66 protein-coding genes (2 of these 66 only partly in view) are annotated in these 55748 nt (G+C 46.3%); 35 read left to right on the forward strand and 31 right to left on the reverse strand.

Annotated elements, in window-relative coordinates:
* Together MSED_RS03125 and MSED_RS03130 are read left to right on the forward strand one after the other, a co-directional pair.
* A protein-coding gene (locus MSED_RS03125) for a GHMP family kinase ATP-binding protein (protein WP_012020575.1) crosses the window boundary here: on the forward strand, positions 1–590 show its 3' portion. 154 nt of this gene lie to the left of the window's left edge; only the last 590 of its 744 coding nucleotides appear in the window; the start codon falls outside the window, past its left edge; it ends in the stop codon at positions 588–590.
* On the forward strand, positions 545–1345 hold the full coding sequence (locus MSED_RS03130) for a 4-phosphopantoate--beta-alanine ligase (protein WP_012020576.1): 801 nt from the start codon (positions 545–547) through the stop codon (positions 1343–1345). The genes MSED_RS03125 and MSED_RS03130 overlap by 46 nt, the downstream gene beginning before the upstream one ends.
* Here MSED_RS03130 and panB read toward each other — a convergent pair.
* Positions 1324–2112: a 3-methyl-2-oxobutanoate hydroxymethyltransferase gene (panB, locus tag MSED_RS03135; RefSeq protein WP_012020577.1), complete on the reverse strand. Its 789-nt coding sequence runs from the start codon at positions 2110–2112 to the stop codon at positions 1324–1326. The two genes, MSED_RS03130 and panB, sit on opposite strands and share 22 nt — an antisense overlap.
* The gene (locus MSED_RS03140) at positions 2006–2674 is read right to left on the reverse strand and encodes a hypothetical protein (protein ID WP_144418730.1); all 669 of its coding nucleotides are present in this window, start codon (positions 2672–2674) and stop codon (positions 2006–2008) included. Before MSED_RS03140 ends, panB begins: the two co-directional genes overlap by 107 nt.
* A 52-nt stretch (positions 2675–2726) precedes the next feature.
* Between MSED_RS03140 and MSED_RS03145 the strand changes: the two genes are divergently transcribed.
* The 3 genes from MSED_RS03145 to MSED_RS03155 are packed head-to-tail and all read left to right on the forward strand — an operon-like array spanning position 2727 to position 4900.
* Positions 2727–3458, forward strand: coding sequence for an ABC transporter ATP-binding protein (locus MSED_RS03145; protein WP_012020579.1), 732 nt, complete (start codon positions 2727–2729; stop codon positions 3456–3458).
* Positions 3458–4633 carry an ABC transporter permease gene (locus MSED_RS03150; RefSeq protein WP_012020580.1) on the forward strand — a complete coding sequence of 392 codons (1176 nt, stop codon included), beginning with the start codon at positions 3458–3460 and terminating at the stop codon, positions 4631–4633. The genes MSED_RS03145 and MSED_RS03150 overlap by 1 nt, the downstream gene beginning before the upstream one ends.
* 36 nt (positions 4634–4669) lie before the next feature.
* The gene (locus tag MSED_RS03155) at positions 4670–4900 is read left to right on the forward strand and encodes an Lrp/AsnC ligand binding domain-containing protein (protein WP_012020581.1); all 231 of its coding nucleotides are present in this window, start codon (positions 4670–4672) and stop codon (positions 4898–4900) included.
* Positions 4901–5064: 164 nt separating this feature from the next.
* Here the strand turns inward: MSED_RS03155 and MSED_RS03160 are convergent, their stop codons facing one another.
* Entirely contained in the window at positions 5065–5358 is a 294-nt protein-coding gene (locus MSED_RS03160) for a hypothetical protein (protein ID WP_012020582.1), read from the reverse strand.
* Positions 5359–5501: 143 nt separating this feature from the next.
* Between MSED_RS03160 and MSED_RS03165 the strand changes: the two genes are divergently transcribed.
* On the forward strand, positions 5502–5678 hold the full coding sequence (locus tag MSED_RS03165; protein WP_012020583.1) for a ribbon-helix-helix protein, CopG family: 177 nt from the start codon (positions 5502–5504) through the stop codon (positions 5676–5678).
* Between the two features lie 3 nt (positions 5679–5681).
* Here MSED_RS03165 and MSED_RS03170 read toward each other — a convergent pair whose 3' ends face one another.
* Genes MSED_RS03170 through MSED_RS03195 form a run of 6 tightly spaced genes read right to left on the reverse strand, consistent with a single transcriptional unit; the run spans position 5682 to position 9122 of the window.
* Positions 5682–6290: an MBL fold metallo-hydrolase gene (locus MSED_RS03170; protein ID WP_012020584.1), complete on the reverse strand. Its 609-nt coding sequence runs from the start codon at positions 6288–6290 to the stop codon at positions 5682–5684.
* Positions 6291–6304: 14 nt separating this feature from the next.
* Positions 6305–7438: an isopropylmalate synthase gene (locus tag MSED_RS03175; RefSeq protein ID WP_012020585.1), complete on the reverse strand. Its 1134-nt coding sequence runs from the start codon at positions 7436–7438 to the stop codon at positions 6305–6307.
* A 38-nt stretch (positions 7439–7476) separates the two neighbouring features.
* A complete protein-coding gene (locus MSED_RS03180; protein WP_404802723.1) occupies positions 7477–8124 on the reverse strand; it encodes a 6-hydroxymethylpterin diphosphokinase MptE-like protein in 648 nt (215 codons plus the stop codon).
* On the reverse strand, positions 8079–8297 hold the full coding sequence (locus MSED_RS03185; protein ID WP_012020587.1) for a hypothetical protein: 219 nt from the start codon (positions 8295–8297) through the stop codon (positions 8079–8081). The genes MSED_RS03180 and MSED_RS03185 overlap by 46 nt, the downstream gene beginning before the upstream one ends.
* Complete coding sequence (locus tag MSED_RS03190; protein WP_012020588.1) at positions 8281–8697, reverse strand: HEPN domain-containing protein; 417 nt, start codon at positions 8695–8697, stop codon at positions 8281–8283. The genes MSED_RS03185 and MSED_RS03190 overlap by 17 nt, the downstream gene beginning before the upstream one ends.
* Complete coding sequence (locus tag MSED_RS03195; protein ID WP_012020589.1) at positions 8694–9122, reverse strand: hypothetical protein; 429 nt, start codon at positions 9120–9122, stop codon at positions 8694–8696. The genes MSED_RS03190 and MSED_RS03195 overlap by 4 nt, the downstream gene beginning before the upstream one ends.
* 32 nt (positions 9123–9154) lie before the next feature.
* Between MSED_RS03195 and MSED_RS03200 the strand changes: the two genes are divergently transcribed.
* Both MSED_RS03200 and MSED_RS03205 read left to right on the forward strand, forming a co-directional pair.
* On the forward strand, positions 9155–9640 hold the full coding sequence (locus tag MSED_RS03200) for a hypothetical protein (protein ID WP_012020590.1): 486 nt from the start codon (positions 9155–9157) through the stop codon (positions 9638–9640).
* The gene (locus tag MSED_RS03205) at positions 9637–10053 is read left to right on the forward strand and encodes a 6-pyruvoyl trahydropterin synthase family protein (RefSeq protein ID WP_012020591.1); all 417 of its coding nucleotides are present in this window, start codon (positions 9637–9639) and stop codon (positions 10051–10053) included. The genes MSED_RS03200 and MSED_RS03205 overlap by 4 nt, the downstream gene beginning before the upstream one ends.
* Position 10054: 1 nt before the next feature.
* Here the strand turns inward: MSED_RS03205 and MSED_RS03210 are convergent, their stop codons facing one another.
* Entirely contained in the window at positions 10055–10450 is a 396-nt protein-coding gene (locus tag MSED_RS03210) for a hypothetical protein (protein ID WP_012020592.1), read from the reverse strand.
* The gene (locus MSED_RS03215; RefSeq protein ID WP_048059991.1) at positions 10431–11927 is read right to left on the reverse strand and encodes a dihydropteroate synthase-like protein; all 1497 of its coding nucleotides are present in this window, start codon (positions 11925–11927) and stop codon (positions 10431–10433) included. Before MSED_RS03215 ends, MSED_RS03210 begins: the two co-directional genes overlap by 20 nt.
* 172 nt (positions 11928–12099) lie before the next feature.
* On the opposite strand from MSED_RS03215, the gene trxB reads away from it, so the two are divergent.
* Both trxB and MSED_RS03225 read left to right on the forward strand, forming a co-directional pair.
* Positions 12100–13071 carry a thioredoxin-disulfide reductase gene (gene trxB / locus MSED_RS03220; RefSeq protein WP_012020594.1) on the forward strand — a complete coding sequence of 324 codons (972 nt, stop codon included), beginning with the start codon at positions 12100–12102 and terminating at the stop codon, positions 13069–13071.
* A complete protein-coding gene (locus MSED_RS03225; RefSeq protein ID WP_012020595.1) occupies positions 13068–13859 on the forward strand; it encodes an inositol monophosphatase family protein in 792 nt (263 codons plus the stop codon). The genes trxB and MSED_RS03225 overlap by 4 nt, the downstream gene beginning before the upstream one ends.
* On the opposite strand, the gene MSED_RS03230 is transcribed toward MSED_RS03225, so the two are convergent.
* Together MSED_RS03230 and MSED_RS03235 are read right to left on the reverse strand one after the other, a co-directional pair.
* The gene (locus tag MSED_RS03230) at positions 13798–15597 is read right to left on the reverse strand and encodes an AAA family ATPase (protein WP_012020596.1); all 1800 of its coding nucleotides are present in this window, start codon (positions 15595–15597) and stop codon (positions 13798–13800) included. The genes MSED_RS03225 and MSED_RS03230 overlap by 62 nt on opposite strands.
* Positions 15598–15645: 48 nt before the next feature.
* On the reverse strand, positions 15646–17196 hold the full coding sequence (locus tag MSED_RS03235; RefSeq protein WP_012020597.1) for a phytoene desaturase family protein: 1551 nt from the start codon (positions 17194–17196) through the stop codon (positions 15646–15648).
* Positions 17197–17344: 148 nt separating this feature from the next.
* On the opposite strand from MSED_RS03235, the gene MSED_RS03240 reads away from it, so the two are divergent.
* The gene (locus MSED_RS03240; protein ID WP_012020598.1) at positions 17345–18436 is read left to right on the forward strand and encodes an alkaline phosphatase family protein; all 1092 of its coding nucleotides are present in this window, start codon (positions 17345–17347) and stop codon (positions 18434–18436) included.
* On the forward strand, positions 18429–18968 hold the full coding sequence (locus MSED_RS03245) for a phosphoribosyltransferase (RefSeq protein ID WP_012020599.1): 540 nt from the start codon (positions 18429–18431) through the stop codon (positions 18966–18968). The genes MSED_RS03240 and MSED_RS03245 overlap by 8 nt, the downstream gene beginning before the upstream one ends.
* On the opposite strand, the gene MSED_RS03250 is transcribed toward MSED_RS03245, so the two are convergent.
* Entirely contained in the window at positions 18965–20626 is a 1662-nt protein-coding gene (locus MSED_RS03250) for an acyl-CoA mutase large subunit family protein (RefSeq protein ID WP_012020600.1), read from the reverse strand. The two genes, MSED_RS03245 and MSED_RS03250, sit on opposite strands and share 4 nt — an antisense overlap.
* 89 nt (positions 20627–20715) lie before the next feature.
* Here MSED_RS03250 and mce point away from each other — a divergent pair, with 89 nt between their 5' ends.
* Together mce and hsp20 are read left to right on the forward strand one after the other, a co-directional pair.
* Entirely contained in the window at positions 20716–21138 is a 423-nt protein-coding gene (gene mce / locus MSED_RS03255; protein ID WP_012020601.1) for a methylmalonyl-CoA epimerase, read from the forward strand.
* A gap of 64 nt (positions 21139–21202) precedes the next feature.
* Positions 21203–21715 (forward strand): archaeal heat shock protein Hsp20, encoded by a 513-nt coding sequence (gene hsp20, locus MSED_RS03260; protein WP_012020602.1) that lies wholly within the window; start codon positions 21203–21205, stop codon positions 21713–21715.
* Here hsp20 and MSED_RS03265 read toward each other — a convergent pair.
* Entirely contained in the window at positions 21687–22193 is a 507-nt protein-coding gene (locus MSED_RS03265) for a ZPR1 zinc finger domain-containing protein (protein WP_012020603.1), read from the reverse strand. The genes hsp20 and MSED_RS03265 overlap by 29 nt on opposite strands.
* Before the next feature lie 61 nt (positions 22194–22254).
* Between MSED_RS03265 and MSED_RS03270 the strand changes: the two genes are divergently transcribed.
* Entirely contained in the window at positions 22255–23817 is a 1563-nt protein-coding gene (locus MSED_RS03270; protein WP_012020604.1) for a GTPBP1 family GTP-binding protein, read from the forward strand.
* Here MSED_RS03270 and MSED_RS03275 read toward each other — a convergent pair.
* Together MSED_RS03275 and MSED_RS03280 are read right to left on the reverse strand one after the other, a co-directional pair.
* Positions 23804–24214, reverse strand: coding sequence for an SRPBCC domain-containing protein (locus tag MSED_RS03275; RefSeq protein ID WP_012020605.1), 411 nt, complete (start codon positions 24212–24214; stop codon positions 23804–23806). The genes MSED_RS03270 and MSED_RS03275 overlap by 14 nt on opposite strands.
* The gene (locus tag MSED_RS03280; RefSeq protein WP_012020606.1) at positions 24211–24636 is read right to left on the reverse strand and encodes a CoxG family protein; all 426 of its coding nucleotides are present in this window, start codon (positions 24634–24636) and stop codon (positions 24211–24213) included. Before MSED_RS03280 ends, MSED_RS03275 begins: the two co-directional genes overlap by 4 nt.
* Before the next feature lie 93 nt (positions 24637–24729).
* Here MSED_RS03280 and MSED_RS03285 point away from each other — a divergent pair, with 93 nt between their 5' ends.
* The 5 genes from MSED_RS03285 to MSED_RS03305 are packed head-to-tail and all read left to right on the forward strand — an operon-like array spanning position 24730 to position 29104.
* On the forward strand, positions 24730–25419 hold the full coding sequence (locus MSED_RS03285; RefSeq protein ID WP_012020607.1) for a MoaD family protein: 690 nt from the start codon (positions 24730–24732) through the stop codon (positions 25417–25419).
* Positions 25416–26753, forward strand: a complete 1338-nt coding sequence (gene thiD, locus MSED_RS03290; RefSeq protein WP_012020608.1) for a bifunctional hydroxymethylpyrimidine kinase/phosphomethylpyrimidine kinase — start codon at positions 25416–25418, stop codon at positions 26751–26753. Before MSED_RS03285 ends, thiD begins: the two co-directional genes overlap by 4 nt.
* The gene (locus MSED_RS03295) at positions 26750–27286 is read left to right on the forward strand and encodes an HD domain-containing protein (RefSeq protein WP_012020609.1); all 537 of its coding nucleotides are present in this window, start codon (positions 26750–26752) and stop codon (positions 27284–27286) included. Before thiD ends, MSED_RS03295 begins: the two co-directional genes overlap by 4 nt.
* A 37-nt stretch (positions 27287–27323) precedes the next feature.
* Entirely contained in the window at positions 27324–27839 is a 516-nt protein-coding gene (ppa, locus tag MSED_RS03300) for an inorganic diphosphatase (protein WP_012020610.1), read from the forward strand.
* Positions 27839–29104 (forward strand): glycosyltransferase, encoded by a 1266-nt coding sequence (locus tag MSED_RS03305; RefSeq protein WP_012020611.1) that lies wholly within the window; start codon positions 27839–27841, stop codon positions 29102–29104. Before ppa ends, MSED_RS03305 begins: the two co-directional genes overlap by 1 nt.
* Here MSED_RS03305 and MSED_RS03310 read toward each other — a convergent pair.
* Positions 29094–30812, reverse strand: a complete 1719-nt coding sequence (locus MSED_RS03310; RefSeq protein WP_012020612.1) for a type II/IV secretion system ATPase subunit — start codon at positions 30810–30812, stop codon at positions 29094–29096. The genes MSED_RS03305 and MSED_RS03310 overlap by 11 nt on opposite strands.
* 66 nt (positions 30813–30878) lie before the next feature.
* On the reverse strand, positions 30879–32726 hold the full coding sequence (locus tag MSED_RS03315) for a type II secretion system F family protein (RefSeq protein WP_012020613.1): 1848 nt from the start codon (positions 32724–32726) through the stop codon (positions 30879–30881).
* A gap of 137 nt (positions 32727–32863) precedes the next feature.
* Between MSED_RS03315 and MSED_RS03320 the strand changes: the two genes are divergently transcribed.
* Positions 32864–33385: a hypothetical protein gene (locus tag MSED_RS03320; protein ID WP_012020614.1), complete on the forward strand. Its 522-nt coding sequence runs from the start codon at positions 32864–32866 to the stop codon at positions 33383–33385.
* Between the two features lie 10 nt (positions 33386–33395).
* On the opposite strand, the gene MSED_RS03325 is transcribed toward MSED_RS03320, so the two are convergent.
* From MSED_RS03325 to MSED_RS03345, 5 genes are all read right to left on the reverse strand, one after another.
* A complete protein-coding gene (locus tag MSED_RS03325) occupies positions 33396–33932 on the reverse strand; it encodes a KH domain-containing protein (protein WP_012020615.1) in 537 nt (178 codons plus the stop codon).
* Between the two features lie 8 nt (positions 33933–33940).
* Complete coding sequence (locus tag MSED_RS03330; RefSeq protein ID WP_012020616.1) at positions 33941–34687, reverse strand: serine protein kinase RIO; 747 nt, start codon at positions 34685–34687, stop codon at positions 33941–33943.
* Positions 34684–35010 (reverse strand): translation initiation factor aIF-1A, encoded by a 327-nt coding sequence (locus MSED_RS03335; RefSeq protein ID WP_012020617.1) that lies wholly within the window; start codon positions 35008–35010, stop codon positions 34684–34686. The genes MSED_RS03330 and MSED_RS03335 overlap by 4 nt, the downstream gene beginning before the upstream one ends.
* 112 nt (positions 35011–35122) lie before the next feature.
* Positions 35123–36310 carry a thiolase family protein gene (locus MSED_RS03340; protein ID WP_012020618.1) on the reverse strand — a complete coding sequence of 396 codons (1188 nt, stop codon included), beginning with the start codon at positions 36308–36310 and terminating at the stop codon, positions 35123–35125.
* A 33-nt stretch (positions 36311–36343) separates the two neighbouring features.
* Entirely contained in the window at positions 36344–37600 is a 1257-nt protein-coding gene (locus MSED_RS03345) for a tRNA (N(6)-L-threonylcarbamoyladenosine(37)-C(2))-methylthiotransferase (RefSeq protein ID WP_012020619.1), read from the reverse strand.
* A gap of 55 nt (positions 37601–37655) precedes the next feature.
* Here MSED_RS03345 and MSED_RS03350 point away from each other — a divergent pair, with 55 nt between their 5' ends.
* The 9 genes from MSED_RS03350 to MSED_RS03390 all read left to right on the forward strand — a co-directional run bounded on the left by MSED_RS03350 (position 37656) and on the right by MSED_RS03390 (position 43938).
* Positions 37656–38078: a translation initiation factor IF-2 subunit beta gene (locus MSED_RS03350; RefSeq protein ID WP_012020620.1), complete on the forward strand. Its 423-nt coding sequence runs from the start codon at positions 37656–37658 to the stop codon at positions 38076–38078.
* Positions 38079–38082: 4 nt separating this feature from the next.
* On the forward strand, positions 38083–38379 hold the full coding sequence (locus tag MSED_RS03355; protein WP_012020621.1) for a DUF424 domain-containing protein: 297 nt from the start codon (positions 38083–38085) through the stop codon (positions 38377–38379).
* Positions 38380–38384: 5 nt separating this feature from the next.
* Positions 38385–39080: a 60S ribosomal export protein NMD3 gene (locus tag MSED_RS03360; protein ID WP_012020622.1), complete on the forward strand. Its 696-nt coding sequence runs from the start codon at positions 38385–38387 to the stop codon at positions 39078–39080.
* On the forward strand, positions 39077–39703 hold the full coding sequence (gene rnhB / locus MSED_RS03365) for a ribonuclease HII (RefSeq protein ID WP_012020623.1): 627 nt from the start codon (positions 39077–39079) through the stop codon (positions 39701–39703). The genes MSED_RS03360 and rnhB overlap by 4 nt, the downstream gene beginning before the upstream one ends.
* Positions 39704–39705: 2 nt before the next feature.
* Complete coding sequence (locus MSED_RS03370) at positions 39706–40779, forward strand: TGS domain-containing protein (RefSeq protein WP_012020624.1); 1074 nt, start codon at positions 39706–39708, stop codon at positions 40777–40779.
* 244 nt (positions 40780–41023) lie between these two features.
* Positions 41024–41854 carry a hypothetical protein gene (locus MSED_RS03375; RefSeq protein ID WP_012020625.1) on the forward strand — a complete coding sequence of 277 codons (831 nt, stop codon included), beginning with the start codon at positions 41024–41026 and terminating at the stop codon, positions 41852–41854.
* 182 nt (positions 41855–42036) lie between these two features.
* Positions 42037–42948 carry a DUF1152 domain-containing protein gene (locus MSED_RS03380; protein ID WP_012020626.1) on the forward strand — a complete coding sequence of 304 codons (912 nt, stop codon included), beginning with the start codon at positions 42037–42039 and terminating at the stop codon, positions 42946–42948.
* A gap of 172 nt (positions 42949–43120) precedes the next feature.
* On the forward strand, positions 43121–43645 hold the full coding sequence (locus MSED_RS03385; protein ID WP_012020627.1) for a hypothetical protein: 525 nt from the start codon (positions 43121–43123) through the stop codon (positions 43643–43645).
* Positions 43624–43938, forward strand: coding sequence for a hypothetical protein (locus tag MSED_RS03390; RefSeq protein WP_012020628.1), 315 nt, complete (start codon positions 43624–43626; stop codon positions 43936–43938). Before MSED_RS03385 ends, MSED_RS03390 begins: the two co-directional genes overlap by 22 nt.
* Here MSED_RS03390 and MSED_RS03395 read toward each other — a convergent pair whose 3' ends face one another.
* Complete coding sequence (locus tag MSED_RS03395) at positions 43939–45294, reverse strand: vWA domain-containing protein (RefSeq protein ID WP_012020629.1); 1356 nt, start codon at positions 45292–45294, stop codon at positions 43939–43941.
* Positions 45291–46463, reverse strand: a complete 1173-nt coding sequence (locus tag MSED_RS03400; protein ID WP_012020630.1) for an AAA family ATPase — start codon at positions 46461–46463, stop codon at positions 45291–45293. Before MSED_RS03400 ends, MSED_RS03395 begins: the two co-directional genes overlap by 4 nt.
* Positions 46464–46725: 262 nt before the next feature.
* Between MSED_RS03400 and MSED_RS03405 the strand changes: the two genes are divergently transcribed.
* From MSED_RS03405 to MSED_RS03425, 5 genes are read left to right on the forward strand one after another with little or no spacing between them, the layout of a single operon-like run.
* Positions 46726–47202: a single stranded DNA-binding domain-containing protein gene (locus tag MSED_RS03405; RefSeq protein ID WP_012020631.1), complete on the forward strand. Its 477-nt coding sequence runs from the start codon at positions 46726–46728 to the stop codon at positions 47200–47202.
* A 53-nt stretch (positions 47203–47255) separates the two neighbouring features.
* Entirely contained in the window at positions 47256–47537 is a 282-nt protein-coding gene (locus tag MSED_RS03410) for a PqqD family protein (protein ID WP_048060256.1), read from the forward strand.
* 24 nt (positions 47538–47561) lie between these two features.
* On the forward strand, positions 47562–49211 hold the full coding sequence (locus MSED_RS03415) for a molybdopterin molybdotransferase MoeA (protein WP_012020633.1): 1650 nt from the start codon (positions 47562–47564) through the stop codon (positions 49209–49211).
* Positions 49212–49249: 38 nt separating this feature from the next.
* Positions 49250–50185: a homoserine kinase gene (locus MSED_RS03420; protein WP_012020634.1), complete on the forward strand. Its 936-nt coding sequence runs from the start codon at positions 49250–49252 to the stop codon at positions 50183–50185.
* Positions 50169–51293 (forward strand): PLP-dependent transferase, encoded by a 1125-nt coding sequence (locus MSED_RS03425; protein ID WP_012020635.1) that lies wholly within the window; start codon positions 50169–50171, stop codon positions 51291–51293. Before MSED_RS03420 ends, MSED_RS03425 begins: the two co-directional genes overlap by 17 nt.
* 89 nt (positions 51294–51382) lie before the next feature.
* On the opposite strand, the gene MSED_RS03430 is transcribed toward MSED_RS03425, so the two are convergent.
* The 5 genes in view from MSED_RS03430 to MSED_RS03450 are tightly spaced (at most 36 nt apart) and all read right to left on the reverse strand, a layout consistent with a single transcriptional unit that may run on beyond the window.
* Positions 51383–51724, reverse strand: coding sequence for a hypothetical protein (locus tag MSED_RS03430; RefSeq protein ID WP_012020636.1), 342 nt, complete (start codon positions 51722–51724; stop codon positions 51383–51385).
* Positions 51721–52593, reverse strand: a complete 873-nt coding sequence (locus MSED_RS03435; protein ID WP_012020637.1) for a CoB--CoM heterodisulfide reductase iron-sulfur subunit B family protein — start codon at positions 52591–52593, stop codon at positions 51721–51723. The genes MSED_RS03430 and MSED_RS03435 overlap by 4 nt, the downstream gene beginning before the upstream one ends.
* A complete protein-coding gene (locus tag MSED_RS03440) occupies positions 52590–53549 on the reverse strand; it encodes a succinate dehydrogenase/fumarate reductase iron-sulfur subunit (protein WP_012020638.1) in 960 nt (319 codons plus the stop codon). Before MSED_RS03440 ends, MSED_RS03435 begins: the two co-directional genes overlap by 4 nt.
* A gap of 1 nt (position 53550) precedes the next feature.
* The gene (locus MSED_RS03445) at positions 53551–55251 is read right to left on the reverse strand and encodes a succinate dehydrogenase flavoprotein subunit (RefSeq protein ID WP_012020639.1); all 1701 of its coding nucleotides are present in this window, start codon (positions 55249–55251) and stop codon (positions 53551–53553) included.
* A 36-nt stretch (positions 55252–55287) separates the two neighbouring features.
* On the reverse strand, positions 55288–55748 hold the 3' portion of the coding sequence (locus MSED_RS03450; protein ID WP_012020640.1) for an HAD-IIA family hydrolase. Its footprint extends 331 nt past the window's final position; 461 of the gene's 792 nt are visible here — the last part of the coding sequence; its start codon lies beyond the right edge, outside the window — the gene reads right to left on this strand; the stop codon is at positions 55288–55290.

A 55748-nucleotide genomic window follows, 5' to 3' on the forward strand; every position in this document is an offset into this window, starting at 1 on the left:
GAAACCCAGTGAAAATGAAAAACCTAGAGTATCTGGAGGCTAAGATGGGGAAGGTTAGAGTAAATATGGAAAGCAAAGTTCCGTTGGGATTTGGATATGGCATGAGTGCCTCCGTGAGTCTAGCGTACGCCCTGGGTGCGTCGCAGATAAGGGGAATAGATCTGGAACAGGCAGCTTTGTTAGCCCATGAAAGTGAAGTTATCTCGGGGAACGGGCTGGGAGATGTGGTTTCCCAGTTCTTTGGCAGAAACATAGTTTACAGGGAGAGACCTGGATTTCCGCCATATGGAGTAATAAGAATCTTTGAGATATCTTCAGATGATATATATTCTAAACCTTTGGAGGCACTTCCCACTAAGTCTATCCTTCAGCCGCTTGATGTTTCGTTTACCTTGATTAATGAGTTCTTGAGTAACCCATCCATTGACAAATTTTTTGAGGTGTCCAGGAAATTTACCGAGGCTCTGGGATTTACGAGCCCATTTCCTAACTCCTTCCGAAAGAAGGGACTAATACTTAAATTGGGGAAACCGGAGTCGGACTCATGGATAAGACACAGGATAGCAAGTCGAGGAGCATACGTGGAATAGTACCTGAGAATCATCCTAGAAGAGAGTCAATACTGGTCAGAGAAAGACTCGTGGAGGCAATGGAGAGGGAAGTTGTGGTTCCCCAGGGGCTGATAGCTCAGGGTAGAGGAGAGTGCTTCGATTATCTAATAGGCGAGAAAACGAGGGATTTTGCCGAGAGAGCCTTGGAGGTAGCTGCGGTTCTCTTGATTGAAGCCAAAAACCCCGTGATTTCGGTAAACGGTAACATGGCAGCTCTCGTGCCAAGGGAGATAGTTGAACTGGCTGACGCGATCCCAGCTAAGATTGAGGTCAACCTCTTCTATAGGGATGAGATCAGGGAGAAAGCGATCGAGAAGGTGTTGCGGGAGGCTGGAGCAAGGGAAGTACTTGGAGTTGGGGAGGACGCGTCTGAGACAATACCAGAACTCTTTAGCCAGAGAAGGAGGGTAAGCAAAAGAGGTATCCTCTCCGCAGATGTGGTTCTCCTGGGACTTGAGGACGGTGATAGGACTGAGGCGTTGGTGAAGATGGGCAAGAAGGTCATTGCCATAGACCTCAACCCGCTCTCCAGGACTTCTCTAACTGCCAGTGTGACAATAGTGGACAACGTGATCAGGGCAATACCAGCCTTGAGGGAGAAGGTCCTTAAGATGAAAAGCCTGAGCAGGGAGGAAAGGGAAAAGCTCCTGAAAGGATATAACAATAGAGACGTCCTAAGGGGTGCCATGAAGTTCATGTCCGAGAGGCTGGCTCAGCTCTCCCTAGACTTATAGTTCTCCCTTCCTGGAAAGGTTCCCGTTTTTACGTCGTTAATGTATCTTTTCACAGCTTCACGTATCTCAGCCTTCAGGTCTAGATACTTCCTGGAGAAATATGGCTGTATATCTCCCATTCCTAAGAGGTCATGTATCACTAGAACCTGACCATCGCAGTGGGGACCTGCACCTATGCAGATTGTGGGTATGGACACCTTCTCCGTTATTTTCTTGGCTATTTCGGCGTAAACGTTCTCTATTACGATGGAGAACGCCCCTGCCTCTTCCAAGGCCAATGCGTCCGAGATCAGTTTTGCCTCGTCCTTCACAGTTCTGTAACCACCTAGAGTGAGATACCTTTGTGGTGTAAGGCCTATATGCCCCATAACGGGAACCCCGAACTTAACGATGTTTGCTACCCTTTCATAAACCTCTACTCCTCCCTCGAGCTTCACGGCGTCCGCGCCCTCGCTAGCCAGAATACCTGCGTTCTTAACTGCAACTTCATTGGAGGGCTCGTAGCTCATGAAGGGCATATCCACGACTATTAACTGCCTCGGGGAGGCTCTCACTACGGCCCTGGTGTGATGAATCATATGGTCCATGGTAACCTGGAGAGTAGAGGGAAACCCCAACACGTTCATTCCCAATGAGTCCCCGACTAGAAACCCGTCCACTTCAGTCTCCGACAGGATCTTTGCCATGGAGTAGTCGTACACTGTCAACATGGTTATCTTTTCTTTCCCCTTCTTTTTCAGGAAATCCCGAATTGTTAACCTTTGCATTGCTTATCCTTGCTATTCTAGAGGCCAGCGTTAAAATCTTCTTTATCCTTGTGGAGATATCCTTGGTTTCCTCGTACTGAACAGATCTTTTGTAGACGTCAAGGAGGAGGGGAAGATCCTCAAAGGCTAACCTTTTGAACATAGCCCTGTCTACGTCGCTCCTGATTCCCCTCTGAAGAAGAAGCTGGAGCTTCCTCTCTATATCCTCCAAACCGAGGCTCGTTGCTTGAGTCCTTATCAGGACAATTTCCGGGTCCTCCTCCCCCTGATCTAGGGCATCTCTCACGGACTCAAGGTCAATAAACCTCCACCAATGTTGGTTGCTGGACTTGTAGGACGTCTCGATAATCCCGAAGTCCCTTTCCAGGGCCCTAAGGATCATCTTGGGCTCAAAGTCGTAGCCCAGTTCCAGCAACTTGGAGGTTAGGGTTTTGTAGTCGAAGTCCCCTACCTGACCCCTTCCTCTCTCCTCTACAATGGATAGAGCTACCCTCAGAATTATCGAGGCCTTTTCGTACTTCAGCAGTGCCTCCGTTAGTCTATCCTTGATTCCCCCAATCAATATGCGATATCTTGAAAACATTATTATTAGTTCAATCTACTTACGATAGTGTATGATCGCGGACCATTCTGCTGTGAGTGTTACAGCGCTATACAAGAGCGTAGGACGTAAGGAGATTCTCAGGGGTTTAAGCTTTGACGTGGAGGAGGGCGAAGTCTTCGGTATCATAGGACCTAACGGTGCTGGAAAGACCACCACGTTAAGGGTACTTAGCGGGATCATTATCAGTTACTCTGGAGATGTCAAGGTTTTCGGGGAGAACCCGCGATCTGCCAGGGCAAAGGGATACATATCCTATATGCCTGAAGATGCCTTTCCCTATGATAGACTCACGGGCATAGAAAACCTTCAGTTCTATGCAAGGATTTACTCCAGGGGCGACAGGAAGCTTGAGGAGAGTTACCTGGAGAGAGGGATAAAGATTGCCTCCTTGGGAGATAGAATTTATGATAGGGCCATGGAGTACAGCAGAGGAATGAAGAGACGCCTAGTGATTGCCAGGACTCTCATGGTAAATCCGAAGTTGGCAATACTTGATGAGCCCACATCTGCTCTCGACGTGGAATCCTCAGTTAGAATTAGGGACATGATCAGGTCAATGAAGGGAAACACTACCTTGATTCTATCTTCCCATAACCTCCTAGAGGTTGAGTACATGTGCGATAGGGTCCTGATGATAAACAGTGGAAGGGGAGTCAAACTGGGTAAACCAAAGGAGATAATCGAGGAGACCGGGACTAGAAACCTTGAGGAGTCCTTCATAAAACTCGTGGGTGAAGGGTAGTGCTTTACGATCTCCTCAAAAAGGAATGGATAGATCTGAAAAGGGATAGGAAGATCCTCCTTGTCTCAATTCTCCTGCCTCTTTTCCTTCTCCCCCTCATAGGGGTAATAATCTACGCGTCGGTCGCCTCTCAACCTCCCACCGTGGGAATAATAAATAACGATACGTCCAACACACCCTACGTGAACGAGCTTGCCAGTTACGTTAGGAGTCATGGAGGGATAGTATACATCAACAACTTCACCATAGTCCCAGACGTCGAGATAATTTTCCCCCAAGGGTTTGCTGAAAACATCTCGAACATAGACAAGGTTGCGATGGTGAGGGAGATCGTTTTGATCTCTTCCCAGAGCAATGCCCAGAACATAGTGAACAATGGTCTATATCAGATCCTCTACAACACGTCTCTGGAGAGGATCTCGTTCCTGGCCAACGAAAGCCACGTTAATGTGTCTCCATCTACCATAAGGGAGCCTCTTGTTGTGGAATTGGGCTATATAAAGCCTACCAAGCAAGTCGCATCAAGTAGCACCGACAGGCTGGGGCAACTGGCGAGGGTCATATCTCTTATCCTCTTCCCTGCAGCAACCCCTGTAATCTTTTTCCTGACGGACGGGATACTAGGGGAAAAGGAAAGGAAAACCCTCGAGTCTCTACTTGCCTCTCCCATTTCTCCATTCCAGTTTATATCAGCGAAGCTAATAATTTCCATGGCCCTTGGTGCTATTTCCTCCTTGGGTGATTTAGTGGGGTTGATAGCCTTCTCTGTATTTGCTCCCTTCATAGTAGGCGGAAACGCAGGACTTACCCTGACCTTCTCGCTCTCGGTCGTTATTGCCTATTTACTCATGGTTTTGCTCACGGCCTCTATATCCCTAGTACTGTTGATCTTAATAGGAGGCTCCCAAAGGAACATCCAGTTAATTAACCTTGTTATCACCGGCTTCGGAATGCTGGCCTCTTTTTCCTCCCTGGTCCTTAACTTCAGCTCCCTAGGTCCCCTTTCATTCATACTCGTTATCCCTTACGTTCAGATTGTGGGAGGTCTACTTGATGGAGTGTTTGGGCTGACCACCTCAATGATCTACCTCTACCTGGGGACCCTTACTGCCTCGATCCTCCTAATCGTGATCTCGTCAAGGATACTAAACCCAGAAAGACTGCTTCTTAAGTAGTGATAAGTTTTTAATTGTAAAATAGAACATTAATGTATGGGTAGCCTAAAAGCATATGTGTTATTAATTACATCCATAGGGAAAGAAACAGATGTTCTAAACGAATTGAAAAAGCTTGAGGGAGTTAAGGACGGAACTGCTGTATATGGAGAATATGACGTTGTGGTGGAGATTGAGGGAAAGGATTTGGACGACATTAACAGAACGATAAGCCAGATAAGGAGAAACCCAAATATAATTAGAACAGTAACTCTCATTTCAATGTAATCAGCTTTTTTATTCTCTTCATAGGTCAGAACGTCTCTGCCACATCACTTATTAGTACTATAAATATAAGGGGACCCACCTATGCTCATCCTTCCCTGGAACCCAGGGTCACAATCCCATAGGCCCATTACTTTTGTCTACAGCTAACTTAAAACAGTTACTCCTCAAGTCTGGTCTATCTCGACCTGCTCCTCGTCTGCGCCCTCTTCTATAACCTTTAACCTCCTAACCAACTCCATGACCAATAGATCAAGCTGAGCCACCCTTGCCTCTAGGTAGGCTACTGACTCCTCAAGCTTCTCTGTATTTTCATTCCTAGAATTCTCTTGATTACCTCCCTCCATCCCGTTCTTGATATAGAACTTAACTAGATCAGTTACCTGAATTCCCATATCCTCAGCTTTCCTTTTCAGTTCCTCGTACATCCATTCGGGAAGGGAGAGGTGAATCGTTGGCACTGTAGTTTCCTCTAATAAAAAGTATAGGGAGTCCTATTATATTAATCTTGCTCATTAAGTACTCCTCTTGAAATAGGAAGATGGTACTACCGCTACAGAATATACTTAAACCTTATCGATACAAGATATGTATTAGGTCTACAATGAGAGTAATTACATTCAAGGCAGAAGAAGATCTACTTGAGTTATTGGATAGATATGCAATAAGGTATGGCCTCAATAGGAGTGAGGCCATAAGGAAGGCCATAGAAAAGATGGTCAAGGATGAAATGAGTAAGGAGACAGTTCCCGTTGCGAGAGTAGAAAGAATGAAACTGTAAAAATTAAGGTTTATACAAGTAAATTCCTTTCTTAAGATTGTTTTCATCTATCTCGTTCTCAAGATAAACCTGGAGCCCCGTGAGGTTTAGGAATTCGTCCGGCGGATCCAATGGCATAAGGTGTCCCTTAACCCAGTAATGCATTGGGATCACAACTGATGGAGATATTTCCTTGACAAGCTGTGATGCCTCTTTCCCGTCAATGGTTATTACTCCGCCTACCGGTAAAGCCAAGATGTCTGCAGCTAGATCTTTTATCAGGCTCTCCCTCGGATACTCCCCTATATCTCCCATGTGAACAAAAGACAGATTCCCGATCTTCACAGTGTATATGCTGGTTTTTCCGCGGGATTTACCGCCGTTTCTGTCGTGATTAACGCGTATACCCTGTATGGAGTAACCTGAAGAGGAGAAGGTCCCAGTGAAACCCGTTCTTTTCTCCTTACTTTCTATTATTTGAAACGCGTTATGGTCGTAGTGATCATGGGTCATGAAAACATACTCTGCCCGCCTCATGACTGGCCTTGGGAGACCTATACTTCCTCCGTCGTGCGGGTCTATGACTAAAAAGTCACCTATAGATATCATGGAATGTCCGTGAAGTCTTATCATGGAGCTAAAGAGGCTCAGGAGCTCAAAAATCTAGATGCTATCCTCTTCGCGTCCTCTGCACTTACCCTATGACCAGTATCTGCCATCTTCTTAACTTCGCTCAACACTACCTTTAACTTCTCGTCATCCAGGTATATACCCTGGTCCTCAAGGATCTTTCTAAGCCCATGTATTCCGCTATGTTTACCCAAGGCAAGTCTCCTGAAGTTGCCGACTTCCTCAGGTGACATGGGCTCGTAGGTGAGCGGATTTTCTATAACACCATGAACGTGGATCCCGGCCTCATGTCCAAAAGCATTGTCCCCTACTACCGCCTTGAAGAACGGGACTGGAACACCCGTAAGCTCTGATACAAGCTTACTGGTGTCATAAAGTAACCAGGGCTTGACTCCAACCTCGTAATCTAGGAGCTTCTTCAGGGCCATCACCACTTCCTCAAGGGATGCGTTCCCGGCCCTCTCCCCTATACCATTAACTGTAACATGTACCTGTCTAGCTCCGCCCACAACACCGGCTATGGAGTTCGCTGTAGCCAATCCAAAGTCATTGTGGCAATGAACACTTATGATCCTCCCCGAAGCTACAGAAACTACTTTCCTAATTACTTCCTGGAACTTGAAGGGATGCATTACCCCAACGGTATCTGGTATATTTATCCTATCAGCGCCAGCCTCAACTGCGGTTTTAACAGCCTGCAATAGGAACTCTTCCTCCGTTCGCGTAGCGTCCTCAGGGCTGTACTCCACTATCAGGCCGTGAGATTTTGCGTACCTCACGGATTCATAGATCCTGTCTATTACCTGTTCTCTCGTCATTTTCAACTTATACTTAAGATGCACGTCCGAGGTGGCAATGAACACATGGATGCTTGAAAGACCTGCCTCTATACCCTTGTCAATATCGTTCTTATTTGCCCTAGCAAGACCTGTGACCTCAACGGAGTCTCCCACTTCCTCTATGATCTTCTTGGTTGCGATGAACTCGCCCTCTGAAGATGCTGGAAACCCTGCCTCTATCGTGTCTACTCCTAGCCTTTGCAACTGCCTTGCTATCCTCACTTTCTGATCTATGGTAAGATCTATCCCAGGAGCTTGCTCTCCGTCACGCAAAGTTGTATCAAATATTCTAACTCTTCTAGTGGAGAACACTCATCCCTCTACCCACATTAATAAACAACTCCATATTTTTATAAATCTTTCCTAGTTAGGGTATGAATAATTTCTTTTGCTATGTGGAGTTTTCTTCTCTTCATGTAAGTCATGGGTACGTTCTCCCTTAGAAAGGGTTTAGAGTACATGCCTATGAAATCTGAGTCCAGATCCATGGCGTAGAGCCTAATTGATCTTGCATTGAAGGTTTTCGCCAAAACGAAGGCCCTATCCCCATCTGTGAAACCACCATATAACTTCAGTCTTCCAAAGGGGTAAACCTGAGTTGTGCCTATCACACTCCTCATCATCCCTAATTTCCAGTGCAGAGGCATGTTATCCCCATGGGCATGAACCACGTACATTGAGTCTGGAAAGGTCATCAACCCATCTAGATCCGTGACAACCACATCCGGGATTATCCCCCTCTTCACAAGATAATTAGTTGCACCATCAGCTGAGACTATGACATCGCCCCTAATCTCGTTAACACGTTCCAGGGATGGACCAGCTCCCACTAGGGCCACATCCTTTCCGTCTATGATTTTAGCCAGTCTGTACTCTAGATCCTCTGTAATTCTTAGGTTAAGTAAGACAGATGAAATATAATCGTCTCTGAGGGAGAAGCCGAACTCGCTTCTTATCCTGTCATAGAACCTGAGCCATCTGAACTGATCATGAAATATATGATGTCACCCTCCCTAGATATTTCCTTGATCTTATACTTGCTCCTGATTATGGGTAAAAAGGGACTATCCCTAGATATGGAGAACACTACTTCCCTTCCCAGGAGGTACTCAAGTGCCTCCAGGGGGTTACCGGAACACGTGAAATCGTCTAGATCAATTGTGAAATCCATCGAATATCTCCCTCGTTTTATCGAAAAGTGATGTGACCTTCTCTAGAAGGGGCTTTACCTCAGCTTGTCTTGCCGTGACGGAGGGAGCCTTAGTTGGAGACTCATTCATAAAGGTCACGGGGATAATCTCCCTCCAGGTTTCCTGGATCTCTGATATGACTGCCTTAATCGTCTGATCGATTTCCCTTGTCTCGATTAGATAGCCTAAAACGTCCACGGGAGATCCGCTTGCGGTGAGGATTCCATAGAGGGAAAGCAGGGTCGAGGCAAGGTTCTCAAGGGTCTCCTTGCACCTCACCACAGTGTAGTATAGGTCCCCGTCATTGAACGCGTCAGTGCTCTCCTTCAAGGTTCTCGTAGCCCGAAGTAGATATTCTGAAGCAAGGGCACTGTTATTCAAATTTCAACCACCTCGCCTTTCTTGATGTTTTTGATATCAATTAGCTTTTTCCCAAGATAGTTAACCACTCGCCACTTCTCCTTGAAAATGTTACCTGGATCGTAAAGGATATACCCTGCAGAAAGAATGCTTAGAACCACAGGGTAATGATGCTCTAGTTCCTTGGGGCTTATCACTATACCCGTGACTGAAGGATCAGATCCTGTTTCAATTACGATTTTCCTTGCTTTATCTTCCCTTCTTTGTTTCTTATAAAAATAGTGAAATATTTGTCCCCTTGCGAGGAATGAGATTTGATCTACGCCATCTAGGACTACCAGCATTAATACGGGATCTGAAGGAAGGAAAGCGAGACCTCTCAGTTTGTCCCCGTAGTGCTCCAGGATTGATTCAGATAGATCTGATACAAATTCCCAAACGGTCATGTTTAAAGTCTTAAAGAAACTGAAATAAAGTTATGGATTACTGGATCCAGCGTTACCAGTCAGCTAGGCCAGCTATGAAGATCGAGATCATAGATATGGACGTTCCGTGCGATTCCAAGTGCCTAGAGAATACAGAGTTTCGATCCCTGATGGAGAATGACACATTTAGGTCAAGGCTGGAGGTTGTGGATAGCCTCGTTGAGCTTGTGAGGGAACAGGTTAGGACTCTCAGGAGAGAGGTTCAGGGCAGAGTGGGCGACTTCAAGGGAGATCTAGATTCCTTGACTTACACGGTTTACAGATTGGTGGAATACGGGGGGAATACCTCCCTGGGCGAGAAGCTAACCTTTGAGGGAAGGATAATTGCCTCAGGGAATTTTCAGGAGCTCGTTGATGTAAACAAGTCCATTGAAAGAATTAGGATGGACCCAGATATCAAGTCCATCTGTGACGAGATTAGATATTTAATCGAGGCACTGTGGGAACACTTTGAGAAGAATATGGTGAAAATTCAATGAAAGTGAGGGTTGGAATAGAGGGTTTTTCCATAGACTCGGCCCATTACACGCTTTCCTCTCCCAAGGATAATCAGCTACACGGGCATACCTATAGGGTTACGGTGGAAGTAGAGGGAGAAGTTCACGAGGAGAATGGTTTTGTTGTGGATTTCAACAAGTTGAGGGAGCTGATTAAGGAGGCCATCTCGTCCTGGGATCACAAGTTCATTGTTCCTAGAAGAGATATGGACAAGATTAGTATAACTTCACCGTTCAAGTTAGAAGTGAAAATAATTGAAGCTCCCTATCCCACTGTGGAGTACATAGGCATGGAGATTGCTAAATACGTCTTCACAAGATTAGGGAGCAATTTCAAGGTATTCGTCAAAATATATGAGGGATCCGATTCCTATGCCTTGATAGAATACCCTTGAATCAGTCAACAATCATCCTCAGGCCTATTGGATCTACCCTCGTACACGACTGGCACTTCCTGAGAAGCTTGAGCGTTCCCTCCGAGACCTTCAGGCAGGTATCCTCTCCCCTATCAACCTTAGTTAGAAACTGTTCAAGACTGTCATTACATGTCTCCTCCGTCAAGGTAAAGTAGCCGTTAAATTCGCCTCTCCACACAGGCTTTTCCCCCTCAAATAGAATGACTCCACCATAGATCAGGGAGTAACAAGGAATAGGACTACTACATGATGAAATCCTCATGGTACTACGGATCCTCTCAACCCACTCACCTGAATCCTGAAGGGGATAATGGGCTATACAAACCCTGTAACCCTCGGCATTTAACACTGTTACCTTAGGCACCACTATCCTCAAGGCCTATCCTCCTTACAAGGGGTTTATCTTGAATGTAGTTCTTGTCCAGATAGCTAGCAATTTCGGCTTTAGCTAGCTCATACCCTATATACAGGGCATGTTCTGGCGAGATATCCCCTACTTCCCTTAGGAGCGTTCTTCCCACTAGAAGCCCATCTTGCCCTTCAACAGACACCTCTTTCTTTCCCCTAAACGAAGCTACTATTTTTCGATCCTCAAGGACAATGTGAACGAAGCCAGCCCTGTCCATTTCTGGTTCAATTTCCCGTGCAGGTATCCTTTTTGTTTGAGGGGAGAAGGCTTTCAATCTCTTTTTATCCTTAAGGAGGAGAAGATCTATTCCCACATCCTTGGGTACCTTTCCCTGAGAGTGAGCAATGGAAACCATCTTAGTGGCCTCTCTCAATTCCCATACACTCCATCTGGTCTTTCCCTTCTCCATGGTCAAGAAGACTGAAATACCTAGCTCCATTCCCATAACTGAAAGAAGTGCGTTTACCCCATGGCTGTCAGCATCAATCAACTCCGTAACATTCAACGTACCCATCATTAGTGGTGTATCTGGTAAAGTTGCCCTTAGCCTAGCATAATCCAAGATACTCTCCGTGAAGCCCATGAGAGGGGGTGAGAGAACTGGGTCAGCAATGAGCCTATCGAAACCCATGTGCTTGGCCTTTCTCACAAGGTTCACAGTTGTCTCAGCCCTATTCTCTGTCGAGAAGGGGGCCACAACGAACGCAGACTCCTTCTTGAGCTCCTCAAGTTTCTCCATGTTGTCCTCATTGAGATTGAGGACTAGAGACGCACCTTCCCTTACTCCCTCCTTTAGTATCTGAGGGGAGTCGCTGTCTATCCCCACAACCGAAATCACGTCCCTAACAGACTTAACCCTTCTCCTTACCTCATCTAGATCCGAGAAACCTACCGGAAACCCCACCACCACACCATCCACGTATGGTTTTACTCTCCCTATCTCGTGAAGCCATTTGTCTAGAGGCTGTGATGGGTCGAGTTCGAGGAGAAGCCTAAAGGGTGGAGGGCGAAGCGGAATCCTAAACCCTATATCGAACGCATACTGAGCGTTAGCCTCAACCTCATCCAGAATTTTCATGGCATCCTCCATCAACGAGGTATTTAGAATGACGTCAGCAGGGTATATGGTAGATAGCTCTACACCATTCCTCAGAGCATCTATCACCCTCACCACGTCCCAGGCATTTTCAGTTCCCTTGTAGGTCTTAATTCCGAGTTCCTTCTCGATTATCTTTGCGTCACCATAAACTAGCCCTGGCAAAACAAGATAGTCGTATTGAGATAGGAGCTCCTTTCTCTCCTTTAACTTCTCTAGAATGTACCTTATGCTCATTAGGGAGGCAACAGGGTAATCTAGGGCCAAAATGGAGACGCCTTCCAAGTTTTTGACAGCCTCCTCCAAGATCGGCCTAGCCAATTTACCTGTAATTAGCAGTACTCTCATGATCCAGGAGATCTTAGAATCGTAAGTTAAAATAAATGACATTAAGTTGGGCTGTATCAACCTAGTATGTTCACAATGATAATTTGATATTCTTGTTTACATCTTTTTTATAAGAAAAAGTTTAAACTAGAATGAAGGCAACATTTAATATTTTGGGGGATAGTGAGGATTTATGAGTCTCATTCCACGCTCAACGAATATTAACCCAAACGAGAAATTTGATACCATCATTATTGGTCTTGGTCCAGCAGCCTACAGTGCTGCACTATACGCAGCTAGGTACATGCTAAAGACGCTTGTAATAGGGGAGACGCCAGGAGGTCAGCTAACTGAGGCAGGAGAAGTGGATGACTACCTGGGCCTCATTGGCGTTCAAGCGTCGGAAATGATAAAGTTATTCAACGCTCATGTAGAGAAATACAAGGTACCTGTTCTCATGGACAGGGTAGAGTCCTTTAAAAGAGAGGGCGAGGAATATGTGGTCAAGACCAAGAGAAAGGGAGAGTTTAGGGCTTCTACACTAATAGTAGCAGTGGGAACCAAGAGGAGGAAACTTAATGTTCCAGGTGAGAACGAGTTTATAGGTAGGGGTGTCTCCTACTGCTCCGTGTGTGACGCCCCACTCTTCAAGAATAGGCCAGTAGTTGTAGTGGGGGGAGGAAACTCGGCGTTGGACGGGGCCGAGCTACTTAGCAGGTACGCGACCAAGGTTTACCTTGTGCATAGAAGGGAAGAGTTTAGGGCTCAACCAATAATAGTGAAACTGGTTAAGGAGAAACCAAATGTGGAGTTGATCCTGAACTCCGTGGTCAAGGAAATTAAGGGAGATAAGCTTGTCAGGAAAGTTGTGGTACAGAATATGAAAACCGGCGAGGTAAGGGAGATAGATGCCAATGGAATATTCGTGGAAATAGGATTTGAACCCCCCACTGAGTTCGCTAAGATTAACGGACTAGAGGTGGACGAACAGGGTTACATAAAGGTAGACGACTGGACAAGGACTAACCTACCAGGGGTTTTCGCTGCAGGGGACTGCACCAACAAGTGGATTGGATTCAGACAGGTTGCAACGTCAACAGCAATGGGCGCGGTTGCGGCACACTCAGCTTATAACTATTTGAACGAGAGAAAAGGTAAAACATGATGAGAACTATCCTGGAAAGGATCTCCGCGGAGGCAACGAAGTACCTACGAGAGATGAGCGGAAGGGAGGGGATAGACAGGGTACTGGGTACACACGAAGATGACACCACGAAGGTAATAGATAAACTTGCAGAGGATTTTATACTGGAGAAGCTCAACGAAACTGGTCTCCCAATAACATACGTTACTGAGGAAACTGGAACCATAAGAAAGGAAGGGTCGGAATACGTCGCCGTGATCGATCCACTCGATGGTAGCACGAACTTTCTTAACGGTATAACCTGGGCTGCAGTCTCGATCTCTGTCTACTCCTCAAAGGGAGCTCCGGTTGCAGGAATAGTGGGAGAAATATTCTCTGGGAAGACCTATTCATACGACGAGAGGGGGGCGTACATTAACGGGGAGAGAGTTGAGAGGGTGTCCTCTCCCAAGCAGAGGATAGTTCTTCCCTACTTTGATAGGAGCAGACTGAGGGAGATCACCCAGGTACTTTCAGCAATAGAGGGGAACTATAAAACCAGAAATCTAGGTGCAGCTTCGCTGGACATGTTGCTTGTCTGCACGGGAAGGGCTTACCTCTTCGTTGATGTCAGAAACAAGCTCAGAAACGTGGATATAGCCTCATCACTAAATTTCTGCGAGAAGGTGAACATATCCCCCTTCAGTCTTGAAGGGGAAAGAATAAGGATAGACCTGGAAAAGGTCTCGGTCGTGAAGAACGTACTGGTTACTCCTGACTCTTCGCTTTCTCAACGGATTTTATCAGCGTGGAAGGCCTTACCTTCTTGAGTGACTCCATCATATCCTCCTTGGTTAACTTCCTGTCAGTTTGTCCCCTTATAATGTCCTTGAGCACCCTTATCTTCGCCTCCCTAGCAACCGCTGCCAGATCGGCCCCTGTGTAATTCTCGGTGAGCTCTGCAATCTTCCTGCAGTCCACCTCCTGACAATTCTCCACCCCAAGGTACTTTTGCAGAATGTCCAGCCTTTCCTCGAGGTTGGGAAGACCCATCTTTATCACTATGTCAAATCTTCCGGGCCTGAGTAGCGCGGGGTCTATAACCTTGATCCTGTTTGTGGTACCAATAACCACTACCTCCTTTAGGTTTCTTATTCCGTCCATCTCTGTCAAAAGCTGGTTCACAATTTTTGAGGATTCGCCGTTACCCCTCTGGGTTCTCTTGGATGCAATAGCATCTAGCTCGTCCAAGAGAATTATTGCGGGCCTGTTCTCCCTCGCTCTGTTAAACACTTCCTTTATTGTGGCAACTGCTCCCTCATATCCCTTGTACATTATCTCCGCCACGCTCACTGAAATCAACTTGACATCGAGAGTCTTAGCGAGAGCCTTAGCCATCATGGTCTTACCAACTCCTGGAGGGCCATAAAGTAGGAGCCCCCTAATTGGTGGAACCTTCATCTGCTCCATGAGTCTAGCGTATTTTAGCTGAAGCTCTAGGAGCTCCTTTAGTTCCTGCTTAACCTTCGTGTAGCCACCTATGTCATCCAGAGTTATCTTGTCCTCTCCCTCCTTAGCATCCTCAGATTTCCTAGATCTTCTCTCGTAATCTAGCCTGAACTTTTCGAACTCCTCAAGCATCTGTAAAGTGATACTTGGTTTGTATCTCTGAATGATCTCCATAAAGTCTTGCATAGTTATCTTCCTCTCGGTCTTGCTCTCCAACGCCTCCACAGCCACCTTCCTCGCCGCTTCCTGGCATATGTTTGCCAGATCCGCTCCACTGTACCTCTCCGTCATCTCTGCTATCTTGGATAGATCCACGTCTGGGGCCAAGGGCTTGCCTGCACAGTGAACCTTCAGTATCTCCAGCCTGGCCTGCTTATTCGGAGGACCTATGAAGATCAACTTATCGAATCTCCCTGCCCTAAGTAATGCCTTATCCAACGTCTGGGGCACGTTAGTGGAACCAACTATTATTACTCCATCATCGCTGTGCAGGCCATCAATCTCCGACAACATGAGGGAAAGTAACCTGGGAGTAACTGAATCACCACTGTGGGTTTCCCTCCTTACACCAATTGTATCTATCTCATCGAAGAACAGGATACATGGGGCATTCTTCCTGGCGTTAGCGAACAACTCCTTGAGCCTGGCCTCGCTTTCCCCGTACCATTTGCTCATGATATCGCTGACATTCACGTAAATGAAGTTCAGTTTAGCCTCGCCAGCCAAAGCCCTCATCATTAGAGTCTTTCCACAACCGGGGGGACCGAAAAGTAATACTCCCTTTGGAGGCCTTAACCCATAGGTCTTGGCTATCTCCTTGTTCTTCAGGGGAAACTCTATGTACTCCCTGATCTCCTTCTTTACATCCTCGTAACCTCCAATGTCGTCCCAGGAAGCCTTTCTCTCCTCCTCCTCTTTCTTCTTAGACTTCACCTGAACCTGGGAAGCCCTGTCGCTGGTGGTGAAATTGGTAGTAAATCTTTTAAATAGACCCATAAGTATGTAGACTATAATACCAAGTGCTATAAAAAGAATTAGCATTGTCTCGATGTAGCTCATTCTAAGTTATTTTTGACTTGGTCATATATAAGCAGGAGTAAAATAGATTTAGTGATTACTCCTGAGGTCGGACAATATCCTTTGAGCGGCGTTAAAACCTGGAGCCCCAGTTACCCCTCCACCAGGATGTGTTCCCGAGCCACATAGATATAGCCCCTGTACCGGTGTGGTGTAATCGTGGTACCCAGGCAGAGGTCTGAAAACGTATAACTGATCGGGCGTCATGTCCAGGTGAAAGATGTTGCCCTCAGTTATTCCAAACCTTCTCTCTATATCCAGTGGGGTTAAGACTTCGTACTTAACTGGCTTGAAATTGGGAGCGTACTCCCTTATTTTCTCCAGGGTTATCTGATATACCAGTTCCCTCATATCGTCCAAGTTCTTGGAGTAGGGAAGATACTGACCGAAGATTGAGAAGGAGAACTTACCCGGAGGGGCAACCGTGGGATCCACTGAGGACTGTATGTTTATGGAAAGCCAAGGTTCCTTGGAGTAACCAAGGGATTTGGCGTCAATGAAGGCCCTCTCAACGTAGTCGACGGAGGGCAGAATAAGCTCAGACGCCACGTGCTCTGGGCCTAGAGTAGTCCCGTTCCCGAAATTGGGCAGTTCCTCGGTGTAACCCACGATCTTGAATGAGACTCCCCTGCTCTTCAGCGACCTGACCCTCCTGAGGAAGTCCTCGTCCAGTTCAGCGTCCCTAAGGAGCTTCAGGAAGGTGGTTTTAGGGTCTGCGTTGGACACAACTATCCTAGAGTGAACGATTTTCCCGTTGGCTAGTTTAATGCCTTCCACTTTCCCTCCCTTCGCTAAAATGCTGTCAACCTCGGCCCCAGTGAATATTTCCACCCCAAGGTGCTCAGCCGACCTCCTGAGAGCTTGGGTGACACCGCCCATCCCACCCTTGACGTAGCCCCACGCACCCTTAACACCGTTAACTTCCCCGAGGACGTGATGAGCCAGAACGTACGCGGTACCAGGGGTGGAGGGAGAGGCCATTGTCCCCACTACTGCGTCCTCAACTAGGGCTGCCTTGACCTCCTCGGATTCAAAGAACTCGTTCAGAAGGGAGGACGCATCCTGAACCACTGACCTCAAGGGAAGGGCCAGTTCCGAGAGATCTAGACCCTGAACCTTGACTAGGGAGAGGAGACTATCCAAATCATCCCAGGAGGGTGGAGGGGACAACATCAGGAGATCCGCCAATTCATAGAAGGGATCCCAGAACTTGAGCCACTTCTCGTACGCCAAGGCGTCCCTTTTGGAAAATTTCTCTATTTCCCTCTGAGTCTTCTTGAGATCGCTCCAGATGTAAAGTGACCTCCCGTTACCGAAGGGGACGAAGAGCCCGGGATCCTTGGTTATTACCTCGAGTCCAAATTGCTCCAGTCTCAGATCCCTTATGATCCTGGGTCTCAGAAGGCTGAGAACGTAGGCGCCTGTGGAAACCTTTACCCCTGGCCACAACTCCTCCGTGACGGAGGCGCCTCCCACTATGTTCCTCCTTTCAAAGACGGCGACCTTAAGTCCATTCATAGCTAGATAAGACGCCGTAACAAGACCGTTGTGACCACCACCCACAATGGCCACGTCGTACATGGTGTCACTTCCTCTGTCCCAGCCAGACTATAACGGATAGAGCTACCCCAACGGCTATGAAGGCAATGGCCACGTAGGACATGGTCACTAAAATTTCTGATATTGGCATGTAGCTATTTTAATAAAATGGGGTTTTAACACTAATCGTATGTCATTGATATACCCCGACTATAGCAAGAACCTATATTCCCTCGGATGCGGTATCGCCAAGTGGTTAGGTGTTGAGTTACAATGTAATACCAGCTACTCCCTGACCGGGAAAAAGCTGGTCCTCCTCATACTAGACGGTTTTGGATGGAACATCATGGAAAGCTCGCTGGGCGAAGTGAAGGAGGCTACCAAGATACATGGGGTTTTCCCCTCGACCACCTCAGCCACTCTAGCTTCAATATTCACAGGTAAGACCCCGGCTGAACACGGAATCCTTGGTTATAATACCTACGTGAAGAGACTGGGGGGAATAGTAAACGTCTTGAGGTACACCCACCCAACCCTAAATGAGAGGGACAGCCTCTCCGATGGGCTTCCCTTTGAGAAAGCTTTCCCAGAGGCAAAGGGTTACCTCTCGCAAGTAAAGGAAGGGACAGCCTCTGTTCTACCACAGGGAATTGAAAATACCCAGTTCACCACCACGGTGCAGGGAACCACGCAAGAGACCAAGACCTACCTGAACGTATGGGATGCCTACGAGTCGCTTAAACAACTCATGGATAAGGGGGCAAGGTTCATTTATGCCTATATCCCTGACATAGATTCCCTTGCCCACAAGTATGGTCCCTATGCAGACCCAGTTAAGCTCGCCACCAGAGAAATCTTCATGAGATTTTACTCCCTCCTTAAGGAAAGGACCGACTACACTTCCATCATAACTGCGGATCATGGACTTGTGGATACGACGGAGAGAATTGAGATCGATAAGGACCAAGAACTCATGAACATGCTGGAGATACCTCCCTACGGGGACTCCAGGGCCCTCTTTCTGAGGTCTAGGTACGACCTCAAGGTCTTCCTAGAGAGTAGATATAACCTCAAGGTGTTTGACAGGGATGAGACCCTTAAGCTCCTGGGAGGGGTAGACAAGGTCCCAGAGAGTATGCCAGACTTCGTGGGCGTTCCCCTAGACTACTCGTCTTATTTCTTTAACTTCAGGGAGAAATCAAACTACACAAGACTTAAAGGCCATCACGGTGGCCTCCTAAGAGAAGAGTTGGAAGTTCCATTGGTGATGATCAATGGTTGAGTTCTTCAGTCCTACCTGGGACGACATAGAGGAACAGATATTTCGGATTGCGAGGAAAATGGCAACGGAGTCCTTTTACCCCGACGTCATAGTGGCAATACTGACGGGAGGAGTTATTCCCGCAAAGTTGTTTGCGGACATACTTAACATGAAAAATATAAAGTATATTGATATTAAATTCTATAGGGATGTGAATCAGACAGACAGCAAACCAGTAATAAGGGCAGTTTACGTGAACGACCTTGAGAACAAGAAGGTACTGGTAGTTGATGACGTCTCGGACACTGGCGAAACACTCGAGGCAGTTACCAACGTGATTTCCATGTTCTCTCCTAGGCTCATAAGGACGGCAACCCTCTACGTAAAGCCGTGGTCCAGAAAGATACCTGACTATTTTGGGGAACAGGTCGGGAAGTGGATAATCTTTCCATGGGATAAGTGGGACGTGGTGAGATCTAACCCTGAGGCACCAGTCGCCAAGAAGGAAAAATACTTCGAATTACACGAAATCTTCTCCAAGATGAAGGGCTAGAAGATGATGGGCTCCTTGTACTCTCCCCATATCTCCCTGAGAGTGGAACTTATCTCTCCCACGGTGCAACCCTTCTTGATCGCGTCGAGGACGTATGGGAATAGGTTGACAGACGGATTCTCAGCGGCCTTTCTAAGGGCATTGAGGGAGTCCCTCACCTTCATTTGATCCCTCTCAGACCTGTACTTCTTCAACCTCGTGAGAACCCTTTCCCTGATCTCGGGGTTTACCCTGAAAACCTCGGTTGTTCCGATCCAATCAGGCTCGTAGGACATGTTAACTCCAACCCTGATCATCTCTCCTTCCTCTATCTTCTTCTGAAGCCTATAGGCACTCTCCGCAATCTCAGCCTGCGGGAATCCCCTCTCAACCGCCTTCATCATCCCACCCATACCCTCAACCCTCTCGATTATCTTCCAGGCTCTCTCCTCGATTTCGTCGGTTAACCATTCCACGTAATATGATCCTGCCAGTGGATCCACTGTCTCGGTAGATCCGCTCTCATAGGCCACAATTTGCTGTACCCTTATGGCGATCTTGGCAGCCTTCTCGCTGGGAAGGGCCACCGCCTCGTCATATGAGTTTACGTGTAGGCTCTGCGTCCCTCCCAGAGCCGCGGCTAAGGCCTGAATTGTGGTCCTAATGATGTTTATCTCCGGTTGTTGTGCAGTCAGCTCTGCTCCACCCGTCTGAGTGTGAAACTTCAGGGTCATGGAGTCCGCCTTCTTCGCATTAAACATGTCCCTCATTATCTTGGCCCACATCCTCCTGGCAGCCCTAAACTTTGCCACTTCCTCGAAGAGATTTGTATAACCCGCAAAGAAGAAGGAGAGGGTGGGGGCGAAGTCGTCAACAGGTATCCCTCTTTCCGCGGTTCTTCTCACGTACTCTATCCCGTCAGCCAGCGTGAAGGCCACTTCCAGGACCGCATCAGCCCCCGCTTCCCTTATGTGATAACCGCTTATGCTGATGGGGTGCCACTTGGGTATGTTCTTGTAGGAGTACTCAATGATGTCTATTGCGTACCTCATGGAGGGCTCAGGGGGATAAATGTAGTTCTTCCTTGCAATGTACTCCTTGAGTATATCGTTCTGAACGGTTCCGTCAATCTCCGTGGGGCTAACACCTCTGCTCTCTGCAGTTGCAACATACATGGAAAGAAGCTCCATTGCAGTTGCGTTTATTGTCATTGACGTCGAGACCTTGTTCAGAGGTATCTGATTGGTAACGATGTCCATCTCTTTCCAGTGGAACATGGACACCCCAACAACTCCAACCTCAGTGTAAGCCAACTCGTTATCTGGGTCCAATCCCAGCTGTGTTGGGAGATCAAAGGCAGTGCTCAACCCGGTCTGACCTGCCTCCAATAGTTTCCTGAACCTAGCGTTGGTATCCTCGGCTGACCCAAATCCAGCATACTGCCTAATAGTCCATATCCTTCCCCTATACATGTTGGGGTAGATTCCCCTGGTGTAGGGGTACTCTCCAGGGAAGCCTATCTTCTCCTCATAATCTCCCTTAAGGTCCAGGGGAGTGTAGAGTGTTTTTATTTCGATTCCAGAGGGAGTAGTGAACTTGTTTTTCCTCTCCTTTCTTTTAGATATCCAAGGCTGTAAATATTTACTTTCCCATTCCTTAACCCTCTCAGGAGTAACCATCAGGAAATACCCAGTTACAGTTTGCTTATACAGTATATAACCTTTGCTTTTTACTTAAACTTATATAGGAAAAATCATCACAGATTCCCATGGAAACCTTAGATATAGATCACGTGGGAGTTGCAGTTGAAAATCTAGAGGAAGCCATAAAGTTATACACAGAGAAGATGGGAATGAAACTGGTGCATCGGGAGGATTTACCGGACAGGGGAATAAAGGTGGCCTTCCTCACGGGAAATGAAGGAACCACTGCGGTAGAACTCATGGAGCCCATGAATCATGAGGATCCAAATAACACTGTGGCGAAGTTTCTAAAAACAAGGGGACAGGGGATGCATCACCTGGCAGTTAAGGTAAAGGATATCAATTCCTCCCTGAGAGACCTAGAGGGGAAGGGATTAACCTTGATTGACAAGAACGGTAGAAAGGGGGCCAGGGGTCACCTGGTGGCCTTCGTTCATCCAAAGAGCGTTATGGGTCTCCTCCTGGAACTCGTTCAAGAAACCCATTAAAACAGTTTAAACTTTAAGCGTAAATTTTATATTTTCTCAATCAAAGATTTAAATGTGATCAACCATGCCCACCAAGAGATCAAAGGATATATTTAGTTACTTTGATGATCTCGTAAGGCAAATTGAGGAAGAGTTTGAGGCCATGGAGAGGGAGTTCTTTAGGGCCGCTGAGAAGGGAGAAGTCAAGACCTATGGACCTTACGTCTATGGATTCAAGGTAACTGTGGGACCTGACGGTAAACCCGTAGTGGAGGAGTTCGGCAACGTTAAAAGACTAGGTAACAGGCCACTTCTCAGCGAGGAAAGGGAGCCCCTAGTTGATGTAATCGAGAAGAACGACGAGATCAGGGTAGTTGCTGAGGTTCCGGGTGTCGACAAGAATGACATAAAGGTTAAGGTCAATGGAGATCTACTGGTGATATCAGCAAACTCTCAAGACAAGAAGTACTACAAGGAAGTGGAGCTACCAGCTCCCGTTGACGAAAACACGGCCAAGGCTAACTACAAGAATGGCGTCTTAGAAGTGGTAATGAAGAAGAAGGCAGTAGCTACTGGGAAGGATATAAAGGTCGAGTAACCTTAGCCTTGTCATTTTTTATGAAACTCGTTCCAGAGGAATCCTTGATAATTACTGTAAACTGTATTTTTCCATCCATTGCCTGCCTGATCTTGTCACATTTCTTGTTCTTGCAAAGAGACCCCATGTTATCCATTATTATTTCCAGAAGACCTCTGATCGTGGATACAGCCCCCTGATAGGACGAGCCAGGAATAACCTCAACTCCCAGCTCTGGAATATAGAGTTCGGCAAAGGCTGACCTATACACTAGGGATGAGAGGTCGTCCTCCGAGGTCACAAGGAGCGTGATTTCCACGGGGACTCCAGTCTCGTAGGGCTTAACGTCCCTGTATAGGTAATGACAATCTGTGCATTCCCAGTACGAGAGAAGTAACTTACCTGTTGGCGTGTCATACACGTAATCCTTAGCTTGAAAGGTATCCTTCTTACAAACAGGACACTTGAACACCTGGTCCATGACTAGCTCGGGCTCCATGGCGATCAACCAAAATTTAATTTGGTATTATAACAGATAATATGCTCAGAGTAACTAAGGTATGAGGTTTCCACGAGAGAACGATATCGGAAAGATAGAATATAAACTTATTCTATCGAATCTCAACGAACAGAGGCTCCAAGAACTAGCCACACAAATGAAGTACAGACTTGAGGAGGGAGGAGGCGAGGCCCTATACGTGGTTGGGGTTAGTGACGAGGGAGAAGCAATAGGCCTTTCCATGGAGGAACTGGAAGCTACCATAAACACTGTGGAAAGGGTAGCTTCCATGATAAGCGCTAAAATCTCTCACAAGAGGATAGTGAAAGTAAAGGATGACCTCTACGTTGGAGAGCTTCTTGTGAGGATACATAAGGACAAAATTCCTATTCAGATCAACGTCGCTGTGATGGGACACGTTAATGCTGGGAAGAGTACGCTAACTGGAACATTAATCCTGGGGAAACTTGATGACGGCAATGGATCTCTCAGGAGTGCCGTTGCGAGGTACTTGCACGAGGTGATCAGCGGTAGAACGTCGTCCATAACCATGAGGCTTCTAGGCTTTGACAGTGCAGGTAACCCTGTGAACCCGCAATGCAGAGATCCTACAGATGAGGCAGAAATAACCCTAAAGAGCGCGAAGACGATTAGACTGATTGACCTTGGGGGCCACGAGAGATATCTTAGGACCACGCTAAAGGGTCTCCTGGGATATGAGGTTGACTACGTGATGCTTGTGGTGGGTGCAGACGATGGATTAAGTATCATGGGAAGAGAACATCTAGCTGTTTCCACGGTGCTCAAGTTCCCAATCTTCGTGGTCATCACCAAGGTGGATAAGTTCCCGGAGTCGAGAACGGCTGAGATAGTGAACCAAGTGAAGGAAGTCCTCAAGATACCGGGAATAAACAGGCTGGCCATGGAAGTTGAAGACGAGGGAGATGTCCTAAACGGTATCATAGGCATAAGATCAAAAAGGGTCGTTCCAATCTTTAAGGTCTCAAATGTGACAGGGCAAGGACTAAATCTCCTGATCAAATTCCTCAATCTACTTCCACCAAGAAGGTCAACGCCATCCTCAGATCCCCTGGTATATATTGATGAGACCTATAACGTGCCAGGAGTCGGACCTGTGGTACTGGGCTCAGTTATCCGGGGAAAGGTCTCAACCAACGATAGCCTACTCATTGGTCCCAGTAAGTATAACGAGTTCAAGGAGGTTAGAATAAAAAGCATTCAGTTGAACAGGGTTTTCGTAGACTCGGTGAATCAAGGATCCATAGCAACCTTTGCACTTCAGGGGATAGAAAGGGATAACCTAAGGAAGGGGATGGTGCTAGTAAAGGCCAAACCTAGGGCGGTTAGAAGTTTCTGGGCCAGAGTTATACTTCTTCATCACCCAACAACCATAAAGGAGGGTTACGTGGCCACGCTTCACCTTCATACGATCAGGCAGGCTGTAAGGTTCGTGAAGATAGAGAAGGGGATTCTAAGGACGGGGGACAGCTCTGATGTACAGCTAGCTTTCATGTTCAGGTCAGAGTACGTGGAGCCGGGACAGATATTCGTATTTAGGGAGGGTAGAACTAGGGGTTTGGGTATTATAACTAAGATTGATTAATTTTTGATAAAGTACAGGATATTATCTGCCTTGATACATCCTCTGCCTGTTTACTGACTGTGTTCATTAGGGCCTTGGCCAGTGAACCCTCCATCGAGTACTCTGCCTCCCAATGAAGATCGCTTCCTTGAATGTTCAGCCTAGTCCTGATCAAGACAACTAAACCCGGCCCATCAACCTGAAGGAGATTGCTCACCTCGTGTTCCCTGACTTCATACTCCTTCACCTCACCGGACAACTCTGCCCTCAATGGGCCAAGCTTTGCCTCTATCACAAACTTCTTACCGTTAATGCTCTTGACTCCTGGTATGCACTGAAGGAGGTTACCCTCATCTGAGAAGAAGGAGAGGGCCCTATCCTCGCTCTTGATCTTCTCCAGACCTGTTAACTTATTCATTTCTTCTCTACCTTGTTCTTTATACAGTCAAAGAGATCAGAAATAAGCTTGTTCACCGCAGGATCCATAAGCCTTGCCCCCACAGAGGCAAGTACTCCAGCAACTTTAACCTCGGCGTCATAGGTAAGTTTCCCATCGTCCACCTTAACCTGAGCCACTATATCCACGTTACTGTTCAATCCTGTTCCCTTGGCACTTATCGTCATACTGTCCATGGGCTTTACGTTGGTAAAGGTCACGGTTGCCTTGTATTCTCCCTTAATGAAACCAATTCCAGCAGATCCAACTACCTTGTATGCGTCGCCTTCCTTAGTAATACTCTTTATTCCAGGAAAACATGACGAGACGGACTCAGGATTGCTCAGGATTCCCCAAATAGTTGACTTGTCTACGTTAAGTTTTACCTCACCTTGATACTTCATGAGATACCTAAAACCTTCATAAGAAAAAAGTTTTACATCAAACAAGTTGATTTTCATCAACTACTTAAAAATGCGTGTGAGTAGTTAAGGAAAATGAGGGTTAAGGTTAGGTACTTCGCGCTGGTTAAGGATATTACGGGGAAGGACTCCGAAGAGATTGATACTCGCTGCAGTAAATTGAATTGCCTTTTGGACGAATTGGTCGAAAAGTACGGCCCTAGGTTTAAGGCCCTGTTGCAGGGACAAGTATCAGGCGTAAAGGTGTTCTTTCTCGTAAACGGGAAAATGAACGTCGAGGAAATTAGGGAAGGAGATGAAGTAGCAATTCTTCCCCCTCCGGCTGGCGGAGATCTGAGGAGAGGAAAACTGGACATCCTTGAGGAGATAAGGAGATTCAGGGCGACAGCGCCACCTGAGGCCGGCTCCATGGTTATCTACGTGGGATTTGTGAAGGGGATCGTTGAGGGTCATAAGGTCAAGAATCTAGTTTATGAGGCCTATGAAAGCTACACGCAGGCCAGGTTAAGTGAGATAGAGAACGAGATTAAGAGTAGGTACAAGGACGTCCTAGACATAAGGATCATTCACGCCATAGATAACATGAAGCCCGGGGACGACGTTATCCTGATAATGACCCTGGGGAGGGGAAGGAAGGACTCCATAGATGCCATCAGGGAGGCAATAGAGCTGGTTAAGCACACCACGGGGATATGGAAACTTGAGGTCAGGGATGACGGGGAGTTTTGGGTTGTGGCCGGTAACACAAGGGTGAAGAGGGAGTGAAAAAGCCCGTAGTTATGGCCATTGGCGGATTTGACAGTGGAGGAGGGGCGGGGGTAGAGAGCGACATTAAGGTTTTGGAGTCAATAGGTGTTCATGGGGTTGGTGCAATAACCGCAGTCACAGCTCAGAACACCTTAGGGATTAAGCACGTCACTGTTGTAGACCACAACTCTCTCAGGAAACAGATTGAGACCCTTCTGGAGGACTTCAAGGTGAGCTCAGGTAAGACTGGAATGATTGTTAACGGTGAGCAAATGAAAGTCGTATTTGAGGCGGTGAATTTCCCACTGGTGGTGGATCCGGTAATCTATGCTAAGGATGGGACAAAGCTCATAGAGGATCTAGAAGCCTTCAAAAAGTTTCTTCTCCCTCGGGCCACGGTGATAACTCCCAACGCCGTAGAGGCGGGTATACTCCTCGGGATGAAGGTAGAAACTCTGCAGGATCAGATAACTGCATCAAAGCTCATTCACGAGAGGTTCTCAGTGCCCTACGTGGTGGTGAAAGGGGGACACGTGAAGTCCTCAGAGAGCGTTGATGTGCTGTACGATGGCAAAGAGGTGATCCAGTTGAGTTCCCCAAGATTGCCCGGAAGGAATACCCACGGAACCGGGAGCATTTTCGCATCGAGCATTGCCGGAATGCTAGCCAAGGGGTTTCCTATGAAGGAGGCGGTAAGACGGGCCAAGAGTATCACGGAGGAAAGTATTCGATATGGTCTTGAAATAGGCAGGGGAATAGGGCCAGCGGATCCCATGGTCCCGCTGGAGAAGATAGCCATGAAGGCAGGGGTTATGAAGGATATGGAGATTTTTGCCGAGTTCGTTGAGAGAGAAAAAAACTTCTATCTCCTAGTGCCAGAGGTTCAGTCAAATCTTGCCCATTCCATTGACCCGAAATACGTTACCGGAATTGAGGACATAGCCACGTTCAGGGGAAGGATCATCAGGGAGTGGGGTGGAAGGGTGAGGGTAGGGTTCCCAGTGGCCTTCGGCTATCCCACACACACTGCAAGATTACTATTGTCAATAATAAATAAACAGGGAGTTGGGGATACGCTCATTAACATTAGATACGATCCCAAGATTGTGGAATTATTGAAGAGAATCGGATACGAGGTTGTGGAGGTCCATAGGGAGCTAGAGCCCCAAGGTCAAGAGGGGAAAACCATGAGTTGGATAGTGGATCACGTTTACGAGAGCTTGGGCAAAATTCCTAACGTGATTTTCGATAGGGGGATGATAGGCAAAGAGGCTATGATAAGGCTCTGGACTTCATCAATAGAGGAAATGATGGAATCCCTGACCAGTCTTTTGAGGGAGATAGGGAAATGAAACTTGAGAGACTAATAGTGGGATGCAAGAACCTCGTGAGAACTGGGTGGATGCAGAGGGGAGTGCCACCAAGTGTGGGAGAAACCGTAGCTGGGCACAGCTTTGAGGCAGGAGTCATTGCCTACGTGGTTGCCTCAAAACTAAGGGAGAAGGGTCATAACGTGAACCCAGACCGGGCAGCCGTAATAGCCCTGTTTCACGATGTTGGCGAAAGTCTAATTGGCGATCTGCCCAAGTGGTTTACGGATAGGGCGAGCAAGGAGAGAATAGAGCTCTCTGCGATAGAGGAACTAGGTGTCGGAAAGGAACTCTTCCTGGAGTACGAGAGAAGGGATACACTGGAGGGAGCGGTAGCGAAGTTCTCAGAGATGATGGCTACTTACAAGCAGGCGCTGAGATACAGGAGGCAAGGTTACTCCGTAGATGAGATCATTGAAACCTACAATAAAAAATTAGAGGAGATGTGGAGATTGGAGCCCTTCTCGTCGTGTAGAAAGGAGATAGAGGAGATTCTCTTTAACGAAGACAAATGATATTTAAGGACTTGTCCACTGTAGATATGTGATTACCATGAATCTAGGTCCAGGGAAGAAAGCTCCTGAAATAGTAAATGTTCTTGTGGAGATTCCAAGTGGTTCCAACATAAAGTACGAGTATGATGAAGAAGAGGGAGTAATCAAGGTGGACAGGGTTCTCTACACCTCCATGGTTTATCCCTTCAACTACGGTTTCGTGCCGGGCACTCTAGAAGAGGACGGTGACCCCATAGACGTGCTAGTTCTAACCAATTATCCACTGTTTCCTGGCACAGTCATCGAGGTTAGGCCAGTGGGAGTAGTTCATATGAAAGACGAAGAAGGGGTGGACGAAAAGATAATAGCGGTCCCCAAGGAGAAAACAGATCCCACCTTTGCCAGAATTAAAGACATTACAGATATAGACGACGCTACCAAGAACAAGATAGTTCACTTCTTTGAACATTACAAGGAGTTGGAGCCCGGTAAGTGGGTAAAAATCTCTGGCTGGGGATCGGCTTCCGAGGCTAAGGAGAAAATAGCCAAGGCGATAGAGAGGAAGAACAAGTAATGCTTTTTATTGATATTATCATCGTTTTATCTGCAATACTTTCATCCTTGTGGATACTTCTGGAGTCGTTCTACTATACCCGGGACAAACCTCCTGTCCCTAGGACAGACGGTCCCAGGTACAAGGCGTCCATAGTGGTGGCCATAAAAAATGAAGATCCTGAAGTAGTGAAGGGGTTAGTTGAGAACCTTTCAAGGCTAGACTACCCTGATTACGAGGTAATACTGGTTTCAGATGATTCAGAGCAGGACTTTGAGCGATTAAGGCAAATAGAGCTACCGGAAAAATTCAAACTGGTTAGGAGGGATGTCCCCCAAGGTAGGAAGGCTGGTGCCCTCAATTACGGCGTTTCCCTTTCAACGGGGGAAATCCTTGTTTTTTTAGATGCCGAGGCCAGAGTGGATCCTACTATCTTAACTAGGATATCTGCCCACTTGAGCCAGGCCGAGGCGATGGCCCTTAGACTAAGGGTCAGAGATCCGAAGAACAAGCTTCAGGTACTCTATTCCGAGATAACTGAGTTTTCCATGGACTCGCTATTTAGGGGAAGATACCTCAAGGGTCTTCCAGTATTTCCCAACGGATCAGCCTTTGCCATTAGATCCTCTACCCTGAAGAGGATAGGAGGGTGGAGAGAGGGAATGGTCGCTGAGGACTTGGAAATAGGGATGAGGCTATTCCTGAATGGAGTGAAAGTTGGTTACGCCGACGACGTTGTTGTGGAGACGTTAGCTCCCTATACCTGGAAGGATCTTTTCCAACAGATGAAACGATGGGCCTACGGATCTGGACAACTTTTCCCCTACAGTCTTTCACTGTTGAGAAGAGGTATGAGCGGTATAGAAGGTGCAATATATGCGAATCAGTGGGGAATTTATCCTGCATACTTTGTTATGTTACTGATTGCAGGTATTGTCTCTCCAGTCTTCTCCTCCTCGCTTCTTTCCTGGGTCTTGTCCTTGACACTGTTTCTAATCTCGTCCCTGGTCTTCTCATGGAGATCAAGAACTAGGGAGTATGACCTAAGGATTCCAGCTCTCATGATCTCAGCCTTCCTAACTGGTTATCTCCTAGGACTTCTTAACGCAAAATTTAGCTGGAAGGTCACACCCAAGGTAGAAAGAGAACAGGGATTATGGATACCGCTCGAGTCCAATATTATCTCCTATCTTTTTCTCTTGAGCGGAATATTAGCCCTAAAAAGCTATTTAGTTCAGGGAACGATTCTCCTGGCGATTTCCCTTATCTTACTAATCATACCGTGACCTTTATTGAGGACATCCTGGCCACTTCTTTCATGGCCTCATCAGGTCTCAGGCTATACTTTATAATGTACTTCTTGACCATCTTATAACTCTCTGGGCTCTGAACGATGTCCTTGGAGGTAGCCATTAGCCTCAGGTAAAGTGCCCTTCTCTGTATCTCTTCTTTCACCTCCTCAAGTGATCTTCCAGACTCCTCCAGTCTGTTTCTCAGAACCTTAGCGTTATCCAGGTCTACCACGTGGTTATCAACTTTCGGATCCCAATTAACTACCCTCCTGAAATCTGAGGCAGTCACCAGTTCGTCTATGGCTACGACCCTTCTCTTTAACTGTATCTTATCTCCTATGAGTACAGGCAATCTTCTCACGCTAATGATAATGTTGTTCATGGGTATCCACTCTGCAGGTATATTGAGTGGAGGGTTCATTAACCTCTTGACCGCGCTTTCTGAGTCGTGGGCGTGGAAAGTCGTGGCACCACCGTGACCCGTGGAGAGGGCCTGGAACAGGATATAGGACTCTGCACCCCTTATCTCACCGACCACTATTATGTCAGGCCTGTACCTCAGGGACAGCTTCAGCAGGTCCATGAGGGTTATTTCCTTGCTAGACTCGCCGTACGCCTGCCTGGCGTAAAGCTGAACCCAGTTCTCCTGTGCCAGCTTTATCTCCGGGATATCCTCAATGGACACTATCTTCAGGGATTCCTTTGCCAGGTTAAGGATGGACCCCAACACCGTGGTCTTTCCAGCACCTGTGACTCCTATAACCATGAACGACATTCTGAGATCGATGGAATACCACAGGTAGGCTGCAGTCTCAGGACTCATGACGCCACTATTTATCAGGTCTAGAATAGTTATCGGCCTTTCGCTGAATCTCCTTATAACGAAGCTGGATCCTCTAGCACTAACTTCATATCTAAAGGTCGCTGCAATTCTGTCTCCCTTCGGCAATATACCGTCAGCTATGGGAGTAGCTATAGACACGGTTTTACCTGATAGGGAGATCAGCCTCAACACTATTTGATCCAATAACTCTGATCCGCTAATCTCCTTGTCCAATACCTTCATCGACTCAGTTATGGTAAGATTTGTGGGAACGTAATCATACTCCCTGTGATAAACGTATACAGGTAAACCAATTCCGCTACATGAGATGTCCTCTACCTTGTTATCAGCTAAGAGGGGAGTAAGAACGTTATAACCAAACATGTTTCTTAAGAGGTAATAAAGGGCCACTTTTCCCTTAGTACTAAGCTTGGTTATTCCACCAACCTGACCTTGGACAAGGCCCATGCTGGGCATTTTGGCATTGGCCTGAAGCAGGATTTTAGCTATATCCACTGTGTCTTCCTTGCTTAATAGTGACCTTTCTATCTCTTTGATCAGATAAATGTAAGCACTGAAAATGTTTTGATCTATTGGTGGCTCTACCAAGACATACCTGAATATCCCCTTGTCCTGGTCGAAGACAATGAATGTGTGAGGATTAGCTATTGACAACTCGACGTTGTTAGACTCAAAGGATGATTTAACTGATCGGGGCATTAAGCTAATCATGTCAACTTCATACTCAGACATAATCTCAGGTAATTCCTCGTAGGGCAATGTTATGGGATAGAGGCTTATAGGTAGATCCCCAAAGGTTAACTGCTCGGTCTTAGGAGAAGGCTTGCTACGGAATGGCAACGGTAGACTTAAATTCATACTAGATAATATGGTGTAAATCTTCTTTATAAATATTCTTATCTGTTAGCTACAGGTAATAAAAAATTATCCTGAAGGAGGTACAGTTGGTCCGAAAGTAAAGTGAACATGAACTATTATAATCATTAATATTGCAGTTATTGCTACCATAATTGCTGCGTGAATGAAACCTGTTGCTACTTTACCCTTTCCCAACTTTCCTACCAGTAGTCCTGCAAAGAACGCGTTTATCATTGAGGCTATTGCAGTAATGTAAACAGCCTGTGGTAGGAGGACTCTAGCCTCTCCAAGTGCACCCGAGGAGAAAGCATATGCGTTGCCCGTTATAAGGCCTAGTATTGCCGCCGAAAGCAGGTTTACCGCTATTATGGAGATAATTACACCAATGTAGGGAGTATAGAGAAGTATCTTGACCTTACTTTCATATTCTCTCTTTATCTTTATCTGCGTCTCTACCTGTTCAGCTAGACTTTCTATGCTTTCTGGGGTGAGGCTACCTATATCAATCATATCTGCCATAGAAACTAGAGAAATCCTTGACGTAAAATCGACTATTTCCTCGGCTCCCTTTAGGAATGCATCTCTAAGCGGGTAACCTAGCGAGATATATGCGTAAATCCTTTTCAATATATACGATAATTTCCCCATCTCCTGGCTCTCTTTTATGTTCTTAATTATCGTCTCTGGTGACAATCCTGCCCTTATGCCTTCAGAAATTGCTCGAAGCAAGTTAACCACGTAAGGGTCATAGCCTGTTCCCTTTTTCAACTCTCTAGACGTGACAATTGCAGGCGGAATAGCCGCTATCAGGAAACCAATTAGTATGATGATAGTTACTGGCGTGACATTGCTAATATTCCCTGTAAGTGTAACAAAGGGAATAAGTTGCTTAGTTACGCCTAGAAGAACAAACATTACAACAAGACCCACACCTAGTGAGATATAGAACGTCTTGTACGATGAGATCTTTCTCTCTGGAAACCTAAGTTGTGACTGTTCTGCCATTAAAATGAAAACCCCATCTACTAGGGGCAATATCAGAATCAGGATAGCTCCGAAGGCGTTAAGGGGGATAGAACTTCCCACTATGCTGGGGAAGAGAGCCTGCAACAATAATATCAGAAAGAACGTGATGTAACCCGAGGCTAGCCAGATTACGTAAGTTTCGCCAACTCCTGAAAGCCTATCCGCAGCCAAGGCAGCGCCCAGCTCGAGTTGTTTAAGGATATCCTTAGCCTTAGCAGATACTGCATCTAAGACAGGCGCACCGCTTCTCACTGCTGCAACATAGCTAACAAAGAAATCATTCAGAATCTTAGAGGGAGAGATTCTTATTGCGTGAAGCAAGGCGTCCTCCACGTTTTCTCCAAGAAAGTTTATCCTCTTAGAGACGTAAAGAAGGACCTGATTTATGTAATTGAACGCTATGGTTCTGGAGATTCTATCGAAAAGTATCCTAGGACTCAAGCCTGATCTGAGGAAAATTGTAAAAACTGCTGAGAAGGCGGCAGTTTCGGCATCTATACCTATTCTCCTGTTTTCTATGTTCTGAGATATATTCACATTCAACAGAAGATACGTAACTGGAGGTATTATGGCTGCGAAAATGATAAACATTAGACCTGCGACTGCAAACTTAGCTACCCTGAATACTAGATAGAGCTTAACGAGGACGTAAACTCCTAGAAAGGCAAGAATTGCCGAAAAGACTGATGATACCATCAGATAGAAGAACATTTGAGCGGCAAAGAGCTGAGGATCGGTACTGAGACCTGCTAAAAGTAATTTTTTCTCTATACTTCTAGCAATAGACTTAACTATTCCTAATTCGTAAAAGTTTCCCATTATCCCGATTGATGGCTTCGCTTCTTTCTTATTACCCGCATTCCTTCTGAGTCCCTTTAATGCCATCATCTAATTATTGCTATCTAGGTTAAAAAATGTTTATAGAATAACATCTGAACAAGGGCCGGGTGTAATTCAATCCTTCTCATGTTAAGATTGGACCAAACTTAGGAAATATTTTTATTCAATTATGTATAAAGGGTGTTGTGGATGCCCTTCAACTCCTAAAGGATGAATACGGTTTTACAGATGACGAGTTACAGTATGCAGTAAATAGGGCTAAGGGGATAATAATGGGATTTGCCATGGAGTATAGGGCTAGAATCGTCCTGGAGTCGATGAATTTCGTGAATATACGCTCCGTTGATCTTCCGACTCACGATATAGAGGCGGAGAGGGATGGTAATAAATACTTTGTAGAAGTGAAAGCAAGTAAAAGGTCACCTACAAAGGAGTATAGCGCCTACAAGTTAGCCATGATAGCGAGATTGGCTGGAACGCACCTCACCCTTCTGATGATGCCCAGACCTAGCCTCGTGGTTACAGAGGATATACTAAGTGAACCCAAGAAGATTCTTTTGAATTTCTTTAGACTAGCTCTCAACAAGAGAACAGATGAATTAAGAAAATTCTTAGAAGATGAGAGAAATAGAAAGATAATACAGTCGTATGATAGGGTTATATTATCCACGCTACATGAAAATATTGAGAATCTGTCTGTACAGTAATACATAAATTTTACAGGATGGGTTTACCCTTATAGGATGATCTATATCTGATCAACTGTTGTTCTGCTCTGTCAAGATATCTGTATACTGTTGAATGCTCCCTTCCCTTCACCAGCAACTCTAACGCCTTCTTGGCTATGGGTATTTGCTCGTAATTACCCAGTAAAGTAATATAATGCCCTGAGATTACCACACTTACTCCTGTATACTCCTGGATTATTTTCTTGGTTTTTCCACCTTCGCCTATAATTCTGCCCTTCACTCTAGTCATGTTATCTCTGCTGTTGGAGATCTCCTTTAGGTCTATAACATCCATCATAACCTCCTCTCCCATTAACTTCAGAGCGTCTGATACAGAAACGCCAAGACCTATGGCCCTTATAACGGATACTACCTTGAGAGCCTGATACGGGTTCTGGTTCTTCGGATCTACTATGAAATTTTTCACCTTTTCATCATATATTATTTCTACCCCTCCCATTCTCGACAGATCGTCAAGGAGGGACTTCACGAGATCAAGTTTCTCGTCTGGCACACTCACAAACATTACTGCTCCTAACTAGATAACTGTAGCCTGTTTAATAATTCTTTCACAGGTACTACGTCAATCCCCCTTTCTTCAAAAAATCTATTAATATTATTTATATCTCTCTCCAACAGAGACAATGAGTTTTCTGCCCATACCGGAATGGCTTGACCTACATCTATTATGTAGGGTAATTCGTCCTTCACCATCACATTGAATTCACTAAGGTCACCATGGATCAGCTGAGCCTTGGTCACCATGACCTCTATCTGCCTTATAATTTCGTCATAGAGCTCCTGTGTGACTTCTTCCAAATCGACCAGGAGGGGCGCCTTACTTATACCATCTCCCACAAATTCCATGGCTAGTACGTTCTTGATGAGGAGGAAAGGTTTAGGTACCCTTACCCCAGCCTCAAACATTTTCTGAAGATTACCAAATTCTTTCCTTGCCCATGCATATATCATTTCCTTTGTGCTGGAGAATCTGACTTCTACCCTTCTATCTAGGGATACGTACCTCCTTATGGCACGCTTATGGGAAGCAGTAGAGGTATAGTAGATCTTTAGGGCAATGTATTTACCGTCTCTCGTCTTCGCGGGATAAACCTTTGCCTCCTTTCCTGAGGCGATAGCACCTAGAATAGATTCTATGTTCAGTTTCCTCATTACCTGGATTACCGCTAGGGAAGTGGAGGAATCTAAGGTAGAGTCAATTGTCTTAAATAGGTCCTCGTCTCTTTCCCTTTTTTCTTCCCTTCTACCTATTCTATTCAACCTCTAAGTTGATCAATTACGTCCCTACTAATTACTTTTTCCTCTATTAATTTCCTTATCTCGTCGTTCATATACCTATACACAATATCTGCCTTGGTGGGCTGAAAGTCCCACGGGGCAGCTAAGACTACGTCACCCTCCTTTATCCAGGTTTTCTTCCTCATCCTGCCAGGTATCCTGGCAGTCCTTTCCTTGCCGTCCAAACAGGCTATAATTATATGTTCGGCTCCCAGCATCTTCTTGACTACACAAATGACCTCTCCTTCTTCGGGTTTAGGAACATCCTTTGAGGGTGCTTGATCTGTTCTATCTTTCTTGGGCAACTACTGAAACACCATTGCCTTAACAACATGATTGAATATTAAAAACTTAGCTTATTTCTCGTCCTTAGAGGTATCACGAGTTAAAAATCAATTACCTTCAGAGTGGATTAGCTTAAAGGGGTCTAAGTAGCTCAAGGGCTATTGCTGTAGACCCACCTACACCGTGACAGATACTCGCAATTCCCCTAGTAGCGTTCATCTTGCTGAGCACATTGAGAAGAGTGACCATAATTCTTGCTCCACTAGCTCCTATTGGGTGACCTAAGGCTATTGCTCCACCGAACACGTTCAATTGATCGTATGGCACCCCCAAATATCTGTGAAAGAGAACATTGTTTACCGCAAAGGCCTCGTTATTTTCAAAATAATCAAATTGAGTAATGTTCATGTTCAGCCTTGTCAGCAACTTCCTCACCGAGTAAAGTGGAGCCTCGGTGAAGCGCCAACTTTCTATACCAACCCATGAGTAACCCAATATTTTCGCCACTGGATCCACTCCAAATTCCTTCACTGCCTTCTCGCTCATGAGGACCATGGCCACTGCACCATCTGAAATTTGAGACGAGTTACCTGCGGTGTGATACCCGTTTTCTGTAAACGCAGGCTTAAGGGAGCTAAGTTTCTCCATGGTGGTGTCTGGCCTGATACCCTCATCTCTCTCTAATTTACCCTCATCGAGATTAACTGGAATAACTTCCGACTTGAACAGACCCTTCTCCCACGCCTGGTGGGCTCTTCTGTGACTCTCAAACGCCACCTCGTCCAATTCCCTTCTTGAAATGTCCCTCTCCCTTGCTACCATATCAGCCTCTTGCCCCATTAGCTTAAGGTTGAAGGGGTCTGTAAGCCCGTCAACCAGCATTGTATCAATGAAATTCAAACTCTTTCCAGATAGAAACTTAACACCCCATCTAACTTCTGAGTTGACCGCAAGCATGGATTGACTCATGGATTCCATCCCACCGGCGACTACAACGTCAGCGTCACCGCTCTTGATCATTTGTGCCGCGTTAGTAACCCCCATCATCCCGGAGGAACAGACCATGTCCACACAATATCCATCCACTTCCCATGGTATACCAGCCAAGAGGGCAGCCTGCCTAGCTAGATCCTGACCATGACCCGACCTCAACACATTGCCCATTATCGTAAGTTCCACGCGAGAGGGATCGGTGTTAGCCCTCCTCAGCGCTTCCTTTATGGCGATTGCCCCTAGCATCTGTGGCTTCACTGATTTCAGTGATCCTCCAAAGCGACCTATTGGAGTTCTCACCGCTGAAACTATGTAAACGTCTGGCATAGTATCACGTTGGTATAGAAGAATTTAAACTTTTTAAACAATTGATCCTCTCAAGTCAAAGAATGATGAATCCGTAATCTCCGCCTCATACCACTTCCCAAGGTCTGCGTCCTTAACTATAACTGGGATGTAGTTTAGCGTTCTGCCTATCTTTGTGTTGTCCTTTCCGTTCTCCAGAACTAGGACCTTCATTTTCCTTCCCACGTACTCCCTGTGAATCTCCCTTGAGAGCTCCTCATAAAGAGTTACAGCCCTCTTAAGTCTCTCCTTCTTAATTGGGCCTGGAACCTGGGTCATCATGGCACTTCTCGTATTAGGCCTTAGCGAGTACATAGCTATATGTATCCTCTCAAACCTTAATTCCTTCATGAGGTTTAAGGTGTCCTCAAAGGCATTTTCATCCTCTCCGGGATGACCCACTATAATGTCAGTGGTTATGTTTACCAAGGGAAACCTCTTCCTTATTTCCCTAACAATTTCCCTGAACTCATCCAGTGTATACTTCCTGTTCATCGCCCTTAACACCTGGTCATTACCGCTCTGCACAGGCAGATGGAAGAACTTGTACACCTTAGGATTGTCCCAAGCATCCAACAGATCGTCTAACTGTCTCATGGCAAGTTCTGGGGTCATCATTCCTACCCTCACCATAAAGTCCCCTTCTAGGGAAGAGACCTCCCCAACAAGATCTGCGAGTCTTATATCTCTTCCTAGGTCCAAACCGTAGGCAGCCGTATCCTGTCCCGTTAGCTCTATTTCCTTAGCACCTTTCTCGATAGCCTTTCTCGCCGTTTCCACGATCATCCTGGGAGGATAACTTCTAAGCTCCTTCCTAGCTAATTTCGTGATACAGAAATTGCAACTACCTGCACATCCATCTGCGATGGGGATAACTGAGATCAGCCCCTCAAAGACACTAGGTAAGACGGAGGGAAGTTCCCCATGAAGGCTCACGATCCTCTCCCGAGATTCCACTGCCTTAACTACATCCCCTATGGATTGGGGGCCTATTAGCGAAGATTGGGGGGCCAATGACATGACTAGACCTGGCTCCGCCCCGGCCAAACAGCCTGCAACTACCAGTTTCTTCCCAGTCTTTGAGAGTTCTAAGATTCTCTTCTTCATCTTCTCCTCTGTTTCCATCCTCACGGCACACGTGTTTATGACGAGAACGTCAGCCTGCTCTTCACTATTCACTATCTCGTGGTTTCTGCCCTTGAGTAATGTCATCATTGAGTAAGTATCACCCTTATTTAGGGCACATCCGTACGTCTCAAAGTAAATTCTCATTGCTGTTACTAGTCACAAATTTAACCGCGTGATTATATAGAGTTAATCGAGTTTCATGTCAGAGAGAGATAAACTCTATCACGTGCTACTGGACAGGCTTTATGCGAAGTTGCCCAAAAAGGACCTAGCGTCAGAGACCCAAACTCTTCCCACACTTTCCATCATCAACGTTGGAAACACTACTATCATAAGGAACTTCAGTGAGTACTGCGATAGAATTAGAAGAGAAGACAAGATCTGCATGAGATACCTGCTGAAGGAACTAGCTGCTGCGGGATCCATTTCTGAAAACGGACAGTTGATGATTCAAGGTAAGTTCTCAAATGCCATAGTTAATACCTTCATGGACAGGTTCCTAAAGACCTACGTTCAATGTTCCACGTGCAAGAGCCTAGACACCGTCCTTGTCAAAGACAAGAAAATATGGTATATTCAATGCCTAGCCTGCGGTGCCAAAAACCCCGTAAAGCCACTGTGAGATAATGAGAGTAATTCTAAAGATCATAAGAGGAGAAGGTCACGTCTTCGTAAACATTTGCGAGAAGGAGTACCTTGGAAGGGAGTTCAGGGAGAGCAAGGCGGTCCTTAACGTGAACAACGAGTTCTATGGAGGAGAGGAAGTGGACATCAACTACGCCCTAGATCTAGTGGATGAAGCTACCGTGGTGAGTATAGTTGGGGAGAGGGCAATCGGAGAGGCCATAAAGAGGGGCCTTGTCCACAAGGATGCCGTGTTGACCGTTTCAGGGGTGAAGTTTGCACAGATCTATAATCTGTGATGGAAATGGGAGGAAAGTTCTGCGTAATGTGTGGAAAGGAGGACGTAAAACTCATAGGTAGACTATGTCCCTCGTGTTACGTGAAATCGAGGGAGATGGTGAGGGTACCCAGGAGCATGTCTATCACGGTTTGCAGAATTTGTGGTTCCAGGAAGCTTAAGGGAAAGTGGGTAGCTCCCAGGGGGGATATCTCCTCATCACTAGAGGAGGAGATAATCTCGGCGCTAGAACTGGACGAACACGTGCAGGAGTACCATGTGGACGTAGGGCAGATGTGGTCAGACACTCACGGTAATAATCACTTTCCATTAAGGATTTCAGGTTCAGTTGAAGGAGAGAGGTTTGACGAAACCAAGGACGTTATGGTCAAGGTTGAAAGCACGTTATGCGATTCCTGCGTCAAGAGGAGGGGGAAATACTACGAGGCGATAATCCAGCTGAGATCTAGGGAGGGCAACCTGGGACTTGACGAGAAGAGGTTTTTCGAGTCCTTCTTTTCCAGGGAGGACGCGGAGAACCTCTCGGACGTGGTGGAACTTAGGGAGGGAGTTGATTACTACTTCATTAACAGAACTGTGGCCAAGAGACTTGTGGCCAAGTTCGCCAGCGAAGTAAAAGTAGAGATGAAGGAAAGTTACCAAAGGGAGAGGATAAAAAGAGGTAAAAGGGACGCGAAACTAGTTATCTCCCTGAGGCTATGAGGATAGGGATAGATGAAGCAGGGAGAGGATGCCTAATTGGACCTATGGTAGTTGTAGGGGTTGCCTTGAACGAGAGGTCTATTGTAGCTCTGAAGCAGAGTGGAGTTAAGGATAGTAAGAAACTTACTCGTAAGAAAAGGGAGGAACTATTTGACCTGATACTCTCTGAAAGCGAGGGAGTAGCTGTAGCCAAGGCTCTTCCCGAGGAGATCGACAACAACAACCTGAATTCGTTGACCTACACGAAAGTGATAGAGATTATTGATGCGCTATCTTGGCTCAACCCTGAAGTTGTAACAGTGGACAAGGTGGGGAAAGAAATCGAGGTGATAAGAGCGATAGAGGATCTAGGGTTCAAACCTAACGTTGTACACAAGGCTGATGAGCTATTTGTTGAGGCTAGCTCTGCCAGCATTGTTGCTAAGGTAATAAGGGATAGGTTAATAGAGTCATTAAAGAAGGAATTCGGGGACTTTGGGAGTGGGTACCCATCTGACAGGAAAACCGTTCAATGGGTACTAGACTTAGTATCCAGGGGAGAGGAACCACCAAATATTATAAGGAGATCGTGGAAATTATTACTAAAATACGCACCTGGATTTTACGTGAATAAGGTGAGCTGAAAGTGGTCACTAACCTTCCTGCCGAGGCTAAGACCAAATGGCTAAGAGTGATGGACGCTAAGACACCTGAAGAGAAGATTAAGGCTATACAGGATTTCCTGAGTAGCGTACCTAAACATAAGGGAACCGAGAACCTGGTCTACTGGGCCAAGAGAAGACTATCTGAACTCAGGGAGGAAAGCGAGAAACAGAGGAGAAAGTCTAAGGGGGGAGGTCTGTCCTTTTTCGTGGAAAAGGAAGGGGCAGGTCAGGTCCTCGTGCTGGGGAGGGAGGAACTTAAGAATCCCCTGGTGCGCAGGCTCACCAACGTAAAACAGGATCCTAAAGATTACCCCGTGCCCGCCATGACTTTCTTTGAGGACGCACCAATTCAGCTGGTCAATCCTCCTCAGATTATCCTGGATTCTAGGCTCATAGTAAGTAAGCTCCTTGGGTTAGCCAGGAATGCAGACTCTATCCTTTTCGTCGTAGAAGACCAGGAGGAATTCACTAGGATGAGGGAGTTTCTAGAGAATAACAATATCCTTCTGGGGAAACCAAAGGGAAAGGTCATAATAGAGAGATTCAGGAGCTCCAAGGAGGGACTCAGGATAGTTATGATGGGAAAATTGATTGGAACAACCGAGGACCAGGTCAAGGATTACCTTCGAGAGTTCGGTATTAAGTCTGCTGTGGTCAAGATAGTGGGAGAGGTTACCCTGGATGACGTAGAGAAATCTCTCTTTGAAGCAATTACCTTTAAGCCTGCGGTAGTGGCCTCTGTTAGACCGTTCCAAGTTCCGGGAATACCAGTTGTTAACGTGGCCGACTTAGACGCCCTGAGAAGGGAACTATATCTCAGCCTTGATGTGATAAGGATTTACACCAAGGAGCCCATGGAGGAACCTACGAAGGATCCAATGTTCATGAAGAGAGGGTCAACTGTCATGGACGTTGCCCAGAAGCTCCACAGCCAACTTTCCGAGAACTTCAAATATGCTAGGGTATGGGGGAAGTCAGCAAGGTTCCCTGGGCAGAGAGTAGGAGAGGACCACGTATTAGAGGACAAGGATATTGTGGAAATACATGTTAGGTAATATAGTTCTCATGGTGTCATGTTATCGCTGCTTCCCGTGAAGGACGGACATTTGATCATAATAATGAAAATAATGCTATTATAACGACACTACTAATCTCTCGTGTCTCACGACCTAGTTACTTTTAGCTTGATTATTACCCCCATAAGATGGGATGGGCAGAAAGGTAGCTAGATAATAAGCTTATCTTAAACATGGTTTTACAAACTTTTAAAAACGTATTTTCAATTTACCTTTGATAAGCATGCTAGAGACCTACGAAATTGAGTTAAAAACGTCAAAGTCTGTGATCAGGACAGCTCTAATGGATCCATTCCTGTTCTCGGGAGTAATGGGACACGTCAACATTCTTCAAATATTAGACAAGAGATCGGCTGAATATGTGGCACCAGGTAAACTATCTGAACCAGGAGTAGATTATAGGGTTCTTTATGTCTTCGGGACGCCGGACACCAAGTTACACACCGTACTTGGATACATGAAAGGGCCTGAGCTAGAGGGTGGGTCGGTTCTCTACTCTGGTAAGTCAGACGATCATAAGTTCGAGTGGAAGGCCCACTTTTACGTGGACGATGCACCAGCTGGTTCCAAGATAAGGATTGGCCTTGAAGTCAACTATAAGACCTCAACCCTTGACCGACTTATAGGGAAAAGTCCCTTTGAGCTGGCTCAGCATTTCATTCAGGACCACATTATCCCTTACCTAAAACTCTATCTAAGCAAGGAATGGCAGATGTCTCAGGACCAGGGGATATTCGCGAATGAGGTCATGCGAATAGAGGGCGATATTGCAGAGCTTACCACAAAGGTCAGGCAATTAATTGAGAGTATTAACTCTGGATTTATAGTTATTAAGGGCAAAAACATCCGAGCCAGCATTCAGGTTCTAAACAAACGTCCTGGTTTAATGAAAATGATCAAGGGAAACCAGATTATCACAGGAAACGACGTTCTAGCCAACCTCATACTGGAGTCTGGCGAAGCAGTTGCGATTGCGTATGACATTGATATGCAGAGAATTTTAGATATGACAAGTGAGCAAATCTCTAGGACAATCGAGATAACTGGAAAGTAGTAAAATAAAAAGAGGGTACAAATTATAGAAATTTTCGTGGAAGAGGTTATTCAACATCGTCTTCCTCACCAAATTACTTGAAATAACCTAGTTTCGTTGGCAGGTTCATGCATGGAGATCCGATTTGATGTGTGAGTTATTGCGAAGATAACCCTTTAGATTTGAACTATATTTGATCGGAAATGAATTCACTAGTTCTGGGAGCAGGCGGAGGTGGAGATGTAGTATCTGCACTTCTCCCTTACGAGAGGATCAGAAGAAGAGGTGAGAGAGTAACTCTGGGAGCTGTGCTATGGGAGAGAAGAGTGGAGGATCCAGTTCCGGGCCCCATCTGCACTAACGATCTCAGAGAAGCACAGGTAATAAACGAGAGAGTGGCGATCCTTGGGCCAAACTCCTTCGCTGTAAGGGGAGGAAGGAAAGTGAAACCGCAGGCTGCAAGAGTAGCGCAAGTATTGGGGATTAATGTTGTTTCATTCTGTATATCTGGAGGTGTTAGTGGTCTATACAGGGATATCATGGAGATAGCCAATATGCTAGGGATCGATCAGGTCATAGGGGTGGACGCTGGAGGTGATATTCTTGCGGAGGGAACAGAAAATAATCTCCTAAGTCCTCTTGCAGATTCCATTACCCTTGCCTTGCTATCCAAGTTAGAGGAAAGTTCCATGAACGTACAACTATCGGTAATCGGTTTAGGTGCTGATGGGGAATTGAAGCCGGATTACCTTTTACAGAGGATAAGCAAAATAGCATCACTGAACGGATTAATAGAAATCCTTGGATTTGATGAAAGTTCTGCCTCTGTAATAGAGAGGGTACTAGAAGTTACCGTTACAGAGGCCTCGGCCCTGCCCTTGAAGGCCTTCAGAGGGCTTTATGGTGAGGTTCCGATCAGAAACGGTAAGCGTAGGGTATTCGTAAGCCCGCTCACATCGGTCATGTTCAGCTTCAAGCCCATAGTTGTAGCATCAATCTCTAAACTGTATGAGGCTGTGAGAGATTCCTCTTCCCTTGAGGAAGCCAACGAGGCACTTCACAGGTTAGGTTTAATCACAGAGCTAGATAGAGAAAGAGGCCTCAAGGACGAATAATATGATGTATCTTAACGTGAAAGTCTTATAATCTATTAGCCCATTAGCGTGCCTCTCTATCGTCTGTGGATTACCGAGATTTTTGTGGAATTAATACCTTTGACTTTCGTGTATTATTGGGTAGGGGGAGTTTAAACTAGGATTTCCTGAATTGGTTAAACAGTGAACAGGAGTGAGCATAGATGTTGATAGTGGTCCATTCCTCTCCCTCAACTCGGTGGAAGGCGCGGGAGAGGCGGCAGCGCACGTGATTGCAGCAGCTTCCGTACTCAAGAACTTGAACGAGTTAACCGAGGAAAGTCTAGAAGTTGTGAGAAAATATGTTGACAATTGGATATTGAGCGTTATTCCTTTGGATTATATTCCTGGCATGGCAGAATATTTAGGTGGAAAGCTAACCAAGTCCATTCTGGACGTATTTGAGGATGTGTCGGAGGAGGAATTGGGAGAGACCTTAGAGATGATAACTTTAGCCAAGAAATCTCTCGACTCGGGCGACGTTCCATTCAATTTCGCAGAGGTTGAGGTAAGAATTGAAAGGGTCTTTAGGGCTCTGGGGCTAGAAATGAATGACTTTGGAAGATTTTTGGAGAACTCGAACATTGTGGAAAAAATGAAGAGAACCGTAACCTTGTTTACCTTGGCCATAGGAATATCTTCAGTGCGTGATAGAATATGGATAGTGGAATCTCAATAACTGCCGAAAAACTTGTGGAGGTTACTGCTAAGTACGCTTCACAGATCTCGGTCAAGGAGGACGAATACATAAGAGCAGTTGGGTTTTCCTCAAAGGATATGGGAAAAAGAGTAGTTGCAAGGGTAAGTTTTTGGCTTGTTAACCAGGAGTCCACTTTATTGTATTGCAGGTTGTGCAACAAGGGTCCATTTACCAAGAGGGGTATGTTTCTTCATCTGACGAGAATGCATCACTCAGAAATAAAATTACTTCTAGAGGAAGAAATAAAAAGAGAAATAAAGGCTATACTCTAGTTAGGATTCAACTACCCTAAGTAGGTCTCCCTGATCTAGACGGTAAACCACTAGGTAGTTATCTGAAACTCTCTTTAGATCCGCGTTATCTCCTCTTATCATCACGCTAATGAGCGTAGCATTTGCCTCTTTAAGGGATCTCCTAACAGTGGTTTCAGCGATCTTATCCTCTCCATCCGTCAAAATTATGACCTCGCTTACACCCCTAACATGACCGTCCTTTATATCGTCGCAGGCAGACATTACAGATCTAGATATATCTGTTCCGCCTCCACCTCTTATCTTCCCAATATACTCTACCATCTTGATCACGTCCTTGCTCTTGGCATTCTTTATGACCTTGATCAGAGGATATGGAATGTTATCGAAGAACCTTAGATAGAAGTCCCTGTTCTCCCTTCTAGCCCTACTGTAGAGGGCCAGTGCTACAGCCTTAGCCCACAGGATCTTTTCTCCATCCATGCTGCCTGACTTGTCCAATAGTAGATATATGGGTCCTAGGGTTTCCTTAATCTGTTTCTGATATAGTAATAGCTGGCTCTCTGCAAGCTTCACATCAAAGAGTTCCTCGGGTAAGGCCAGTTCTGAGGGAACCAGTCTCTCTAGGTCTGAACCTTCCTCATATCCATAAAGCTCTCCCCTAGCATATCTTGTGGTCCTCTTCTTGGTGAAGCTACCCAGCTTCGGGATACCGCTCAGAAACTCCAGGATCTTCTTGATCTCCGTGTTCCTAGCTAGTCTTAGCACGTCGTGTATATCTCCCTCAAAGTTCATCATCGATCCTGTACCGGCCCCATTACCTCCAACTATCCTCTGCATACTCCTGACGGAATTAGCATCCTCAGACGCCTTTGCCATAGCCTTTTCATGAACCTGCTTCATTAGCTTTCCAGTGGTCTGGTTTTCCTGTTGCTGGTTCTGATTCTGCTTTCCCTCCTTACCCTGACTTCCCTTCATTATTCCGTTAAGGATCTGCTCTGCGGCCTCTCTCTCCTCCTGCGACTGTGAAGTCCTCCTAATTCTCTCCAATTCCTCTATCAAGTTTTGCACATAACTCACGGAAAGGGCCATACTCACTGCTGAGTTTGCAATTGAGTAGTTTCTGTTCCTGTTTACAATCTCTGACGAAATGGTAAGATCAATCAATGAGTACTTAATGGAGTCGCTTTGATCTATTTCCCCCTTTGTTTTTAGTATAGGTAGGGGGAGATAGTGCACGTAATAGGTATCAATGAGGAATAGGGGATCTACGTTGCTTTCCTTCCCAGAGACCCTCCTTAGGGTGTTGAGTATCCTCTCGCCCCTGTACTTTACAACGGGGCTTTCGTAATCTACACCTCTAAGGAGACCTGTCATGTGTAAATCCCCAGCTTCCTCCCCACTTTTTCTACTAATCTATCTATTTCCGCTCCAACTTCCCGCGAGAACTCTTCAACCTTCTCGTCACCGCTCTCCTTCCCTAACGATATTACCCTGTCCTTTGTCGCCCTCAAGCTCCTGATCAAATCGATCAATCTAGGATCAGATTCGTTAGCAGCATCAACGTATTTCCCTGCCTCCTTAATGTTATTAAATATCTCGTTAAGCTCCCTCATGTACTTGATGGGCGTCTTTAACTCCTCAGAGAGGAGTGCTGAGACCTTTTCGAAATCGTCAATTTCCCTTGGGGCTATGTACTTAAGAACTACTAGGTCCTCCTCTGTAGCCTTTGTTCTAGAGTTCAGAAGTGCGTGAGCCGACACTATTTTCAGAACCTTGCCCTTTCTCCTGTCAGTTAAGTGTACTCCCTTCTCCTCCAACATTACGTAGAGCTTCAGGAGTTTCGACTTGATCTGGCTCAGGTCCACTTCTGAGAGCATACTGTAAAGCCTGTCAAGATCTTGAACTGTCATAACTGGTTCCTTGACTTTCCACTTGTCTGTGAACTCGAGTTCCCAGGACGAATCTATTAAGTCCTTCCACATATCCTCCCCCACGGGCTTAGCGTAATGCCTTAGAAGAAGCCTATCATAAAGGGCCTCAAGTTCTGGCTCGTCCGGTACCCTATTACTTGCGCTGATTAGCGTCCTTAGTGGTACCTTGATAACGTTGTAGCCATCATAAATTACCCTCTCGTTCAACAGTGAAAGAAGGGCATTCAGAATGGCGGAATTGGCATTAAATATCTCATCTAGGAAGGCTAACTCGCTTTCAGGAAGTCTCTCCTTTGTTATCCTCTTGTATACTCCCTGTTTCAGTGCGTTGACGTCCAGTGCTCCAAAAAGCTCAGCGGGTTCTGTATATTTCGTAAGTAAATACATGAAGAACCTGGCATTAAGGAGATCAGCAGCCCTTCTAGCCAATGCTGACTTAGCGGTTCCAGGCTCTCCTATTAGCACTACGTGCTCCTTTGTAAGGAGAGCTAGCGTTAGGACCTTAGCCTCCTCTTCCCTTCCCACGAACGGGGAATAGAGGGACTCTAAAAACTTTTTGGGAAGTTCAAGGAGTGATGAACTCACTATTATTCTCCCTATTATGTTTACCATCTTGTAGCTTATAAAGAGAGGTTAAGAAACATGAAAGAATAAAATTCTTTTTTATGTAAGAATATTTTCGAGAAAATTTCAATAATAGTCTAAAGGCCTTAGGAGTTTAAATTCTGTATGCAGGAAATTTTTTAAGTATTGCTAGTTTTAGACGGAGAATCGAGCTTAACACGAGAAATGTAGAAGGATATGGAACTAACCAACTAATTTATATAGGCGAATTTCAAAGATTGAAATAACAAATTCGTGTGAGTCGAGATATATGGATGAAAAGATAGGAAATCTAAAAGGCGGGATGGAAAACATAAGTGTTACCGCCCGCGTTTTGGAAGTAGGTGAACAGAAGGTCGTTCAAACAAAGAACGGCCCTAGAACCATTCGTGAAGTAATGGTTGGAGACGACACAGGGAGAGTTAAACTCACCCTGTGGGGGAACCAAGGAGACGAAGTCAAGGAAGGCCAAATTATCAAAGTGGAGAACGCTTGGACCACAGTTTTTAAGGGTCAAGTTCAGCTTAACGCAGGTAGTAGGTCCAAGATAAGCGAGTCTGCCGAAGAGTCTATCCCAGAAGCCGATCAGGTTCCTGAAACCACTCCTACCGATGATTCACCTCCAAGGAGAGGTGGATTCAGAGGTAGAGGCGGAGGAAGAAGAAATTACGGCGGCGGTTTCGGAGGAAACTACGGCGGTGGAGGATACAGGAGAAGGCCTAGAGAGGGCGGAGAGGAAGAAGAGTGAACTTCGAAGAAGATAGGCAACCAGAAGAGGAACACGATCATTTTCACCCATCACTGGATTATGACGAGATAAAGGATAGGAAGCCCAGGAGAGAAGGCGAATACGTGGACAAGAGTGAGGACGGTGAGAAGTTTATAATTAAGCTAGCTGAGGACAGGGTTTACGAGGTAGCTGCAGTAGCCTATTATATCTGGGCCATGTGCGATGGAGAGAGGACAGTGGGCGATATAGTTCAGGAGATTAGCAAGGAAGCGCAGATCGAAGAGGAACAGATAAGAGCGCCTATTGTCGCGGTACTTGAACAGTTACAGGAGGCCGCCCTAATAACCATTTAAAAGTTTGTTTTGTGTATTTTTCTCATGAGAAATTTCGTTCCCGAGGAGAACTTACCCACTCCTCTAGAGGCCATTGAAAAATTTCTTAGAACTCTTCCTCCCAAGAGGAGAACAATCTCTCTTGGAATATTGGATTCCGTGGGCAAGATAACTTCTTCATCAGTACGTGCTAAAACCGATTATCCACCCTTCTCTAGATCAACTGTAGATGGGTTCGCTGTTAAATCATCTTCTACCCCAGGTAGGTTTAGGATAGTTGGAAAGATATCCATTGGGGAATGGAAGGATATAACTATTGGGCCAGGGGAGGCGGTAGAGGTGGATACTGGATCCCCACTACCTTGGGGAGCTGATGCCGTGGTTAAGATAGAGGATACACATGTGGAACTTCCCTTTGTCGAGATAAATTCTAGGTTGAGATTTGGTGCAAACGTAGCATGGGCTGGTAGCGATATATCCAAGGGCTCAGAAATTATAGGAGAGTTCCAGGAAATTACGCCAGAAGATGTGGGAGCATTTGCGTCTGTGGGAATAGAGACAGTTGAGGTGTATGATCTCCCAAAGGTTTACGTTATCGCAACCGGTGATGAATTAGTTCAACCTGGAAGAGATCTAACGCCAGGGAAGATATATGAAAGCAACGTTCACTTCCTGGTATCAAGGCTAAAGCAACTTGGATGCGAAATAGTTGGAGCCGAAGTTCTACCTGACGACAAGGAAAAGATAAGGAATTCCTTAAGGACGGCCGTAGACAAGGCCGACCTTATAATAACCACAGGAGGAACGAGTGCAGGTGAAAAGGATTACGTACATCAGCTGGTAAGGGAGATGGGAAATATCGTGATTCAGGGTTTAAATACGAAACCTGGAAAGCCAACGATATTAGGGGAGATACAAGGGAAGCCGGTCTTCGGACTTTCTGGAAACATTGTGGCTACCATAATGACCTTTAATCAGTTAGTGGAGAGATACATCGCCGAATTCTCAGGGAGATCACTGGCTACCAGAACAGCTTACCACGACAAGGTCTCGGCCATCTCCATTTTACCAATTAAGGCTGATAGGTACAGGGTCACTAACATCCCCGTTTACATAGTTAAAGGGAGAGGGGGTCACTATGCTATCCCGGTCCCATTCGACAGTTACATGGTTGGGACTTTTGCTAGCTCTGATGGTTATGTGACCTTACCTCCTGGTACGCAAGTCAAGGAGGGAGAGAGGATAGAGGTAACCCTGAAAAGCCTTGATAATAGGCCTGTCATTATAGGGGAAGAGGACGTGAGAATAAGGGAAGTTAAGGCTAGGAAAATACTCTTGGGAACAGTGCCCGCTTGCGCTGCACTCAAGTACGATGTGGGGGATGCGCTGATACTGAGTGACTTCCTTTGCGAAGATAAGGTGCCTGAGGCGGTGGAGGTAAAGCGTTGGATCCTATCCCATGGAAGCGGAGATCCCATAGGCTATCATGATTGGATAGGAATGAGCAGGTTGGTGAAGGATCCTGCAGTTAAATTGAAATCACCCTCTACAGCACCCCTGTTCTTGGGCAAGGGAAAGGTGATCGCACCCCATGGATACATAGAAGGAGAGAAAGTAACACAAGAGAAATTAAAAGTAGTAGTGAGAAACAGGGATCTACAATTCTTAGAGGGAATATTTTCTGAAGATACCTAGTTGGAAAAGCCTTTTACTTCATCTCCTTATTCTCGGATATGCGTTCAGTGAAAGCCACAGCATTCTCATCTTCTGCTAACCTTGGTGCCGGTTACGACGTGCTTTCCATGAGCCATTTGGCCTTCAGCGACACTGTTTACGCGGAGCTTATCAACGAAAAGGAACGCAGGGTCATGATGGAGTCCAACTCGAATGTCCCTTTAGATCCAGCTAGAAACTCAGCAGGCGCACCAGTTGAGGCATTGCTCAAGGAATTTCAATTAAATTACACGATAAAACTGAATGTGATAAAGGGAGTGCCCCACGGATTAGGCCTAGGAAGTAGCGGAGCATCTGCAGTGGCTGCAGTGGCTGCGGTTAACGAGCTGCTTAACCTCCACCTGACGCTCGAGGACATCGTGAAGTTTGCTGTGATTGGGGAACAAGCCGTTAGTGGATCCCCTCACCCAGATAACGTGGCAGCTAGTGCCTTTGGTGGAATAGTGGCAGTGACGTCGCACGATCCCATTAGGGTAGTGAGGATACCAATTAACCTGAACTTCAGGTTAATGTTGGTCATACCGAGGGTTAATACGGGTGAAGGGAAGACCAAGAAGGCAAGGGAGCTAGTTCCCAAGCAGATAGAGGTTTCAAAGATGGTCGAAAACACAAGGTTCCTATCCTCATTCATTCTAGGATTAGTTAAGGGAGATAGGGCACTGGTTAGGGAGGGGCTTAACGACGCCGTTGTGGAAAGGTCCAGGGAACCAATGTATCCACACTACCCCAAGTTGAAGGAAATAGCACTGAGGTACGATGCTATTGGAGCTTGCGTAAGTGGAGCCGGACCTACGGTGTTAATCCTTTACGATGATTCGACCAAACTGGGAGAGATCAAACAGGAGGGTGGGAAAGTATGTGCCCAGCACGGTTTTCAATGCGATTTCATTACCACGGAAATAGGGGAGGGAGTCAGGGTTGAGGGACTCAACTAAATCAGTAAGGGAATCAATAGATCCCATCACAGGGGCTATAACAACGCCCATCTATCAGACGTCAGCTTTCCTTTATCCTGAGGGTGAGAAATACAGGTATTCCAGAGAGGTCAATCCGACGGTCCTAGAACTGGGTAAGAAAATAGCGGAGCTTGAGGGTGCAGAGGCTGGGCTCGCGTTTTCCTCCGGGATGGGAGCCATCTCCACCACCCTCTTAACTCTGCTCCACCCCGGGATGAGACTCCTGGTTCACGTGGATATGTTCGGAAGGAGCCTGAGGTTTGCCAAGGATTACCTCTCGTCGTGGGGTGTGAAGGTCGATGTGGCCCCAGCCAACGATCAAGGCATGCTCGAAATGATAACCAAGGGGTATGACGTGGTTATGATTGAGAGTATTACGAATCCCCTACTCAGGGTGATAGACCTGGAAAAGGTGGGAAAGGCGTGCTCGGAAGTGGGGGCTAACTTACTTGTGGATTCAACTTTTGCAACTCCGATTAATCAGAAACCCCTAGAGTTTGGGGCCTCGCTAGTCATACACAGTGCATCGAAGTTCATTGCGGGGCATAACGATGTCATTACAGGGTTGATAGCGGGAAAGGGAGAACTGGTGAAGGCAATAGACCAAATGAGGAGAACACTTGGAACCTCCCTTGATCCTCATCCAGCGTATCTTACCATCAGGGGGATGAAGACCCTTAAGATCAGAATGGATGTAATCAATAGGAACGCACAACAGATCGCAGAGTTCCTTGAGGCACATCCTAAGGTTGCAAAGGTTTACTACCCTGGTCTTAAGAGCCATGAAAGCCATAGTGTTGCTAAGAGAGTCCTTAAGGGATTCGGTGGCGTGGTCAGTTTTGAGGTGAGGGGCGGAGCGCAGGAGGCACTGAGGGTCATGAAATCTACTTCAGTCATAATCCCAGCCCAAAGCCTTGGAGGCGTGAATTCCTTGATATCCCATCCAGCAACAATGAGCCATAGGACACTATCTCCTGAGGAGAGAAAGGCCTCAGGGATAGGAGATTCGCTTCTTAGGCTTTCCGTGGGTATAGAAGACGTGGAGGATTTAATAGAAGACTTGGATAAGGCACTTAGCAAGATCTAGAAAGATTTATTTTCTCTCTAAAAAAGAAAGAATTGCCATACCTAGCCTACAGCCATGTAACCATGGCAGAGTGAAGCTAGGGCCTCCTCTCATTTCTTAGAGGAGTCCTTTATTTTCACAAGATACTCCTTGATTGTTCTTAGGTCAGATTCCACATGCTTTTCGTCTGTCGCAATCCACATTATACCGCCCGCTGCATCAACAACCTCTCCGTTCAAGTGTAACTCCTTCACCCTCTCTTTCCAGTTAAATGGGATCTTGGAAATCACAAGAACGTAGAGCTCACCAGTGTTACGGAGATGGAATTTACCCCAGAATAAATCGTTCACCTTGTATTCCGCTTCCTTGGCAAAGGGTTCCTTTCCTGGCCTTTCCGACACTTCTCTCCAGGGACCTAACTCTCCGCCTATACTGCTGAGATCTTGGATCATGTTATTCCCCTCTCCTCCAGCGCCTTCATCGCTATCTTACTAAGCCCCAGCTCCTTTGGACTTATTCCAAAGGATATTGCCAGGAGTTGAGTAACGTACATAGTGGGCATGGTCCATCCAGTCTTAAACTCGTCCATTACCTTGAACTGGGTAACATCAAGTTGTAAATGACAGAGACTACATGGATGTACCATTATATCCGCTCCAGCGCCCTTAGCAGAAGAGAGAACATTATAGGCTAACTTCAATCCTCCCTTGGGATTGCTTCCCATTAAGGGGAAACCACAACAAGCTGTCGCCATGGGGAACCTCACTGGAGTTGCTCCAGTGGCTGATACTAGATCCTCTAGGCTGTGGGGCTTATATGCGGACTCAAATCCCATGATCTGCTCAGGCCTTAGCATTTGACATCCGTAATATGTTCCGACCTTCAACTGGGTCAGGGGCCTTGTAACGTGGGACTTTATCCTCTCAATTCCAACGTCCCTCACCAAAACCCACACAATATGCTCAGCATCCACGGTTCCCTTGTACTCTATGGAGGCGGATTTGAGCCTGGAATCGACGTCTTTCCTAAGCTCCTTGTCTTCCTTGTAGTTGTTTACTGCAAGTCTATGACTTTGCAAGCAAACACTACAGGGAGTTGCCATTTTGTTGAGTCCCATCTTCTCTACCTGGGACAAGTTTCTCAGGTTCAAGGCAGCATGGGCCTTTTGATCATATTCGTCCAGGAATCCTCCTCCGCAACAGTTCCAGTCCTCTACTTCCACTAGTTCCAATCCTAGAACCTCGGCCACCTTCTTTGTGGCCACATCAACGTCCTTAGATAGGCCGTGGGTTGCACATCCCGGATAATATGCTACTTTCATTCCTTCTCACCCATTAACTTCTGAATTTGATCTATCTGACTTACCTTCTTTTCCCTAATTAATGCAAGGTTAACCTTCCCGTTCCTCATGGTGTAAAGCATGTCAGTGATTGCCGCGGCTAGGCCGTAGGTCGTGATGTATACCTTGGCCTCCTCAAGTTTACCCGTTTCCCTTATACTATCAAATATGGCCTTAACGTGCTTCTCGCCGGTCTTTGCTACCTCTGACTTGTCCTTGAGGAAACGTGTGTGAGCCCTAGTTTTCTTAATTGTGGTAACAGGTTCCACATCCCTTGGACATACGTTGAAGCACTGATAACAATACGTGCACCTCCACGCGCTATCGGCTAAGATCTTCAACCTTTCATCGTAGATGGTATCCCTTGGGTCCGCCAGGAATCTATACCCCTTGGCGTGTGCTGCTGGTCCTAGGAACTCCTCGTCTATCCTCACAGCTGGGCAAGCTGAGACACAAAGCCCACACCAGATACATTGGGCGAACTTCCAGAGTTCCCTTTGATCCTCTGGCCTTAACCTGTGCTCTCCACGCCCCTCCACCACTTCCTTGCTTGGGTAAAGCCTAGGTTTAACCTTAAACATCCTGGCGTAGAATTCATCCATATCTACGATGAGGTCCTTCTGAACCTTGAAGTAATCCATAGGTTCGACGGTTATTTGGTTGCTGTCATACTTCTTCACAATGTCCAGGGCAAGGGTCTTACAGGCTAGCCTGGGTTCCCCGTTAATCCTCATGGCACAACTTCCGCAGACCGCCATGTGACAGGAAGCCCTATAGGCCAGGGTTGGGTCCTGTTCTGACTTTATTCTCCTAAGGACCTCAGTCATCTGGGTGAATCTATCAACAACTAGTTTGTACTCCTGCCAGTACTCGCCTTTCTCCTGGTTATATCTTTTTACTTTGACCACAATCTCCCGTTGCTCCAGTTGGCTCTCCATCTTAGTACACCCTTGCCTCTGGTTGCCACCTAGTCATGGTCACGGGCTTAAACCCTATCTCTACCTGATTACCCTTGAGGTAAGCCAACGTATGTTTGAGCCAGTTCCTATCATCTCTCTCTGGATAGTCCGTCCTGTAATGAGCTCCTCTTGATTCGGTTCTAGTTAACGCTGACTTGGCTATTACCACCGCGAGGTCCATCATGTTTCTCAGCTCCAATGCGTTAAAGAACTCGGTATTGTAGGTCTTGCTCTTGTCAGTCACATACATGCTCTTGACCTGTGCCCTAAGTTTCTCGACCTCTGAGAGGGCAGTCTTTAATAGGTCCTCGTTCCTGAAAATCCCCACATCATCCCACATTACCTGCCTAAGTTTGTTGAGTATTTCGCCGAAGTGGACTCCGGTCTCGCTCTTCACAAAGGTGTAGGCCTCGCTTAGAAGTTTCTCTGCTTCCTTCTCCAGGGTGGTTGAGGATGACTCCTCGTGCTTCTTGAGGTACTCCACTACAGTTCTTCCAGTTTCCCTACCAAAAACGAGGGTTTCTAGCAAGGAGTTGGAGCCCAGCCTGTTGGCACCGTGGACAGATACGCAAGCTACCTCGCCTGCCGCAAATAGTCCTTGCAAATCACTATTGGTTCCAGTAATGTCCACGTCCACTCCACCCATATAGTAGTGCTGTGCAGGTCTAACAGGGATGGGCTCCTTAGTAGCATCAACCCCCGCAAAACTCATGGCAGCCTCGTAAGCCAACGCAAGTCTCTCCTTTATGTAGCTCTCTCCCAGATGGGTAAGGTCCAATCCAACATACCCGCCAGGGAAACCTCTTCCCTCCCTTATCTCTATTGTGATGGACCTAGAGACAATATCCCTGGGGGCAAGGTCCAACTTCTTGGGAGCATATCTGGTCATGAATCTCTCCCCCTTATTGTTCTTGAGGATACCTCCTTCTCCCCTTGCCGCCTCACTTATCAGAATGTCTGAGGGATAGAGCGCAGTTGGGTGGAACTGAACAAATTCGGGATCCTTCAGGGCCGCTCCAGCCCTCAGAGCCATAGAGTAACCGTCACCCGTGTTTATGTAGGCGTTGGTCGTGTGCGCGTATAGCATCCCCATACCACCGGTGGCTAGCACAACAGCCTTTGCCTTGAACAGGGCCGGTTCCATGGACTTCATTTCCATGGCCAGAACTCCAGCTACCCTCTTCTCGTCCAGCACCAGGTCCACCGCAAACCACTCGCTATAGAAATCCACTGAGAGACCTGAGACCCTTTCGAACAGGGTGTGCAAAAGGGCCATGCCAGTCTTATCCCCAACGAATCTGGTCCTGGGATAGGTCTGTCCACCGAAATAACGCAGAGCTACCCTCCCGTCTGGTTGCCTATTGAATAGCGTACCCCACCTCTCCATTATCTCCACTATTTCTCCAGATTTTTCAGATAGAAGTTCCGCAGCGTCCTGATCGACTAGGTAATCTCCTCCCTTGACCGTGTCATAGGTCATGTAGTCTGGATTGTCGTTGGGATCGGAGTTACCCCGGACATATGCAGCTATTCCACCTTCCGCGGAGGAGGAGTGAGACCTTGTGGGAAAAACCTTAGAAATGATCGCTACCCTATAGCCTGCTGAGGCGATTTCATGGGCCGACATTAACCCCGCTAATCCTCCTCCAAGAACTACTGCGTCATAAAGAAGTTTGTCCATACAAAAATCGCAATAGATACGTTATTAAGAATTACTTTAAGAGAGTAGTTCAGATAGGTTCTTAATTACAAATGTAGGGCGTATCCCCGTCCTTTCCACGTCTGCCCTCTGAGAAATGCCCGTAAGAACTAGAGCAGTGTCTGCTCCTAGTTCGTTCCCCATCTTTATGTCGGTCTCCAGTTGGTCACCAATAACGAGAACCTTCTTCAAGTCGCTTATCCCCGTGAGCTCCATTGCTACCTCAACTATCCACTTGTTGGGCTTCCCTGCCACGAAATCCGGTTCCCTCTTTAAGGCATATATCAAGGCACTCGCCAAGGCGCCAGCTCCTAGTCTCAAACCATCCTTGGCGGGCCACAACCTATCCATGTTAGTCACGACAAACTTGCTACCCTTCCATATACATCTCATCCCTATGGATAGCTTATCATAGGTAACTAGCCTATCCAGTCCAAGCACAACCACATCTGGGATCTCTTTCTCAGCGTTAGCTGTCA

The organism is Metallosphaera sedula DSM 5348 (assembly GCF_000016605.1).
In the GTDB taxonomy this organism is placed as follows: Archaea; Thermoproteota; Thermoprotei_A; order Sulfolobales; family Sulfolobaceae; genus Metallosphaera; species Metallosphaera sedula.

Excerpts from the sequence above, each read along its gene's own strand:
- mce (WP_012020601.1), top strand. The coding sequence starts at position 20,716 with ATGGAAACCTTAGATATAGATCACGTGGGAGTTGCAGTTGAAAATCTA.
- MSED_RS03315 (WP_012020613.1), bottom strand. The coding sequence starts at position 32,726 with ATGATGGCATTAAAGGGACTCAGAAGGAATGCGGGTAATAAGAAAGAA.
- MSED_RS03195 (WP_012020589.1), bottom strand. The coding sequence starts at position 9,122 with ATGACCGTTTGGGAATTTGTATCAGATCTATCTGAATCAATCCTGGAG.
- MSED_RS03440 (WP_012020638.1), bottom strand. The coding sequence starts at position 53,549 with ATGGAGAGCCAACTGGAGCAACGGGAGATTGTGGTCAAAGTAAAAAGA.
- MSED_RS03200 (WP_012020590.1), top strand. The coding sequence starts at position 9,155 with ATGGATTACTGGATCCAGCGTTACCAGTCAGCTAGGCCAGCTATGAAG.
- MSED_RS03380 (WP_012020626.1), top strand. The coding sequence starts at position 42,037 with ATGAATTCACTAGTTCTGGGAGCAGGCGGAGGTGGAGATGTAGTATCT.
- MSED_RS03395 (WP_012020629.1), bottom strand. The coding sequence starts at position 45,294 with ATGACAGGTCTCCTTAGAGGTGTAGATTACGAAAGCCCCGTTGTAAAG.
- MSED_RS03215 (WP_048059991.1), bottom strand. The coding sequence starts at position 11,927 with ATGAGAGTACTGCTAATTACAGGTAAATTGGCTAGGCCGATCTTGGAG.
- MSED_RS03250 (WP_012020600.1), bottom strand. The coding sequence starts at position 20,626 with ATGGTTACTCCTGAGAGGGTTAAGGAATGGGAAAGTAAATATTTACAG.
- MSED_RS03445 (WP_012020639.1), bottom strand. The coding sequence starts at position 55,251 with ATGGACAAACTTCTTTATGACGCAGTAGTTCTTGGAGGAGGATTAGCG.
- MSED_RS03145 (WP_012020579.1), top strand. The coding sequence starts at position 2,727 with ATGATCGCGGACCATTCTGCTGTGAGTGTTACAGCGCTATACAAGAGC.
- MSED_RS03390 (WP_012020628.1), top strand. The coding sequence starts at position 43,624 with ATGGATAGTGGAATCTCAATAACTGCCGAAAAACTTGTGGAGGTTACT.
- MSED_RS03205 (WP_012020591.1), top strand. The coding sequence starts at position 9,637 with ATGAAAGTGAGGGTTGGAATAGAGGGTTTTTCCATAGACTCGGCCCAT.
- MSED_RS03280 (WP_012020606.1), bottom strand. The coding sequence starts at position 24,636 with ATGAAGTATCAAGGTGAGGTAAAACTTAACGTAGACAAGTCAACTATT.
- MSED_RS03165 (WP_012020583.1), top strand. The coding sequence starts at position 5,502 with ATGAGAGTAATTACATTCAAGGCAGAAGAAGATCTACTTGAGTTATTG.
- trxB (WP_012020594.1), top strand. The coding sequence starts at position 12,100 with ATGAGTCTCATTCCACGCTCAACGAATATTAACCCAAACGAGAAATTT.
- MSED_RS03270 (WP_012020604.1), top strand. The coding sequence starts at position 22,255 with ATGAGGTTTCCACGAGAGAACGATATCGGAAAGATAGAATATAAACTT.
- MSED_RS03405 (WP_012020631.1), top strand. The coding sequence starts at position 46,726 with ATGGATGAAAAGATAGGAAATCTAAAAGGCGGGATGGAAAACATAAGT.
- MSED_RS03155 (WP_012020581.1), top strand. The coding sequence starts at position 4,670 with ATGGGTAGCCTAAAAGCATATGTGTTATTAATTACATCCATAGGGAAA.
- MSED_RS03130 (WP_012020576.1), top strand. The coding sequence starts at position 545 with ATGGATAAGACACAGGATAGCAAGTCGAGGAGCATACGTGGAATAGTA.
- MSED_RS03240 (WP_012020598.1), top strand. The coding sequence starts at position 17,345 with ATGTCATTGATATACCCCGACTATAGCAAGAACCTATATTCCCTCGGA.
- MSED_RS03355 (WP_012020621.1), top strand. The coding sequence starts at position 38,083 with ATGAGAGTAATTCTAAAGATCATAAGAGGAGAAGGTCACGTCTTCGTA.
- MSED_RS03295 (WP_012020609.1), top strand. The coding sequence starts at position 26,750 with ATGAAACTTGAGAGACTAATAGTGGGATGCAAGAACCTCGTGAGAACT.
- MSED_RS03375 (WP_012020625.1), top strand. The coding sequence starts at position 41,024 with ATGCTAGAGACCTACGAAATTGAGTTAAAAACGTCAAAGTCTGTGATC.
- MSED_RS03225 (WP_012020595.1), top strand. The coding sequence starts at position 13,068 with ATGATGAGAACTATCCTGGAAAGGATCTCCGCGGAGGCAACGAAGTAC.
- MSED_RS03170 (WP_012020584.1), bottom strand. The coding sequence starts at position 6,290 with ATGATAAGACTTCACGGACATTCCATGATATCTATAGGTGACTTTTTA.
- MSED_RS03345 (WP_012020619.1), bottom strand. The coding sequence starts at position 37,600 with ATGAGAATTTACTTTGAGACGTACGGATGTGCCCTAAATAAGGGTGAT.
- MSED_RS03235 (WP_012020597.1), bottom strand. The coding sequence starts at position 17,196 with ATGTACGACGTGGCCATTGTGGGTGGTGGTCACAACGGTCTTGTTACG.
- MSED_RS03350 (WP_012020620.1), top strand. The coding sequence starts at position 37,656 with ATGTCAGAGAGAGATAAACTCTATCACGTGCTACTGGACAGGCTTTAT.
- MSED_RS03360 (WP_012020622.1), top strand. The coding sequence starts at position 38,385 with ATGGGAGGAAAGTTCTGCGTAATGTGTGGAAAGGAGGACGTAAAACTC.
- panB (WP_012020577.1), bottom strand. The coding sequence starts at position 2,112 with ATGCAAAGGTTAACAATTCGGGATTTCCTGAAAAAGAAGGGGAAAGAA.
- MSED_RS03435 (WP_012020637.1), bottom strand. The coding sequence starts at position 52,593 with ATGAAAGTAGCATATTATCCGGGATGTGCAACCCACGGCCTATCTAAG.
- MSED_RS03275 (WP_012020605.1), bottom strand. The coding sequence starts at position 24,214 with ATGAATAAGTTAACAGGTCTGGAGAAGATCAAGAGCGAGGATAGGGCC.
- hsp20 (WP_012020602.1), top strand. The coding sequence starts at position 21,203 with ATGCCCACCAAGAGATCAAAGGATATATTTAGTTACTTTGATGATCTC.
- MSED_RS03325 (WP_012020615.1), bottom strand. The coding sequence starts at position 33,932 with ATGTTTGTGAGTGTGCCAGACGAGAAACTTGATCTCGTGAAGTCCCTC.
- MSED_RS03420 (WP_012020634.1), top strand. The coding sequence starts at position 49,250 with ATGCGTTCAGTGAAAGCCACAGCATTCTCATCTTCTGCTAACCTTGGT.
- MSED_RS03430 (WP_012020636.1), bottom strand. The coding sequence starts at position 51,724 with ATGATCCAAGATCTCAGCAGTATAGGCGGAGAGTTAGGTCCCTGGAGA.
- MSED_RS03305 (WP_012020611.1), top strand. The coding sequence starts at position 27,839 with ATGCTTTTTATTGATATTATCATCGTTTTATCTGCAATACTTTCATCC.
- MSED_RS03340 (WP_012020618.1), bottom strand. The coding sequence starts at position 36,310 with ATGCCAGACGTTTACATAGTTTCAGCGGTGAGAACTCCAATAGGTCGC.
- MSED_RS03285 (WP_012020607.1), top strand. The coding sequence starts at position 24,730 with ATGAGGGTTAAGGTTAGGTACTTCGCGCTGGTTAAGGATATTACGGGG.
- ppa (WP_012020610.1), top strand. The coding sequence starts at position 27,324 with ATGAATCTAGGTCCAGGGAAGAAAGCTCCTGAAATAGTAAATGTTCTT.
- MSED_RS03310 (WP_012020612.1), bottom strand. The coding sequence starts at position 30,812 with ATGAATTTAAGTCTACCGTTGCCATTCCGTAGCAAGCCTTCTCCTAAG.
- MSED_RS03230 (WP_012020596.1), bottom strand. The coding sequence starts at position 15,597 with ATGAGCTACATCGAGACAATGCTAATTCTTTTTATAGCACTTGGTATT.
- MSED_RS03415 (WP_012020633.1), top strand. The coding sequence starts at position 47,562 with ATGAGAAATTTCGTTCCCGAGGAGAACTTACCCACTCCTCTAGAGGCC.
- MSED_RS03185 (WP_012020587.1), bottom strand. The coding sequence starts at position 8,297 with ATGGATTTCACAATTGATCTAGACGATTTCACGTGTTCCGGTAACCCC.
- MSED_RS03265 (WP_012020603.1), bottom strand. The coding sequence starts at position 22,193 with ATGGAGCCCGAGCTAGTCATGGACCAGGTGTTCAAGTGTCCTGTTTGT.
- rnhB (WP_012020623.1), top strand. The coding sequence starts at position 39,077 with ATGAGGATAGGGATAGATGAAGCAGGGAGAGGATGCCTAATTGGACCT.
- MSED_RS03245 (WP_012020599.1), top strand. The coding sequence starts at position 18,429 with ATGGTTGAGTTCTTCAGTCCTACCTGGGACGACATAGAGGAACAGATA.
- MSED_RS03400 (WP_012020630.1), bottom strand. The coding sequence starts at position 46,463 with ATGGTAAACATAATAGGGAGAATAATAGTGAGTTCATCACTCCTTGAA.